The 55674-nt window shown below is 33.8% G+C and carries 53 protein-coding genes, 1 tRNA gene and 1 pseudogene; 32 read left to right on the forward strand and 23 right to left on the reverse strand.

Features of this window, described 5'->3' with window-relative positions:
• Positions 1-443: 443 nt before the first annotated feature.
• Together ACNARN_RS17090 and yieE are read right to left on the reverse strand one after the other, a co-directional pair.
• Positions 444-1931 (reverse strand): amino acid permease, encoded by a 1488-nt coding sequence (locus ACNARN_RS17090; RefSeq protein ID WP_160230198.1) that lies wholly within the window; start codon positions 1929-1931, stop codon positions 444-446.
• 118 nt (positions 1932-2049) lie between these two features.
• Positions 2050-2943, reverse strand: a complete 894-nt coding sequence (yieE, locus tag ACNARN_RS17095) for a DNA-binding transcriptional regulator YeiE (protein WP_100157915.1) — start codon at positions 2941-2943, stop codon at positions 2050-2052.
• A gap of 184 nt (positions 2944-3127) precedes the next feature.
• Here yieE and ACNARN_RS17100 point away from each other — a divergent pair, with 184 nt between their 5' ends.
• Together ACNARN_RS17100 and nfo are read left to right on the forward strand one after the other, a co-directional pair.
• Entirely contained in the window at positions 3128-4222 is a 1095-nt protein-coding gene (locus ACNARN_RS17100) for a YeiH family protein (RefSeq protein ID WP_198620659.1), read from the forward strand.
• Positions 4223-4388: 166 nt separating this feature from the next.
• A complete protein-coding gene (gene nfo / locus ACNARN_RS17105) occupies positions 4389-5231 on the forward strand; it encodes a deoxyribonuclease IV (RefSeq protein WP_198620660.1) in 843 nt (280 codons plus the stop codon).
• A 72-nt stretch (positions 5232-5303) separates the two neighbouring features.
• Here nfo and fruK read toward each other — a convergent pair whose 3' ends face one another.
• The gene (gene fruK, locus ACNARN_RS17110; protein ID WP_196533111.1) at positions 5304-6242 is read right to left on the reverse strand and encodes a 1-phosphofructokinase; all 939 of its coding nucleotides are present in this window, start codon (positions 6240-6242) and stop codon (positions 5304-5306) included.
• 188 nt (positions 6243-6430) lie between these two features.
• Between fruK and ACNARN_RS17115 the strand changes: the two genes are divergently transcribed.
• The 3 genes from ACNARN_RS17115 (at position 6431) to yeiP (ending at position 9112) form a co-directional block, all read left to right on the forward strand.
• Positions 6431-6847 carry a nucleotide triphosphate diphosphatase NUDT15 gene (locus tag ACNARN_RS17115; protein ID WP_198629765.1) on the forward strand — a complete coding sequence of 139 codons (417 nt, stop codon included), beginning with the start codon at positions 6431-6433 and terminating at the stop codon, positions 6845-6847.
• A 290-nt stretch (positions 6848-7137) separates the two neighbouring features.
• Positions 7138-8379, forward strand: a complete 1242-nt coding sequence (gene mtr, locus ACNARN_RS17120; protein ID WP_196533110.1) for a tryptophan permease — start codon at positions 7138-7140, stop codon at positions 8377-8379.
• Positions 8380-8539: 160 nt separating this feature from the next.
• The gene (yeiP, locus tag ACNARN_RS17125; RefSeq protein WP_088493223.1) at positions 8540-9112 is read left to right on the forward strand and encodes an elongation factor P-like protein YeiP; all 573 of its coding nucleotides are present in this window, start codon (positions 8540-8542) and stop codon (positions 9110-9112) included.
• 141 nt (positions 9113-9253) lie between these two features.
• On the opposite strand, the gene ACNARN_RS17130 is transcribed toward yeiP, so the two are convergent.
• Both ACNARN_RS17130 and ACNARN_RS17135 read right to left on the reverse strand, forming a co-directional pair.
• Complete coding sequence (locus ACNARN_RS17130) at positions 9254-9583, reverse strand: hypothetical protein (RefSeq protein ID WP_198620664.1); 330 nt, start codon at positions 9581-9583, stop codon at positions 9254-9256.
• A 266-nt stretch (positions 9584-9849) separates the two neighbouring features.
• The gene (locus tag ACNARN_RS17135; RefSeq protein WP_109372856.1) at positions 9850-10161 is read right to left on the reverse strand and encodes a hypothetical protein; all 312 of its coding nucleotides are present in this window, start codon (positions 10159-10161) and stop codon (positions 9850-9852) included.
• A gap of 347 nt (positions 10162-10508) precedes the next feature.
• Here ACNARN_RS17135 and ACNARN_RS17140 point away from each other — a divergent pair, with 347 nt between their 5' ends.
• Together ACNARN_RS17140 and mepS are read left to right on the forward strand one after the other, a co-directional pair.
• Complete coding sequence (locus ACNARN_RS17140; protein WP_196533108.1) at positions 10509-11216, forward strand: phosphatase PAP2 family protein; 708 nt, start codon at positions 10509-10511, stop codon at positions 11214-11216.
• A 362-nt stretch (positions 11217-11578) separates the two neighbouring features.
• Positions 11579-12193, forward strand: a complete 615-nt coding sequence (gene mepS / locus ACNARN_RS17145; protein ID WP_100157924.1) for a bifunctional murein DD-endopeptidase/murein LD-carboxypeptidase — start codon at positions 11579-11581, stop codon at positions 12191-12193.
• Between the two features lie 126 nt (positions 12194-12319).
• Here mepS and ACNARN_RS17150 read toward each other — a convergent pair whose 3' ends face one another.
• The 3 genes from ACNARN_RS17150 to rsuA all read right to left on the reverse strand — a co-directional run bounded on the left by ACNARN_RS17150 (position 12320) and on the right by rsuA (position 15100).
• A complete protein-coding gene (locus ACNARN_RS17150; RefSeq protein WP_072062745.1) occupies positions 12320-12667 on the reverse strand; it encodes a YejG family protein in 348 nt (115 codons plus the stop codon).
• Between the two features lie 506 nt (positions 12668-13173).
• Entirely contained in the window at positions 13174-14358 is a 1185-nt protein-coding gene (locus ACNARN_RS17155) for a Bcr/CflA family multidrug efflux MFS transporter (RefSeq protein ID WP_198629764.1), read from the reverse strand.
• Between the two features lie 37 nt (positions 14359-14395).
• The gene (gene rsuA, locus ACNARN_RS17160; RefSeq protein ID WP_100157926.1) at positions 14396-15100 is read right to left on the reverse strand and encodes a 16S rRNA pseudouridine(516) synthase RsuA; all 705 of its coding nucleotides are present in this window, start codon (positions 15098-15100) and stop codon (positions 14396-14398) included.
• A gap of 182 nt (positions 15101-15282) precedes the next feature.
• Between rsuA and ACNARN_RS17165 the strand changes: the two genes are divergently transcribed.
• Together ACNARN_RS17165 and rplY are read left to right on the forward strand one after the other, a co-directional pair.
• Positions 15283-17046: a DEAD/DEAH box helicase gene (locus tag ACNARN_RS17165; RefSeq protein WP_198620666.1), complete on the forward strand. Its 1764-nt coding sequence runs from the start codon at positions 15283-15285 to the stop codon at positions 17044-17046.
• A gap of 144 nt (positions 17047-17190) precedes the next feature.
• Positions 17191-17475: a 50S ribosomal protein L25 gene (rplY, locus tag ACNARN_RS17170; protein WP_023581385.1), complete on the forward strand. Its 285-nt coding sequence runs from the start codon at positions 17191-17193 to the stop codon at positions 17473-17475.
• Between the two features lie 83 nt (positions 17476-17558).
• Here rplY and yejK read toward each other — a convergent pair whose 3' ends face one another.
• Positions 17559-18563 carry a nucleoid-associated protein YejK gene (gene yejK, locus ACNARN_RS17175; RefSeq protein WP_099074944.1) on the reverse strand — a complete coding sequence of 335 codons (1005 nt, stop codon included), beginning with the start codon at positions 18561-18563 and terminating at the stop codon, positions 17559-17561.
• Positions 18564-18718: 155 nt separating this feature from the next.
• Between yejK and ACNARN_RS17180 the strand changes: the two genes are divergently transcribed.
• From ACNARN_RS17180 to ACNARN_RS17210, 7 genes are all read left to right on the forward strand, one after another.
• Positions 18719-18946, forward strand: coding sequence for a YejL family protein (locus tag ACNARN_RS17180; protein ID WP_004247042.1), 228 nt, complete (start codon positions 18719-18721; stop codon positions 18944-18946).
• A 26-nt stretch (positions 18947-18972) separates the two neighbouring features.
• Positions 18973-20709, forward strand: a complete 1737-nt coding sequence (yejM, locus tag ACNARN_RS17185; protein WP_198620667.1) for an LPS biosynthesis-modulating metalloenzyme YejM — start codon at positions 18973-18975, stop codon at positions 20707-20709.
• An 86-nt stretch (positions 20710-20795) separates the two neighbouring features.
• A tRNA-Pro gene (locus ACNARN_RS17190) sits at positions 20796-20872 on the forward strand.
• Positions 20873-21086: 214 nt separating this feature from the next.
• Positions 21087-21338: a hypothetical protein gene (locus tag ACNARN_RS17195; protein WP_368888054.1), complete on the forward strand. Its 252-nt coding sequence runs from the start codon at positions 21087-21089 to the stop codon at positions 21336-21338.
• 110 nt (positions 21339-21448) lie between these two features.
• Entirely contained in the window at positions 21449-22207 is a 759-nt protein-coding gene (locus tag ACNARN_RS17200) for a glycosyltransferase family 25 protein (RefSeq protein ID WP_416304762.1), read from the forward strand.
• A 729-nt stretch (positions 22208-22936) separates the two neighbouring features.
• Positions 22937-23455, forward strand: coding sequence for a ClbS/DfsB family four-helix bundle protein (locus ACNARN_RS17205; RefSeq protein ID WP_416304763.1), 519 nt, complete (start codon positions 22937-22939; stop codon positions 23453-23455).
• Positions 23456-23656: 201 nt separating this feature from the next.
• Entirely contained in the window at positions 23657-24172 is a 516-nt protein-coding gene (locus ACNARN_RS17210) for a DUF1543 domain-containing protein (protein WP_198620673.1), read from the forward strand.
• Between the two features lie 143 nt (positions 24173-24315).
• On the opposite strand, the gene ACNARN_RS17215 is transcribed toward ACNARN_RS17210, so the two are convergent.
• Complete coding sequence (locus ACNARN_RS17215; RefSeq protein WP_088493237.1) at positions 24316-24495, reverse strand: hypothetical protein; 180 nt, start codon at positions 24493-24495, stop codon at positions 24316-24318.
• Between the two features lie 222 nt (positions 24496-24717).
• Positions 24718-25653, reverse strand: a complete 936-nt coding sequence (locus tag ACNARN_RS17220) for a 5'-nucleotidase (protein WP_198626523.1) — start codon at positions 25651-25653, stop codon at positions 24718-24720.
• Positions 25654-25874: 221 nt separating this feature from the next.
• On the opposite strand from ACNARN_RS17220, the gene ACNARN_RS17225 reads away from it, so the two are divergent.
• The 3 genes from ACNARN_RS17225 to ACNARN_RS17235 all read left to right on the forward strand — a co-directional run bounded on the left by ACNARN_RS17225 (position 25875) and on the right by ACNARN_RS17235 (position 29217).
• Positions 25875-26036: a hypothetical protein gene (locus ACNARN_RS17225; protein ID WP_167392491.1), complete on the forward strand. Its 162-nt coding sequence runs from the start codon at positions 25875-25877 to the stop codon at positions 26034-26036.
• A gap of 387 nt (positions 26037-26423) precedes the next feature.
• Positions 26424-27845 carry an SMI1/KNR4 family protein gene (locus tag ACNARN_RS17230; protein ID WP_198626521.1) on the forward strand — a complete coding sequence of 474 codons (1422 nt, stop codon included), beginning with the start codon at positions 26424-26426 and terminating at the stop codon, positions 27843-27845.
• 1060 nt (positions 27846-28905) lie between these two features.
• Positions 28906-29217, forward strand: coding sequence for a hypothetical protein (locus tag ACNARN_RS17235; protein ID WP_196533092.1), 312 nt, complete (start codon positions 28906-28908; stop codon positions 29215-29217).
• Between the two features lie 426 nt (positions 29218-29643).
• On the opposite strand, the gene lpxL is transcribed toward ACNARN_RS17235, so the two are convergent.
• The 4 genes from lpxL to ACNARN_RS17255 all read right to left on the reverse strand — a co-directional run bounded on the left by lpxL (position 29644) and on the right by ACNARN_RS17255 (position 33261).
• Entirely contained in the window at positions 29644-30573 is a 930-nt protein-coding gene (gene lpxL, locus ACNARN_RS17240; protein ID WP_198626520.1) for an LpxL/LpxP family Kdo(2)-lipid IV(A) lauroyl/palmitoleoyl acyltransferase, read from the reverse strand.
• Between the two features lie 449 nt (positions 30574-31022).
• Positions 31023-31235, reverse strand: coding sequence for an RNA chaperone/antiterminator CspA (cspA, locus tag ACNARN_RS17245; protein WP_006537332.1), 213 nt, complete (start codon positions 31233-31235; stop codon positions 31023-31025).
• 396 nt (positions 31236-31631) lie between these two features.
• On the reverse strand, positions 31632-32489 hold the full coding sequence (locus ACNARN_RS17250; protein WP_198620693.1) for an alpha/beta fold hydrolase: 858 nt from the start codon (positions 32487-32489) through the stop codon (positions 31632-31634).
• A gap of 439 nt (positions 32490-32928) precedes the next feature.
• A complete protein-coding gene (locus ACNARN_RS17255; RefSeq protein WP_196573675.1) occupies positions 32929-33261 on the reverse strand; it encodes an MliC family protein in 333 nt (110 codons plus the stop codon).
• A gap of 380 nt (positions 33262-33641) precedes the next feature.
• Here ACNARN_RS17255 and ACNARN_RS17260 point away from each other — a divergent pair, with 380 nt between their 5' ends.
• Positions 33642-34538 carry an AraC family transcriptional regulator gene (locus tag ACNARN_RS17260; protein ID WP_198620678.1) on the forward strand — a complete coding sequence of 299 codons (897 nt, stop codon included), beginning with the start codon at positions 33642-33644 and terminating at the stop codon, positions 34536-34538.
• Positions 34539-34617: 79 nt separating this feature from the next.
• Here ACNARN_RS17260 and ACNARN_RS17265 read toward each other — a convergent pair whose 3' ends face one another.
• Positions 34618-36114: a C69 family dipeptidase gene (locus ACNARN_RS17265; RefSeq protein WP_198620679.1), complete on the reverse strand. Its 1497-nt coding sequence runs from the start codon at positions 36112-36114 to the stop codon at positions 34618-34620.
• A 527-nt stretch (positions 36115-36641) separates the two neighbouring features.
• Here ACNARN_RS17265 and ACNARN_RS17270 point away from each other — a divergent pair.
• Positions 36642-37574: a LysR family transcriptional regulator gene (locus tag ACNARN_RS17270; protein WP_416304764.1), complete on the forward strand. Its 933-nt coding sequence runs from the start codon at positions 36642-36644 to the stop codon at positions 37572-37574.
• 57 nt (positions 37575-37631) lie between these two features.
• Here ACNARN_RS17270 and ACNARN_RS17275 read toward each other — a convergent pair whose 3' ends face one another.
• The 3 genes from ACNARN_RS17275 to cbpA form a co-directional block, all read right to left on the reverse strand.
• Positions 37632-38900 carry an amidohydrolase gene (locus ACNARN_RS17275; protein WP_416304765.1) on the reverse strand — a complete coding sequence of 423 codons (1269 nt, stop codon included), beginning with the start codon at positions 38898-38900 and terminating at the stop codon, positions 37632-37634.
• A 287-nt stretch (positions 38901-39187) separates the two neighbouring features.
• Positions 39188-39493: a chaperone modulator CbpM gene (gene cbpM, locus ACNARN_RS17280; protein ID WP_023581369.1), complete on the reverse strand. Its 306-nt coding sequence runs from the start codon at positions 39491-39493 to the stop codon at positions 39188-39190.
• Positions 39493-40434 (reverse strand): curved DNA-binding protein, encoded by a 942-nt coding sequence (gene cbpA, locus ACNARN_RS17285; RefSeq protein ID WP_109372797.1) that lies wholly within the window; start codon positions 40432-40434, stop codon positions 39493-39495. Before cbpA ends, cbpM begins: the two co-directional genes overlap by 1 nt.
• 370 nt (positions 40435-40804) lie before the next feature.
• On the opposite strand from cbpA, the gene ACNARN_RS17290 reads away from it, so the two are divergent.
• Both ACNARN_RS17290 and ACNARN_RS17295 read left to right on the forward strand, forming a co-directional pair.
• Positions 40805-41137 carry a DUF1971 domain-containing protein gene (locus ACNARN_RS17290; protein WP_196533083.1) on the forward strand — a complete coding sequence of 111 codons (333 nt, stop codon included), beginning with the start codon at positions 40805-40807 and terminating at the stop codon, positions 41135-41137.
• 10 nt (positions 41138-41147) lie between these two features.
• The gene (locus ACNARN_RS17295; RefSeq protein ID WP_198626516.1) at positions 41148-41486 is read left to right on the forward strand and encodes a DUF1869 domain-containing protein; all 339 of its coding nucleotides are present in this window, start codon (positions 41148-41150) and stop codon (positions 41484-41486) included.
• A 75-nt stretch (positions 41487-41561) separates the two neighbouring features.
• Here the strand turns inward: ACNARN_RS17295 and ACNARN_RS17300 are convergent, their stop codons facing one another.
• Positions 41562-42434, reverse strand: a complete 873-nt coding sequence (locus ACNARN_RS17300) for a LysR family transcriptional regulator (protein WP_198626515.1) — start codon at positions 42432-42434, stop codon at positions 41562-41564.
• Positions 42435-42535: 101 nt separating this feature from the next.
• Between ACNARN_RS17300 and ACNARN_RS17305 the strand changes: the two genes are divergently transcribed.
• Positions 42536-42988: a multidrug/biocide efflux PACE transporter gene (locus ACNARN_RS17305; protein ID WP_198620684.1), complete on the forward strand. Its 453-nt coding sequence runs from the start codon at positions 42536-42538 to the stop codon at positions 42986-42988.
• 127 nt (positions 42989-43115) lie between these two features.
• Here ACNARN_RS17305 and ACNARN_RS17310 read toward each other — a convergent pair whose 3' ends face one another.
• Complete coding sequence (locus ACNARN_RS17310) at positions 43116-44243, reverse strand: ABC transporter substrate-binding protein (protein WP_416304766.1); 1128 nt, start codon at positions 44241-44243, stop codon at positions 43116-43118.
• A 767-nt stretch (positions 44244-45010) separates the two neighbouring features.
• On the opposite strand from ACNARN_RS17310, the gene ACNARN_RS17315 reads away from it, so the two are divergent.
• The 8 genes from ACNARN_RS17315 to ACNARN_RS17350 all read left to right on the forward strand — a co-directional run bounded on the left by ACNARN_RS17315 (position 45011) and on the right by ACNARN_RS17350 (position 54291).
• Positions 45011-45202, forward strand: coding sequence for a hypothetical protein (locus ACNARN_RS17315; RefSeq protein WP_004247006.1), 192 nt, complete (start codon positions 45011-45013; stop codon positions 45200-45202).
• A 162-nt stretch (positions 45203-45364) separates the two neighbouring features.
• Complete coding sequence (locus tag ACNARN_RS17320; protein ID WP_215534280.1) at positions 45365-45526, forward strand: YnfU family zinc-binding protein; 162 nt, start codon at positions 45365-45367, stop codon at positions 45524-45526.
• A 285-nt stretch (positions 45527-45811) separates the two neighbouring features.
• Entirely contained in the window at positions 45812-46183 is a 372-nt protein-coding gene (gene uraH, locus ACNARN_RS17325; protein WP_409283474.1) for a hydroxyisourate hydrolase, read from the forward strand.
• Between the two features lie 476 nt (positions 46184-46659).
• The gene (hlyC, locus tag ACNARN_RS17330; RefSeq protein WP_196534138.1) at positions 46660-47172 is read left to right on the forward strand and encodes an alpha-hemolysin-activating lysine-acyltransferase HlyC; all 513 of its coding nucleotides are present in this window, start codon (positions 46660-46662) and stop codon (positions 47170-47172) included.
• An 11-nt stretch (positions 47173-47183) separates the two neighbouring features.
• Complete coding sequence (locus ACNARN_RS17335) at positions 47184-50258, forward strand: RTX family hemolysin (RefSeq protein ID WP_196564516.1); 3075 nt, start codon at positions 47184-47186, stop codon at positions 50256-50258.
• A gap of 70 nt (positions 50259-50328) precedes the next feature.
• Positions 50329-52452, forward strand: a complete 2124-nt coding sequence (locus tag ACNARN_RS17340; protein ID WP_196534140.1) for a type I secretion system permease/ATPase — start codon at positions 50329-50331, stop codon at positions 52450-52452.
• 18 nt (positions 52453-52470) lie between these two features.
• On the forward strand, positions 52471-53907 hold the full coding sequence (locus tag ACNARN_RS17345; protein WP_196564517.1) for an HlyD family type I secretion periplasmic adaptor subunit: 1437 nt from the start codon (positions 52471-52473) through the stop codon (positions 53905-53907).
• A gap of 219 nt (positions 53908-54126) precedes the next feature.
• Positions 54127-54291 carry a hypothetical protein gene (locus tag ACNARN_RS17350; RefSeq protein WP_196534142.1) on the forward strand — a complete coding sequence of 55 codons (165 nt, stop codon included), beginning with the start codon at positions 54127-54129 and terminating at the stop codon, positions 54289-54291.
• A 126-nt stretch (positions 54292-54417) separates the two neighbouring features.
• On the opposite strand, the gene ACNARN_RS17355 is transcribed toward ACNARN_RS17350, so the two are convergent.
• A complete protein-coding gene (locus ACNARN_RS17355; RefSeq protein WP_196534143.1) occupies positions 54418-55236 on the reverse strand; it encodes a 5'-nucleotidase, lipoprotein e(P4) family in 819 nt (272 codons plus the stop codon).
• A gap of 212 nt (positions 55237-55448) precedes the next feature.
• Positions 55449-55674, reverse strand: a pseudogene (locus ACNARN_RS17360) (hypothetical protein); the annotation flags it as partial.

The raw sequence follows: 55674 nt of genomic DNA on the forward strand, positions 1-55674 counted from the left end.
GCCAACACATTCAATAGGCAAAAACATACCGTACAACTCATCAACTGTTTCTTATGTACCAAAAGCCAGTTATTAATTTGAGACAATTCATTCAACAAAGAAGTGAGTCGCAAAATTATTATACGGTGAAATATATTCGCTGTGTAATTTATTATATGACGATAAATTGTTGGTTGGCTGTATTGAACACTAGAATGGCTAATTATTATCAGACTCATTACATTAAGCATATTATTTACAACCAATAGCGCCATCATTTTATTTTTCAGTAAATAAATTATGTGCTAACAATAAAGCAAATAATAATTATTATCAATGCGATTACTAATATAATTAGAATTTTTGTATATTTTTTATAATTGACTGGTTAAAAAAATAAAAAAACGCCCGTTTTATAGTGATTTTGATCACAAAACGGGCGTTTTAATAACTTAATTTAGAGGTTATTTTTTATTCGCAATATGTGTTGGAAATTCCATTTCGTTATAACGAATAAAGCGGGTTTTCTTCACAATCTTATAAGTAAACCAAATTAATAAAAATAATGGGATACCAATATAGGTTGCAATGGCACCATACCAATCAATCGTATCTTCTAAGAAAGCTTGGTAATTTTGGCCTAATGTAATAATTAAACACAATATAAAGGCAAAAATAGGACCAATTGGGAAGAAGCCAGAGCGATAAGGTAAGTCATTTAAATCACGACCTTGTGCAACATACCCTTTACGGAAACGGTAGTGGCTAATCGCAATACCTAACCATGCAATAAAACCCGTCATTCCCGAGGTATTTAATAACCACAAGTAGACAGTTTGGTTTCCGTACATTGAGCTTAAGAAGCATAGACCAGCAACAACCGTTGTCGCATAAAGCGCATTGCGTGGTACACCATTTTTAGACAATTTACCAAAGCATTTTGGTGCTTTGCCTTCTCTTGCTAATGTAAACAGCATACGCGTTGATGCATACATGCCTGAGTTACCAGCAGAAAGTACCGCTGTTAAGATAACCGCATTCATGATGGCAGCCGCAGATAATAATCCCGCATTTTTAAAGACTAATGTGAATGGACTAACGCTAATATCACCTACATCATTACGCAGTAAATTAGGATCAGTGTAAGGGATAATTAAGCTAATAATTAAAATCGCGAAGATATAAAATAATAAGATACGCCAGAAGACTTTACGCACAGCTTTTGGAATATTTTTAGCTGGATCTTTAGATTCACCCGCCGCAATACCAATTAATTCTGTGCCTTGGAATGAGAAACCAACAATCATGGCAACACCAATCATGGCGGCAAATCCACCCGCAAAAGGTGCATCACCAATTTCCCAATTATGCCAACCTGCGTTTTCGGCACCTCTCATAATGCCAGTGATCATCGCAATACCCACAATAATAAAGATAATTACTGTGGAAACTTTGATTAAGGAGAACCAATATTCTGCCTCACCAAATCCTTTTACAGAAATATAGTTGAGTAAGAAAATAACGCCAAGGAATAGAGCGCTCCAGATCCAACCATCAACATCAGGGAACCAATAGAGCATCACCAATTGTGCAGCAACAAGGTCAACAGCAATTGTAACTGCCCAGTTATACCAATAGTTCCAGCCTAATGCGAAACCAAAACCTTCTTCTACATACTTAGAACCGTATGTTGAGAATGAGCCGGAAACAGGCATAAATGCAGCTAATTCCCCAAGGCTGGTCATTAGAAAATAGACCATTAATCCAATTAAAGCATAAGAGAGTAATGCCCCACCTGGCCCTGCTTGAGCAACAGTTGCACCAGATGCGACAAAAAGCCCTGTACCAATTGAACCACCAATAGCGATCATCGCTAAATGTCGCGCTTTTAACTCTCGGCGCAAAGTGCGTACTGCGCCCGAATCAGCAGTACTATTTTGTTGTTCTGACATAACATTCCACTTTTATATTCACTTTTCTAACGAGGATTGTAGCAAATCTGTCGTTTGTGAATAGCAAGGATCTGGGATTATAAGATACCTTCATGATCGGGCGTCAATTATTAGCAATTTATGAAAAATTGCCGATTAAGTGTTCAGCATTACAATACGTCAGAAGTTTTTTCAATGCATCAGAGACATGTTTTTGACGATGATATACAAGATATAGAGTACGTTGTAAGGCCAGCCCTTCTACTTTTATCTCTTTTAATGAGCCATTATTGATCTGCTCTTCAATGACTCGGCGAGATAAACAGCTGATCCCCATTTCATACATCACGGCGTGTTTTATTGCTTCTGAGTTACCTAATTCCATTTCAATGCGGTAGCCCGGTAAAGAAGCAAATAGAAGATGGTTAAGTACATCTCGAGTTCCCGAACCATTTTCTCGTAAAATCCAAGGAGCCGACTGTAAATCAGTTAAAGTCACTTTTGGTGCTTTAGCTAACGGATGATCGGGTGAGCAAAAAATAACCATTTCATCTAAAAGCCATTTCTGGCTAATGAGTTCAGAGCTTTGACAAGCACCTTCAATTAACCCTAAATCAACACGAAATTCGCTCACTAATTTAACGACTTCTTCGGTATTTCCAATACTCATTTCTAGCGGAATATCAGGATAGTTACGATGAAAATTCCCCAACATTTGAGGTAAAATATAATTACCTATTGTTGTACTTGCAGCGATGCGCAAAGCACCATTTCCAGCTTGGAATAACTGCTCCACTTCCGTTGCTCGTTCAAGTAAAGATAATGCTCTGGGATAAAGTAATCGCCCATGTTCATTTGTGACAAGCCGTTTTCCCACTCTGTCAAAAAGCTGTACGCCTAGTTGGCTTTCGAGATCAGTTAAAGATGCACTGACAGCAGATTGAGATAAAGCAAGCTGTTGTGATGCTTGCGTTGTAGAACCACTCTTGAGAACTTCAGTAAAGACTTCCAGTTGCCGCAACGTAATTCGCATATCCATTCCACCTTTGAGCTGTCATTGTAATAACATACTATCCACAAACCAGTAACATACCAAGTACATTTAAGAAAATACACCTATATTAGTTTTACTGGTTATTATTATAAAAATAATGAGTTTAATAAATAAGATTGCTTGTTATATGCTTATGCAAAATTCATATAAGCAAGGTTTTTCTATGTCAGAGCAAAGTCAACCTATTACATTGGCGAAAAAATGTTTTACTCCAGTCTATCGCTGGCTTCCTGGTTTATTACTAACAGGTGTATTAACTGCGCTTGCTATTTATATTGGTGATATTCCTTGGTTTTCTAGCATGGGTTTAGGTGCATTAACACTGGCTATCCTATTCGGTATTATTGTGGGTAATACCTTTTATCCTGTTGCCAAACCTTATAGTGACGAAGGTGTCAAATTCGCCAAACACTATTTATTACGTACAGGTATTATTTTGTACGGTTTTAGACTGACTTTTCAGCAAATTGCAGATGTAGGTGCAACAGGTTTAATTATAGATGCCATTATGCTGATATCGACTTTTCTTATTGCTATGTGGATTGGTCGCAAATATTTCGGTTTAGATGAACAAACTGTCATCTTGATTGGTGCAGGTAGTAGTATTTGTGGTGCTGCGGCTGTTATGGCGACAGAGCCTGTTGTTAAAGCACAAGCAAGCCAAGTCGCTGTTGCGGTTTCTACTGTTGTGATTTTCGGGACTATTGGTATTTTTCTTTACCCTTGGTTCTATCACTTAAATGCATTTGCAGGCTGGCTACCATTTACAGAAGAAACCTTTGGTATTTTCTCAGGTTCAACAATTCACGAAGTGGCTCAAGTTGTCGCCGTCGGGCACTCAATTAGTCTTGATGCTGAAAATGCAGCGGTTATTAGTAAAATGATCCGTGTAATGATGCTAGCACCATTCTTAATTATTCTTTCAGCTTATTTAAGTAAAAAGAAAAGCAAGGCAAACAATGGCGCGCAATCTACTGAGAAAAGCCCAATTACTATTCCTTGGTTTGCCGTATTCTTTATTTTAATGGCGGGTTTTAACTCTTTGAATTTAATTCCAGCGTCTATTGTTAGTTATATTGTAACTATCGATACCATTTTATTAGCAATGGCTATGGTGGCATTAGGTTTAACAACACATATCAGTGCTATCCGACAAGCGGGCGTCAAACCGTTATTGTTAGCATTATTCTTATTTTTCTGGTTAACCCTTGGTGGGGCAATGATTAATATCTTTATTCAAACTGTGTTGATGTCTTAATAGGAATATCGATAAAAATTAATTCCCTTTAAAATTTCGCCTTGAGAAGTACTTTTCAATTGCGCAACTATTTTTAGTTGCGCTTTTTTGCTTTTATCATCTCAATATGATGTTATACGCTGTATGTTTGTTATCATGGTGTGAAATAAATCTAAGGAGAGAAAGAATGAAATTTGTTGGCGCACATGTCAGTGCTGCTGGTGGCGTCGATCAGGCGGTATTACGCGCACATGAAATAAAAGCGACTGCGTTTGCCCTTTTTACTAAGAATCAGCGCCAGTGGAAAGCTGCACCATTATCCACAGAAGTTATTGATAAATTTAAAAAGAACTGCGAACTTTATAGTTATAGCCCCTCTCAAATTTTACCCCATGACAGCTATCTCATTAATTTAGGTCACCCTGAAGAAGATGCTCTCGAAAAATCGAGAGATGCATTTTTAGATGAAATGCAGCGTTGTGAACAACTGGGTATTGAGTTACTGAATTTCCATCCAGGAAGTCATTTAAATAAGATTGATGTTGATAAGTGTCTACAAAAAATTGCCCAATCAATTAACATCACTTTAGAAAAAACTAAAAATGTCACTGCCGTAATTGAAAATACAGCAGGGCAAGGAACAAATCTAGGTTATCGTTTTGAACATCTAGCCGCCATTATTGATGGCGTAGAAGATAAATCTCGTGTAGGCGTTTGTATTGATACTTGCCACACTTTCGCCGCAGGTTATGATCTAAGAACAATTGAAGATTGCGAAAAAACATTCGCTGAATTTGAAAGGATTGTCGGCTTTCAATACCTAAAAGCGATGCACCTTAATGATGCAAAAAGTGAATTAGCCAGTCGTGTAGATCGCCACCATAGTTTAGGTGAAGGTAATATTGGTAAAGTGCCTTTTAGTTATATTATGCAAGATAAACGTTTTGATGGTATTCCGCTGATTTTAGAAACCATTAATCCTGATATTTGGCCTGACGAAATTGCTTGGTTGAAATCACAACAATACTAATAACAGCACTAACAGTAATGAGTTTTGCGGTTTATCCAATTTTCGCTTTATAACAATAAACCGCAAATTACTTTATTTAATAGGTGTTAACTCAATCTTAGTCATCATTTCAGCAAGCTGGCTTCTGTCTTTTATTCCTACATCAGGCTGACTGACTGATAACGCAGAAATAGCGGTTGCAAGGCGCAATGTATGCTCACTCGTTTGGCTCATTAATAAGCCATAGACTAATCCAGCAACCATTGAATCCCCAGCACCAACGGTACTTATCACATCACAATGTGGTGGCTTTGCAAGCCATGCTCCAGATGCATTTACCCATAAAGCTCCTCTTTCACCCAGTGAAATAACAACATGCGCAATGCCTTTATCTCGCAATTGATGAGCAGCTTTAATAATATCTGCCATTTCAGTTAATGAATGTCCAACCCACGCTTCTAATTCACGATGATTAGGTTTTATCAACCAAGGTGCCGCTTTTAACCCTGCGACTAAAGCATCACGACTGCTGTCAAAAATAATGCATGGGCATAATATTCTTAACTTAATCATCCATTGGGTAAAAGCTTCAGGATCAACACCATTAGGTAAACTTCCACTGACAACCACCATATCGAAATGACCAAGCCAATTAAGCGAATCTGTTGCAAAACGCTGCCAATCTTGTGGTGATACTGTAAATCCTGAAAAATTAAAGTCGGTGACTTGCCCTTTTCCTTCAGTTAGCTTTACATTTATGCGTGTTCGTCCCGACACTAGATAAAAACGGTTCGCCATACCATTTTCACTAAAGAAATGCTGAAACTCTTCTTGATTTTCGCGTCCCATAAACCCGCTAACAGTAATATCGATACCTAAATCACGTAAGACTTTCGCGACATTATTGCCTTTACCCGCAGGATTAAGTCCAGCAGTTCGGACTAAATTAACACCACCTACATCAATAGCTGGACAAGCACCAACAAGATCATAAGCAGGGTTTAAGGTGATCGTAGCGACACGGCGACTCATGCCTTCACTCCCCAATCATTTTTTATTATGAATATTTAGGGTGTTATTTATAGCATCAATTAACCTTTTATTCAGTGAAATCGAGCTGGTTCTCCTTGCACTCTATTCATCCTCAATGGAGAATATCACCCGTAAAAAGCGACTTATTTTATACATTAACTATATAAAAAAGAAAAAAGGAGTCTCAAATGTCAGTCGTAGTCGGCGTTGGTGTAATTATCACTAATGAAAATGGTGAAGTATTATTAGGAAAACGTTGTGGAAAACATGCCCCTTATTGGTCAATTTTTGGTGGGCATGTTGATGAAGGTGAAACTTTTGAGCAATGTGCTATTCGAGAAATAGAAGAAGAAATTGGTATTGCGATCACTGAGCCACAAGTGATTGGTATTAGCAATAATCTAGAAACTTATCAATTAGAAGGTAAACACACAGTTTCTATTTGTATGATCGCACAACATCAAGGTGACGAACCTAAATTGATGGAACCAGATAAATGTTCTGAACTTCGCTGGTGTTCACCTGATGATTTACCTGAGCCACACTTTGAAGCCAGTCGCAATTCTATTGCATTATGGAAAAGTAAGCAGTTTTATCAAGGCTAATTAAAAACGCCCTATCACTTTCATTATTCTGGATCTTTTTTGTTCAGAATAATGTTTGAATTATCTATTTCTGCGCAAATTTTCACTTTTTTATAGCGATATTTCTTTATCATTTCTAATAATTCTCACTCTAATCTATTGATTTATATAATCACCTTCTCCTATTGTATTATTTTTACTCACTTTTTTCTTTTATAAAGCACAATAACCTCTATTTACACCTTTATAGCAAAAGTGTATTCTTTACACCATCAAGCTAGTACATTGAGTCAATTTTATAAGGACATCCTATGTCAGAAGTCACATCAATAACAAAGCGCCCATCCATACTTGGTGGTGCAATGATCATTGCTGGCACCGCTGTGGGTGCAGGCATGTTTTCCATTCCTATTGTGACTTCCGGTGTCTGGTTTACCGGTTCTATTTTCCTTTTGATCTACACTTGGTTTTGTTTATTTATGTCGGGGTTAATGATTTTAGAAGTAAACCTTCATTATCCTTTAGGCTCAAGCTTTCATACCATTACCAAAGACTTATTAGGAAAAGGTTGGAGCACCATTAATGGACTATCTATTGCGTTTGTTCTTTATATTTTAACTTACGCTTATATTTCTGCGGGTAGCTCCATTATTGTGCAAAACTTTGCAAATGTGATAAGCGTCCCTCAAGCTATTGCTGGTTTAGTCTTTGCATTAATTGTTGCTTTCTTTGTTTGGTTATCAACACGCGCAGTGGATAGATTAAGCACCATTTTAATTGGTGGTATGGTAATTGCCTTTGTGTTAGCTATTGGCGGTCTATTTACGGAAGTAAAAATGCCAGTGTTATTTAACACTAACGAAAACAATGCAAGCTACTTGCCTTATGCTTTAGCCGCATTACCTTATTTACTGACCTCATTTGGTTATCACGGCAATATCCCAGGCTTAGTGACGTATTACCGTAAAGATGGTAAAGCTGTTATGAAAAGCTTGCTTATTGGTACATTGATTTCACTGGCAATTTATATTTTATGGCAGTTTGTTGTACAAGGTAATATTCCTCGCGAAGATTTCAAACAAGTAATTGCTGATGGTGGGAATATTGGTAACTTATTAGCACAAATGCGTTCAACAACCGCCAATGCCTCTGTATCAATGTTATTAGACTTTTTCTCTTATATGGCACTAGCAAGTTCATTCTTAGGAGTGTCATTAGGATTATTCGATTACTTAGCAGACTTTTTTAAGTTTTCAAATACAAGAAGTGGTCGATTTAAATCTGCATTAGTAACGTTTATACCACCGACTATTTTGGCAATTATTTTTCCTGATGGTTTCTTATATGCCATTGGTTTTGCAGGACTGGCAGCAACCATTTGGGCTGCGATTATTCCAGCATTAATGGCAAAAGCGAGTCGTGAACGTAATCAAAGTCAAAGCTTTAAAGCGCCCGGTGGTATGTTTATGATTGGATTCGTCATTTTGTTTGGTGTTATCAATGCCAGCGCACATATTTTAGCGAACTTTAATCTTCTGCCTATCTACCGTTAATTTCTTTTCTAAAAGCCTGTATCTAAAGCCAGCTCCACTTCAGCTGGCTTTGTTTTTTCATCAAATCTTATAAAAAAATGTGCGAATAACTTGCCAAGTTTCTGCACTGCGAGTAATTTTGTCGCCATTATCGTCAATGTTATTTAATGGAAGGTTTTATATGGCAAAAGCCAATGAAATTAAACGTGGTATGGCTGTTAGTTATAACAACAAGTTATTACTGGTAAAAGATATCGACATCCAAGCACCAAGTGCTCGTGGTGCAAGTACACTGTACAAAATGCGTTTTACTGATATCCGTACAGGCCAAAAAGTAGAAGAGCGTTTTAAAGGCGATGATATGATTGATACCATCAGCTTAACACGTCGTGCTGTGAGCTTTTCTTACATTGATGGTGATGAATATATCTTTATGGATAATGAAGATTACACACCGTATACCTTCAAAAAAGATCAAATTGAAGATGAATTACTGTTTATTCCTGAGGAAGGCTTAGCAGGAATGCAAGTATTAACAATGGATGGTCAAGTTTTAGCATTAGAACTGCCACAAACTGTTGATATGGAAATTGTTGAAACTGTTCCAGGTATTAAAGGCGCTTCTGCAAGTGCTCGTACTAAACCTGCAACATTGCCAACAGGGTTAGTTATTCAGGTTCCTGAATACCTTTCTACTGGCGATAAAGTTCGTATTCATATTGCTGAACGTCGCTATATGGGCCGAGCTGACTAATCAACAGTCAGAAACCCTACTCATTAGCGTATAGCTAATGTTGCTTTAAATAGGTCAGATAATCGTAAGAAACCCAATGTGACAAACGATTATTTGACTTGTTTATCTTTTGCAACCTACCTCTGTCTACCCACAGACACCTTAAAAATAGTGAACGTCAATAACACCATTCTTTTGGATATCATCCATCCAACGGATCTCAGCCTTGCCCATATCTTGAGGCAAAATAATAGTTTGTTGGGATTTATCAAAAGACGCAGGAACAATAGATTGAGTAGATGTAAACACTTTGTTGTGTTTGTAACATTGGTATTCAGCTTTATCAAATGTGAAATTCATCTCACATGCAGGATCCACAATCGCACCCCGCAGATAAATCTGCCCTGTTGTTTGCATGGGATCAGATGCCCAAGCTAATGATATCGAACTGGAAACGAGAAGACTGCATACTACGGTCAGATATTTTCTCATAACGACCTCACTTCTTGTTTGCGCTAGCAGGTATGAGGATCACACCTACCCGACATATTTTCATCATAGCAATAAAATATGACATTCATATAGACATAAGAGGAATATTTGATGTCTATCAAATATAAGTGTTCGATGTTTATAAATAAGAAATCAACGTTGATTAAACTTAAGTCAAATATTTTTAACTTTAATAACAATTCTATAAAAGCATTAAAATTTTATTTAATTAATACAATTATTTTTATTATTAGGTCTATGGGAAACTAATTATAAACAATGTTCATTACAGCTAAATTATCATTAATCCATTTAATATCCATAGAGCCTTTGTTGTTAATCAATTTAGAATTAAAGTGCTTATTCCTTTCTAACTGATATTGAGATTCTTGCATTTCAGTTCCATTCCAACAGCTTGTTTTAAAAGTGTTTTTCTCTGTATCCATTAGGCAATTGCCCTCAACAATTGCACCAACAAAAGTTATAGTTCCGGAACCAATGACTTTATTTTCCTTAGCAAAAGTAGGTGTACTTAATAATAAAGTTAAGCACGTAGCAGCAATACATAACTTATTCAAAACTAGCCTCCTATGATTATTGGGGTGTGTAAATTCCACAAGCCAATATGTTATTAAAGTCCTAACTAATATCGGCTTGTTACTTTATTTATTTAACTTTTATCTTTAATTAAAGAATAGAAAAAAATTATATAATACTCAAATTACGAGTATCAAGAAAAAATATTCTAAATTTGAGTTAAGTGAGCATGAAAAAATCCAACAGAAATGAAACTAAAGTATAACATTTACACAAACAGCAAATTGCAAAGATCTATTTTTTTATTTTGGTTATAGTTCTATAATTAAACTCAAACTTTTTGTGATCAAGATCACCAAACACACGCAAAATTTGTCATTTTATTATTATGAAACTTTCTTATTTTCACCAAAAAGCACTCGCTATTTTTCTACTTAATCTTGCAGGTCTAATTATTTTTTTCTCTTGGTATCTTCCAGCACAACATGGATTTTGGCTATCAATTGACACTCATATTTTTTATTTTTTTAATCAGCACATTTTACCTGATACTTTTTTTGCCTCTTTTGTGGCTTATACCAATAATAGGAAGTTTGATTTAGTTATTTTGCTGGCGATGGGTGCACTTTATTACAATACATTCCGTAAAAAAGATTATATGGGTAAACGCCATCTTGTCATTGTGGGATTAGTGATGGTAATAAGTGCAGTGCTGATTAATCAATTGGGACAAAATATTCCCATTGAAAGACCAAGCCCAACACTTCATTTTCAAGATGTGCATAGAGTGGGCGTTGTGACTGGTATTCCTACAAAAGATGCCTCAGGTGATAGCTTCCCTGGCGATCATGGTTTGATGCTACTTATCTTCTGTAGCTTTATATTACGTTATCTCTCGTTTCGTTCTTTCTTATGTGCTCTTCTTATTACTGTCGTATTTTCATTACCAAGAGTTATGGCCGGTGCACACTGGGCATCAGATATATTAGTTGGTTCTATTTCTTTAACTTTAATCACAACAAGTTGGTTATTAATTACACCATTATCAGATATTATTGTCAGACAATTAGAAAAATATCTTCCTTTTAAAAAATAAAAGGGAAAACACATTTAATTTATTAAAAGAGAATAAGTGTAATATTGCACTTATTCTTTTGGTCATTTTTTTGACAATTAAATGATATTATTATGACAAAATGAGATCTATTTTAAGTATTAGCACTTTATTATCTAATGTTTTGTAAATTAAGCTCCTTTTCTCTCGCCATTTAGCCCCTCTTTCTGTACACTTTTCTGGTTTCTTCATTATTTATTGTTTAATGTGGATATTTACGTGCTTTAGAGCACGTTTTTCGCGAAATAGGGTTGCCAGAGTTAAATTACACTATATTCTCTGGTTATTTGGTGAATAATTCATGTGCGCTTCTGCACGTAAGGATGTAAGGGAAATCTGTCACAATGAGAACAAAACCGTATATGAGAATGCTTAAGCTCATACCGGCGTTCATTGTTGTAGCTACGCTATCAGCATGTAGCTCACAGAACGCAAATTCACGCTTAGCGAATTCAAGCACTACCCCACTTAATACATCATCAAGCACATCTATTTCCCAAGCATCACAAGATGAATTTGAATCATTGGTGAAGAATCTCGATATAAAATCTAAGATACTTGACCAATATGCAGACTGGAAAGGCGTCGCTTATCGTTTAGGTGGAGATACTAAAAAAGGCATCGACTGTTCTGCCTTTGTACAAAGAACCTTTCTTGACCAATTCGGTGTAGAACTTCCTCGCTCGACCTCAGACCAGCAGTTCTCTGGTACCCAGGTTAATAAATCAAAATTACAAGCAGGCGATCTCGTTCTATTCAAAACAGGCCGTACTATGCGCCATGTTGGAATTTACATCGGTAATGATAAATTTGTACATGCATCCACCAGCAATGGTGTAACAGTGTCAGAAATGTCTAATGTCTACTGGAACAAACGTTTTTATGCAGCAAGACGTGTTATTGACAAAAATGACGCAGCGCTTGTTGAAAACAACCTTTCGCAAAATGTATTAAGATAATTAATTCCCTTATATCTTATTGCAATAAAAAAGCCTCATTAAAATAAATAATGAGGCTTTTTTTATATTCTTGGCCATGCTTAAACCGCACAGTAACTACATTGGTTTTATAACATTAACTAGGTGTTATAAATAAGAATATGCCGTTGGGAATGGCTCTGCAATAGCGACACCCGCGTTTTTTAAGCAACATAATGCAGCACATTCATCGTCGCTATGAAGGAAAAGGCAAGGAGCTCCATCCCACTCAATCACAACGCTATCAATATGGAGATTACTCAGATACTGACGCAAATTCTGTATTGCTTCATCCAGTGTCATACCATCATGACTTAATAATTTTAAGCCAATTAGCGTATTTTGCTTTCCAGCATCATTTTCAGGCAGTATTTCTACTCTTGTGCCTGCAAAGCCTGCTAGCCACCGATAACTCAGCGGCAGCTTATGAACTACCGAAAGTTGTACATTATCCACAAATCAATCCTGTTTCATCAACACGTTAATTTAATACATCATCAATACGAGTTTGAACTGACTTGCTCACACGCATATTAGAACTTTGTTAATCATAGAACATAAATATTACAATTGCTTTACAAAAAAGCGAAGAGACGTATCAAACCATTCTTTTAGCTTAGCGTTTGCAGATATTCATGCCTACAATGCTTAATCTCTTCAATTATTCTTCCATTTATTTAACATTTTATCAACCATATAAAATATTACGCATTCATGTAAAACAATCCATCAATTTTTATCACGATACTTCATATCAACAAAACAATAATAGATGATTATTAAAATAAATTTTACTTAATTTAACAAAAAAACAACATCAGGTATTGATTCAAATCAAAAAATCACACTAATTTGAAACGATTCATGAAATACAGCAGAGGAAAATGTGGTGTTTTTAGAGGAAATAGAGACAGGAAAAGAGGAGCACGCTATAAATTTCTGTTATTTATAGCGTGATGTTCTTATTTATAACGACGAGCAAGCAAAATAAACCCCATAGCAAACAGTACACAGAATGCCATAGAGCTTACCATTGGCCATTCTGATTTTGCTGGTAGCATAGCAATAGCCGTTCCAACTAACGCACCAACACCAAAACGCACTGTTCCTGCGAGAGAAGAAACCGTTCCTGCCATATGGGGATAGTCATCAAGAATAACGGCCATCGCATTCGATGTGATCATTGCGATCCCGCCCACATACATTGCTACACCCACAACAAGGAAATAGAAATGTAAATTAAGAGCGACCACCAGCAATAAAAAGATCCCCATAATACATTGAATAGTTAATCCTAGGCGTAACATATTCAACGCACCAAATCGACGAACATATCGCCCATTAATGCTTGTCATCACAATTAAGAAGATGATATTAAAGCCAAAATATAATCCAAATTGATCAAAGGGAATACCATGCAATTCGATATAGACAAAAGGGCCAGCACTAAGAAATGAAAACATGCCAGCAAAAGAAAAACCTGAAGCCAAAATATAGCAAAGGACACGACGTGTTCTAAACAGACTAATAAATTGGCTAAATGTCACTCTTAAGCTAAAGCGTTGGCGACGCTCTTTTGGTAATGTTTCTGGAATATAAAAAGCAATTAATGCAGATGCAATCACGGCGGCTATCGCGATACTCCAGAAAATAGCATGCCATGAAAACCAATTCATCACCCAAGCACCTAATAGTGGCGCTAATAAAGGTGCGATAGTCATAACAAGTGCAACAAAAGACATACTTCTAGAGAAGTCATCTCTAGAGAACATATCTCTCATCAATGCATTAATAACAACACTTGCCGCAGCTGCTGCAAAACCATGTAAAAAGCGCATACCAATTAGCACATCTATTGATTCAGATAATGCACATGCACTAGAGGCAAAAGCAAAAACAATTACGCCGCCCAAAATGACAGGCTTACGTCCCAAGCTATCAGCCATAGGACCATAGACTAATTGCCCAATAGCAAAACCAAAAATATAGATACTTAATGTCATTTGTACTTTGCCACTTGGCACACCAAAATCTTGCGCAATAGTAGGTAAACTTGGCAAATACATATCTATAGCCAATGGCATAAGCATGGAAATAAGTCCCAGTATTAAAATGAGACTAAAGTACGACGAACGTTGCTGTTGCACGCAGATAAACTCCCAAAAACGACAGGATAAATAATAATTATTGAGGTAAGTGAATGCTGTTGATCTCTTCTTCTGTTAATGGACGATATTCGCCCTCAGCTAAAGTCTCATCTAATGTAATATCACCAATACGCTCACGATGTAATGCACTTACATGATTACCCACTGCTGCAAACATACGTTTTACTTGGTGATATTTGCCTTCACTAATAGTAAGTTTGACTTCTGTTGGCGTAATAATTTCTAACGTGGCGGGTTTTGTTAGGTCTTTTTCACCGTTGAGTTGAACACCCTTTTGGAATTGTTCAGCAACACCCTCTCCAATCGGCTCTTCTAACGTAACCAGATAGGTTTTCTCACAATGATGTTTTGGTGCCGTAATACGATGTGACCATTGACCATTATCCGTTAATAAAACAAGTCCTGTTGTATCAATATCTAAACGCCCAGCAGCATGTAATTTATGAGCCAAAGGTTCATCAATAAAATAGAGGATAGTTGGATTAACTGGATCGTCTGTTGAACATACATAGCCAATTGGCTTATTCAACATAAAGTAGCGAGGCCCTAAAATTTGAGTTAAGACATTACCGTCGTAAGCTACTTCTTGCTCTGGTGCAATTTTGGTTGAACCGCTTTTCACCATTTCGCCATCAATTGTTACAAGCCCTGCTCTTAATTCACGAAGGATCAAGCTACGGCTAATACCCAATTGCTGGGATAAAAATTTATCTAATCGCATGAATTTCTCTGAAAAATGGAAGAATACCATCTGATATGAGGTATCTATTAAAAATGAATATTAACAATAAAACAACTAATTAATTTATAAATAAACTATCACGCTCTTTACTCCCCCCCTTATTCGCGCTACCTATAAAAAAATGTTACGCTGACGCCCCGTTTGATTTCTTATGCAGAGTTATGGCTTTTACACTCAGACCTTATCAACTTGACGCTGTTAACGCGACAATCTCTTATTTTCGCCAACACAATACACCTGCGGTAATTGTATTACCTACTGGCGCAGGGAAAAGTTTAGTGATTGCAGAACTCGCTAAAAGAGCACGCGGACGTGTATTGGTGTTAGCACACGTAAAAGAATTAGTAGAACAGAACCATAGCAAATATGAGGCTTATGGTCTATCTGCAGATATTTTTGCTGCTGGCTTACAACAAAAAGAGAGTAGCGGGAAAGTTGTTTTTGGTAGTGTGCAATCTGTTGCCCGTAATTTATCGCGGTTTAGTGATACTTTTTCTCTTCTTATTATTGATGAATGCCATCGCATTAGTTTGTCTGAAGATAGCCAATATCAGCAAGTCATTAAACAATTGCAATCCATTAATCCACAATTACGTATCTTAGGATTAACTGCAACACCTTATCGTTTACCTACGGGTTGGATTTATCAATATCATTATCACGGTATGATCAGAGGCGATGAAAACTGCTTTTTCCGCGATTGTATCTATGAATTGCCTTTACGCTATATGATAAGCAATCATTTTTTAGTTCCACCAACTCGCCTAGATATGCCTATATTGCAATACGACTTTAGCCAAGTAAGAACAAGTCAAAATGGGATATTTAATGAAGAAGATCTAAACCGTGAAATAAAGAGACAAAAACGTATTACGCCTCATATTGTCGCTCAAATTATTGAATATGCGCAAAATTGCCGAGGAGTAATGATATTTGCGGCGACAGTTGAACATGCAAAAGAGATCCTTTCTCTTTTACCACAAGATGAAGCAGCATTAGTCAGTGCGGATACCCCCTCTTATGAACGTGATGATCTTATTTCCCGTTTTAAACAGCAACAATTACGTTATATGGTCAATGTTGCCGTACTAACAACAGGTTTTGATGCACCTCATGTTGATTTAATTGCTATCTTACGCCCCACTGAGTCTGTGAGTTTATACCAGCAAATTGTAGGACGGGGATTAAGATTATTTGCAGGAAAAACAGAATGCCTGATTTTAGATTATGCAGGTAATCCTCATGATCTCTATCTACCCGAAGTTGGTACTAAAAAACCCAATCCAAATAGTCAGCCGGTACAAGTTTTTTGTCCTATTTGCCAATTTGCCAATACCTTTTGGGGAATTGTAGATGCTGATGGGGATATCATTGAACACTATGGTCGCCGTTGCCAAGGTTGGGAACTCAATGAACAAGGGCAAAAACAGCAATGTGAATTTCGTTTCCGCTTTAAATTGTGTCCTCATTGTAATGAAGAAAATGATATTGCAGCACGTCGCTGTGTTCATTGCGATGAGATCTTGGTTGATCCTGATGATATGCTCAAAGCGGCATTAAAACTCAAAGGGGCATTAGTTCTACGCTGTGGTGGAATGCAATTTAAGTCAGGAAATGATGTTAAAGGTGAATGGTTAGAAATTAATTATTACGATGAAGAAGGCACGTCTGTCTCTGAACGTTTTCGATTAACCACCCCAGCTCAACGAAAAGTATTTGAATTAAAATTTTTACGTGAACATCAACGCGCACCAGGTGTTCCTTTTGTTTGGCATGATGCCAACGACATTATTAAACAGTTTGATTTGTTACGTCACCCCGACTTTATTGTCGCCCATAAAGGTAAAAAAGAGAGCTTCTGGAAGATAAGAAATAAGATTTTTGACTATGCAGGCCGCTACCGAAAAGCAGATACCTTATATTAATCTGGATTTATATTTGCTGTTAGAGGACTTTTTCGTTAAAATGCGCCCCGCTTTATCTATTTTTAGATAAACCAAATCTCGAGCTTGTTGCTGGGTCGCCTGTAACAAGTATGTATTTTCTTTCTTTTTTATAAGAGAAAAAAGATGTTAACTATCAAAGCAACTGTACGTAAAGAGCAGGGTAAGGGTGCGAGCCGCCGCCTGCGTGTGGCTAACCGTTTTCCTGCTATCGTTTATGGCGGAAATGAAGAGCCAATCGCTATCGATTTAGATCACAACGAAGTTATCAACCAAGAGCACAAATCAGAATTCTATTCAGATTTCGTAAACCTGGTTATCGATGGCAAAGAAACTAAAGTTAAAGTTAAAGCAGTGCAACGTCACGAGTATAAACCAAAAATTACTCATATCGACTTCCTGCGCGCTTAATAAGCCACCCTTCGAGCTTTATTTTTCGGGACGCCGAGCATATAACGCCACTTAATGTGGCGTTATTTGTTTCTACTATTTAATTATTTTTCTGATGCTCTACGTTGTAGCTGATCACGTAAATTAGGCGGTGTACCTTTAATGGTGAGCGTATCTGTTGCTGGATCCCAGAATATTCTCTCCCCTAATAATTTCGCATCAAAATTCACTGTTAATCCACCACCACTTCCTGAGTACTTCATCAGTTGACGTAACGTACTGCGATCTGCGGGGAATGTTTCAGCTAACTCATAGCCTTTTTCTTCAGTAAATTGAGCAAAGTTTTGATCACCCAAAGACGGTAATTCTTCGGCAAGCTCTGTTAAGGCAATTTCTTCGCCCGATTGTAATTGCTCGTTACAATAGCTATATACTTGCTCACGACAAGTTTGACGCTCTTGCTTGCCCATTTCTGAGGCTTCACAAAAATCGTCAACCGCTTGTAATAAGCCTTTATTTTGAACTTTAGCGTTTAAACCTTCTTGAGCACCTAAAAAGTCCATAAAGAAGTCAGAGACTTTACGTCCAACACGACCTTTTAAAAACGTTAAATAACGTAAAGAGTCGGGCGCCGTTTCCCATTCAGTTAAATCGATACGAGCAATAATGTCTGCATGAGGAATATCTAAATAGCGCGTTGATGACACATCAAGGCTGTCATTTACCCACATACTGTTACAACTACTAAGTACAGCAATTAAAAGGTAATCCACCGCTAAATAGCGATAGTGGCAAAATAGAACGGTGCCACCTTCTGCAAAAGGATATTTTGCTAATTCATCTTTTAGTCTCACGGTTGCTGCTCGTGAAAAACCTAAAAAGTTTTCTTCGCCTTTACGCTGTAAGCGCAGCGCTTCTGCTAATTCACTTTCTTCATTAAACAGACCATAAGCTTTACTTTTTGCACTGTATACACGATGCAACTCTTCAATCATCTCCTGAACAACGGGTTCAATTTCTAAGAGTGAATCACGTAGCACAACTTCTAATGTCTGCTCATCTCGCTTAATAAGTTGATGCAAAACTAATTGGTTAATATCTAGACTCATGGTCGTCCTCTTCTATTGCGTCTCTTTCTCGTGCGCGTATTCAAACACTCCCTACTTTCAGTATCAAGGGAAAATTAATTAATTTAATAGCGGAAAAAGGCCTAGTAATACGGTAATATATAGCGTTTTATTCATTTAGTAGGAATTCAGATTTTATGCCACAAAAATCCCGTTATAGTGATGAACAAGTTGAGCAATTACTTGCAGAACTTGTCAGCGTTCTTGAAAAACATCATACTCCTACAGATCTTTCTTTGATGGTGTTGGGGAACATGGTGACAAACTTAATCAATACAAGTATTGCCCCTGCTCAACGAATGCTGATTGCTGATTCTTTTGTTCACGCATTGCGTGCTTCAATTGATGAAGGCAATATTCACTAATAAACATAGAAAAATTATTTATAGACATGGTAACGAGACCTCAGTCCTATCGTGAAAAAGTATCCCAAATGATCAGTTGGGGTCACTGGTTTGCGCTATTTAATATTATTCTAAGCTTACTGCTTGGGAGCCGTTACCTGTTTATTTCTGATTGGCCTGCAACTTTTGCTGGTCGTTTTTACGCTATTGTGAGTTGGATGGGACATTTTAGTTTTATTGTCTTTGCTATCTATATACTCATCCTTTTCCCTCTCACCTTCGTAGCGGTTTCTCAACGGCTACTTAGAGTCATTTCCTGTGCCCTTGCCAGTGCTGGATTAACTATCCTTATTTTTGATATCGCCGTTTACCAGCAATTTCAACTCCATTTGACTCAACTTGTTTGGGATCTCGTGATTAATCCAGATGAAGGTGAAATGGCGCGTGAATGGCAACTTATCTTTATTGGCATTCCCATCATCTTTCTTATTGAAATGCTTTTTGCAACGTGGAGTTGGCAAAAATTACGCAGCTTAAATCGCCAACGTTGGGGTAAACCATTAGCGGGTGTCTTTATTACTTGCTTTATATTATCTCACTCTATGTCAATTTGGGCTGATGCTAACTTCTATCGCCCAATCACCATGCAACGAGCTAATTTACCGCTATCGTATCCAATGACGGCGCGTAAATTCCTTGAACGTCATGGTTTTATTAATCAATCAGAATATGAGCAACGTGTTATCAGTGAGGGTAACCCAGCAGCACAAGGGATCACCTATCCTCTTGCTCCATTAATCTATGCCAAGAATACCTATTCTTATAACTTGCTGGTGGTTGTCATCGATGGTTTAGGTAACGAAGAAGTGCCTGAATTACCAAGCCTGCAACAATTCGCAAAAAATAATCTTTATTTTTCAAAGCATTACTCATCAGGCATTAATAATGACACTGCATTATTTGGCCTATTTTATGGTATTTCACCTTCTTATTTAGACAGTGTATTAAGTAGCAGAAAAAACTCTGCACTTTTCGATGCGCTAAGTTATCGGAACTACCAATTAGCAATGTTTTCAACTAATGGTTTCCAAACGCCACTGTTTAAACAAGCTGTGCTATCAGATTTCTCCCTCCCAACATCACGCAGTGGTGATAACAATGCCACAATTGATAGTTGGAGCAATTGGCTGGTCAAAAACAGCCAAACAACCCCTTGGTTCTCTTTCTTACAAATTAATGGTCACACCAATAATGCGTCTCAACGCACCACATTAAATGATCAACTTGAGACAATATTTAAGACATTACAAGAAACCAAAGTGCTAGATAATACTGTTGTAGTTGTCACTTCTAGCTATCATCAAGACAACAATAAGAAGCAGATTAATCAATGGCTTTCAAATAAGACCACATTTAATTTAAGCCAGTCACAAGTGCCATTGATGATACATTGGCCAAATATGACGCCACAGGTTATTGATCGAATGACAAGCCATCAAGATATTATGACAACCTTAATGCAGCATGTTTTACATGTCATAAGTCCAGCTGATAACTATTCACAAGGTGAAGATTTATTCGCAAGCACCCGTAATCATCCATGGATTTTTACAGGTGATGAAGAGGCATTTGTCGTCTTTTTACAAGATAATACTTTGTTGATAGATAAGAATGGCCGGTATGCTTTATTTGATAAATCAGGACAAGAGATCAGCTCTGCAAAACCTGATTTAAAATTATTACTGCAAGTTCTGGCTGAGCAGAAGCGTTTTATTGAACGCTAGCACTATTAAGTGACGTATAAAATTACGTCACTTAATTAGCAAAGGGTTGCTTTAGCAGTCAAAAACAGTAATATACAGAGCACAAACGGCATGTAGCGCAGCCTGGTAGCGCACTGTCATGGGGTGTCAGGGGTCGTAGGTTCAAATCCTATCATGCCGACCAAAATTCCTTAGAAAAACCAACCGCTTATGGTTGGTTTTTTTATGTCTAGAATTTGTCACTGGTAAAACTCTGGTAAAACTCTGGTAAAACGACGACAAATCATCTCTCAAAATCACCCTTTCTTTAGCTCATAAAATTGCCCTTTTCTCCTTGCTATTCTGTTCGTTACCTTATATAAATTACTGTACAAAAACACAGTAAAATAGATGATATCATGATTAAACTAGAAATCAATAATGCGGAATATATTGCTCAGTTAGAAGAGGCTCGTTTATCAGCAGACAACCCTTATGGTTATCTGTTTATGGACATTATCTTTTCTGATCCAAGGTTTGATGAAAATACATTTGAAATGAAGAATGTTAAGCGAGAACCGATGAGAACCTATATGACGGAGGATGTGGCGAGGGATTTGTTTGAGAAGTTAGAGAGGTATTTTAGAGATAGCTTCAAAATGAAGAATTAAGATAACTAGTATATTTAACCTGATATTTAAATTAATACCATCGAATCCATTGTCACTTCAATCATATCCTTTTAGAATAACTATATAAAAACCATTATATTTTAAGATTTATGAAAATATTCGTTATCAACTTACCAAAAGATAAAGAAAGAAAAACATCCATTCAACATCAAGCTGATAAACTTGGGTTAAATGTAGAGTTTATTGAAGCAGTGAATGGAAAAAATTTATCAGAAGATGAAATCAACATCCTAAGCAAGGACTTCCATCAGCATGGTATGACTCATGGAGTTCTTGGTTGTTCATTAAGTCATATAAAAATATATGAAAAAATGATAAAAGATAATATAGATATAGCATTAATTCTAGAAGATGATGCCTTACTGAATGAGAATATTATTGAATCATATAATTTAATTGAAAATTATAATTATAAGAATAAACATAAACCTAATGTATATCTTTTAAGTGTAGTAAACGAATATATTGATACATTTAAGACAAAACTCTCCACCAAATATAATTTAGTTAATGTTATTGATGCAGACTATGCCTATGGATACATGCTCAATATCAAAGCTGCCAATAACCTTCTAAATTTTTTAACACCAGTTTGGATTGAGGCTGATAAGTGGAGATTTATGAGAGAGCATGGTGCCATTAACTTAAAAGCAATTATTCCACATGTGATTGATGTTACCCCTTTATCAGAAGTATCAACATTAGAAAGCGATCGCTCAATAACATTAGAAAAAAGAATAGCATTCTTTAATGAACAATATAAAAATAGAAATTTATATGTAAAACTCAGAGCCTTTCTTTGGAGAATTTTTATTCGTAGCTGGGTTAAAAGAATAAAAACAATGTAACCACCCTAAATTAGGGTAGCATAGATAATAATTATTAAAACCCAATTGCAGTAATAGACACTTCACCAGAACAATCAGCAACATAACGAACACCAGTGCGATCATAACTAATTATTCTACAAGGATATTCCATTTGACTTGTGGTTTTGCTCCATGAAATCGATACATTCAAGCATTGATTTGGAAATGGGTTCGGAAATGTTGCTGTTCTTGTTTGTTATCCACCGGAACTAGATGATAACCAATTCATAATAATCCCTGTAGCACCCTAAGGTGGCGCACTTAAGATTAACTTAGGGCGCTCTTACATCCATCATGTCTAACAAAAATTGCTCTAACGCATTACACACCGTTTCTGAAAAGTGGCTTGTGATATATTCCGGGTTTATATACTGAATAAATTCATGCAAACTACGCCTAGCTATCTCTCTCCTGACCTCTTCAGCAAACAAGTCGAAATTGACATTCATAGAGATACCTAAAGTAATAAAACAGCCCTTTCACTACCACATAATAATGAAATGAAAAATGAGTTTTCAATAATAAATTAGCTACAAATAAAAAAGCCTAAATTCAATATTTAAAGATATAGACCCAATTATATTCAGAAATCGAGATTTACACTGTTATAAAAGGATCTTCCCCTATTATGGTGGATAGTACATAATATATTTTTAAACACTACACAGCCCTTTATGCTCTTTCTCTTCTAATTAGATGGAAGTTCTTATGAGTGTACCGCAAACAAAAGTTGAACTACTTTTAGCTATTGATAAAAATTTCAATAAATTAATTAGTTATCTTGATGCAATCCCGATAGAAACTACTTCGGAGCGCTCAATGGATGGGCACGCCAAAGGAACCAAGATGAGTGTTCGTGATCTTGTTTCGTATTTGCTCGGATGGAATTCTCTTGTTGTAAAATGGATCACATCTGATGCCAAAGGTTTACCTATCGATTTTCCAGACACTGGTTATAAATGGAACCAACTTGGTCTTCTTGCTCAAAAATTTTACTCAGATTACAGTGAGTTAAATTATGACTCGTTAATAGCTGAACTTCGGGCTGTAAAAAATGAAATTGTGGCACTTATTGATGAGCGAACTGATGATATTTTGTATGGTAAACCATGGTACACAAAATGGACGATGGGTCGAATGATCTCATTTAACACATCTTCACCTTATGCCAACGCTAATGGGAGATTAAAAAAGTGGGCAAGAAATAATAAAATCAATTTAAAGTAAGTATTAGCGTCAAAATTACACGCAGTATTTAAGAACAGATTGCCCTTATAACTATAAGGAAGGTTTTCTCTAATTATGATTAAGCACTAATACTCAACATTCACGCCCATGATCTTATCTATCGTCTCATTTTACACTTTCTCCTCAAATGGATATATAATAAATTACATATCGATAACAAAATAAAAAGTTGGAAAAGCAATGAAGTTATTTATGTTCTACATTGGTGGTAATGCCGGTAAGTCAAATATTGAAGTTCACGATATCCAATTTGTTGTGGCAGAAAAACCTACAGATGCTTGGCCTGCGTTAAGAGAAGCATGGTTTGGAGATAAAGACAAAGTACATATTGATGGTTATGCAGAAATCACTTGGGTTGATGGGTTTAATATCACTCTTAGTGATAAACCTAGCGATAGTAACGATAATTTATATTTTGTTAATGTGGGAGGCTATCATCCATCAAATCTAGCTGAATTGCATGAATTTGATTTATTTGTTGCTAAATCAGCGAATGAAGCTAAAGAGAAGGCTATTGCGACCCTTTTAGTAAATAGTCTGCAACAACATAAAGACAATTTAAAAGATGTTGATGATTGCACTTTATTAAGCAAAATCGGTAATTTTTACATTCATCTAATACCAAATAATTCGGGTGAACATTTCAAACCTTTATGGCAAGGTTATCAACCTATTGGTATTGAAAAGACTCAATAATAATTTTTACTGCGCTGTTATTTTTCAGCGTAGTAAATTTCATAAGTTACGCAATCATCAACTTGTTTTTAAATATATATCAATTTAAAAAATATTGATATCTACATTTAAAATGATCACATATTACTTGCTTATTATTGCTATTATTTAAAATTCATTAATTTCTTAAAATAAAAACCTTTTTTAGTTTTTGGGAATTTATTTCCATAATATATTTTCCGCTCATAATCTCGGCCAGCATAGTGATTATCACCATAAAATTGACCATATAATGCAGTTTTAGGGCACACTTCGTCAGAAAAAAATCTATGATTATTATCCACTTCAATTTTCCTTCTTTAAATTAAACTTAAGACCTCTTGAAATTAATTATAAATATTTATCATTTATAATTTTTAGTAGTTATTTAATACCTACCATACTACTTTTATAAAATAGATCCAGTTTATAATAAAGTTATTATTTAAATTAAAGGAAAAACATAATTAGACAAAATAAAAATTGAGTGTATGCTATATATCAGACACTCAATAATTAAATACTTATTATTTATTATCTATTTTTCTATTTGCTATTCCAAAAGGAATATGGACAGAAGGTAATTCAGATGATGATTTTAAATGCAGTTTTTGATCATCAAAGAATATATGAGGTTTTAGAATTCTCAAAACATTGGCTTTCTCTACTCCCCCCATAAAAAAGGCTTCATTAACAGAAATTCCCCACGTTCTCATCGTATTAATAACACGTTTATGAGATGGTGCATTACGCGCAGTAACAATAGAGATCTTAAGCAATGGAATATATGTAGGATCTTGTTTTACTTTTTCTAATTCTAATTTTTGAATATCAGAAATACGCAGTAAAAATTTCTTTAATGGTCCAGGATTATGAGGAACATCAACCATTTTAGCTTCATGCTTGTGAAATTGAGATAACTCCCCTGAAGTTTTATAAATAACTTCTGCTTCATCATCAGCGATCACACCATCAAAGTCGAACGCAATTCTTAATTCATCGGCATCATCATCATTAACATGGCCTTCTAATATCTGTCCTGCTGGATAATTTGCATTAATTGCTTGTAAAACATCGTCATGATCAGCAGATAAAAATAACTCAATATCAAATGCTGGAATATAAATATGAGGTGATTTTCCTTGAAGAAATACGGCTCGGGTGATCCCTAGATTATAATGTTCAATAGAATTCATCACTCTTAATCCAGTATCGGGATCATTTCTAGATAACAAAATAACTTCAACGAGTGGATCGTCAGGTCTAATATTATTTAGCTTCAAAAGCCGGCTAATAAAAGGAAATGCAACACCTTTATTTAGAGGTACATCCTGCATTTTATGTTGATATTTTCGATAAGCTTCCTCTCCTTGTGTGCGAAAAATATTATCTGATTCTTCTAAATCAAATAATGCACTAGAGGAAAGCCCTATGACTAATCGCTTCGTTAAATCATATGCCATCGCCAAAATCCTCTGTTAGTTCCTTTTATTATTCATAATATCACTCTTTTAAGAGAGCAAAGATAAGAAAACTTATACAAAGAAGCAGATAAAATCGTAGTATTTACCTGAACATAAGCACTTTACCATCAAATCACACACTCTAAATAACATTGATTATCATTTGCATTTAAATAATATCCTTATTATTGTTATGACTACAATTCATAAGGAGAAAATTCATGGTTAAGAAAACGATACATTTACGCTCTCAACATTTTAAAGATTTAGTCAATAAAATGAAAAAAATGAATGCTGTTAAGAATACGATAAATACTAAATCAGAAAGTAGTGATCTTGTTGTTATTAATAATAAAATTCCAACTTTAGTTTCTATAAAGTAAGATAATTTATTGACTTTTAGTGTGAATAAATAATAACCGCAACTTTCTTAGGGTTGACACATTAAATGATAATGATTATCTTTTACCTCGTGAATAGTTGAGTATTTTGCTCAGTTTCTCACAACGACATTGCTCACATTGCTTCTAGTATTTATTGACCAACTCTCCTAGCGTTGGTCTTTTTTTATCTGTATTATTCCATAACCCATTTAACCCTAAATGGAGAACATACTTTCCTTCAAAATACTATTATCTTGTTAAAACTAAAATAGCTTATAGTGAATCTAACGCAAGATAGTAATATTGTATTTGGTTATCACTATCTAAAAAGGATCATGAAATCACCACGTTATAATTAAACCATATCATCAATAGGGATTTTAAATTATGGGTTTTATTTCCACCATCATTGGAAAAAATGAAGAGCTAACAGCAGAGCAGCAATGGGAACAACTTAATAAAAAATATGCAGATAATCCTATCGAGCGTATCCGTAAGAAATTAGTACTAGCAACTAGTATTGATCATGAATATAAGGAGTTTGGTGCTGACAATCATAAATATCAACTAAGCTCTCCACTCTCAATAGAGAAAGTTAACCAGCTACAAGCAAAGGCTGGATGTGAATTTCCCGAAGATTATATCGCCTTTGTAACTCAAATTGGCAATGGTGGTACAGGCTCTTATGGTGGTGCAGGCCCTTACTATGGCCTATATGCTTTTGATGACGCAATAGATAGAAATGGTGTACAAAATTGTGCATTACCCTGCTTACTTAAACCTAAAATGAATATTGATGAGTGGAAAGCACTTTGTCATGTCCCCGAAGACTGTAGTGATGAAGACTTTGATATTATTTGCGATAAAGTTCATCAAGGTACACTTTATTTAGGTACTTGTGGATGTGAATACGATCTTTTATTAGTGGTCAATGGTAAATATAAAGGTCATATTTTATATACATCTGATTGGGTTAATTCAGATACTCCTTACATATTTTCCTATGAAACTTCATTTACACAGTGGTACGAACGTTGGTTAGATGAAGTGATTTTAGGCTATGATACAAGCTGGTTTGGTCATCGAATGGGAGGTAATGAAGAAACGTTACTTCATTTTGCCAAAAATAATAAAGATATTACGAAAAAAATTAGTGCTATCAACTCATTAACTAAGTTACCTGAATTATCCAACAGCAGTTTATATTTTCTAGAACAACAACTGCAAACTGAAGATATTGAGTTATATAAAGTTTCGTTAAATGTTTTAGCCTCTTATTTTAAAGAACAAGCATTGCCCTATATTCAGCAAGCTTTAGTTGCTCCATTTGATGAAAAAACAGACATTGTTATTCCTATTATTTACTTTAAATATAGAGATCAATGTTCTCTTTTCAAAGATAACCTTTTCCCAATTCTTAAAGTAACGAATAGCGAAGATACATTGCGTTTTATCGGTTACTCTTTGGCCGAATTAAAAGCTGTTTTAGTTGAAGATTTCCAACCCTTCTTTACTCACTCAAGCGTAGAAATAATAAGAAGTGCAATTTATGCAGCTTCTCATGATATTAATTTAAAAGATAAAACATCAGCATTTTATGAACTCGCAATCTCTGAAAATGAAGAGATCTGCTTAGGTGCAATTCAGGCATTATCGAGCTCAAATTACATCGATAGTGAGTTGTTACCTTATTTACAACAAGCTTGGAAAATGTATCCCAAAGAAAAAAATCCTTATATACGCAACAATATCTCTTCTTATATTGCGAAGGCATATCAGAACAATGAAATTGATGTAACAAAATGGTAACTAACAGATAAATATACATTTTTCTTTAATTTTTTTAAATAGACAATAATAAAATCTTATTATTGTCTATTTTTAATTCCAATCTCATTATAAATAAACATATTGTTATTCTAACCAACGAAGTAAATTATCAAAATTTTCAACTAAATGTATGTAAACTTTATAGTTAAACTAAGATGGTTTTAGTTTATATCATTTAGCCTCACTGTTAAGTGAAAATTAAAATTAAATAAAATCAAATAATTAAATAGAAAAAATCAAAAAAAATTTATTTTTTCAGAAAATTATTTCAATTCTGCACTTTATTCTTATTATTTCTTTTTAAAGTTTGTTACAGATTGATATCTTTTTTTCCCTTACTATTGGTTTCAGTATTTCATCACTGATAGATATTTAATTTTTCCCCCGCCTCGTGCGGGGATTTTTTTATCTCAATTATCCTCTTAAGATGCTCAATCGCTAAACTCTCACTATTTTCAAACTAAACGTGCTTTCCTGTTTTTTCCCCATAGCGCAAACATATTATGCCTGTTATATTTTTTGCAATGGACAATTACCTATAATTTGCTTCCCTTCAATATCAAGTTCTATCTTATCTATTTAAAAGCCATCGAATAAAGATAGTTTTTTATTCTTAATAACCATTTCTTTGTAATGCTTTGACAAATATTTTTGAACTCTGAAATTACTCATTTTATAAGTTTTCTATTTTAACGACAAAATGTATCACTAAAAAATTAAGTAACTTAACTAATTTCAAAAAAAGTTAACTTATTAACAAAAATAATCAAAAATAATCAAAAATAAATTTTACCCTTAAATTTCAAGTAATTACATAAATAACAATCAATTTATATTAATGATTATGTGCTGAGAAAATCATAAATTCATTCATAAATCTTTATTTACCTGTCATTAACTATCAAGATTTTTTACAGATTGATATATTTTTTTCCTCTAATATTTCTTCCATCAACTCGATACGAAAAGATATTTATTCATCGTACACAGAAAAACAAATCAAGAATTAACCAAAGAAAGAATATTTGAGGAATATAAAATGAAAAAGAATTTTATTATCGGAACTTGTTTAGCACTTTTATTATCAGCTCCAACTATGGCAAATAATAATAAAGTAATCGGTTCAGGAACAATTACATTTACAGGTTCAATTGTAGAGGGGAATTGTATGACCGACTCAGTAGGAAATACTTTTAAAGCAAATTGTTGGAATGGAACTGAAATGGAAGAAACTTTACATAAAATCGAACCCAATAAAATGTTTAATGCTCAATTAGGTGAAAATAAAGGTTCAATGAGCATAAATTGGATCAAAGAAAATGTAGGAATAATGGATATCGTATACAATTAATATAGTAAATTTAAAATCCTATATTTTTAATAAACATTAAATTCTATCAAATAGAAATAATATTTATTATTAAATAACGAGTATATATTTTCCAAGAGTTAGAATTCATTATTATATAAATGGTATTCTCTATTATGGTTATAATATATTAGGCAGATATAGTTTATTTCTATATCTGCTAACTCTGTTTTAACTTATTTATAAAAATTTTTATCTTCTTATCTTTGCTTTGTATCCCCTATCTTTATCTTCCAAATCCATACAAATATTGGGGTTGACAACTAAAATGATAATGATTATCTTTTACCTTGTGAATAGTTGAGTATTTTACTTGGTTTTTCACAACGACATTGCTCACATTGCTTCCAGTATTTACTGTGACCAACACATCATGTGTTGGTCTTTTTTTATATAATATATTCATAATTAATTATAAAAACTGGCTTCACCTGCTGGTCGAGTTTTAAAACGGCGGTGAGCCCATAAATATTGATCTGGTGCTCGCATAATTTCGGTTTCAATCAACTTATTCATTCTATCTGTGTCATTTTGAATATCTTCAGAAGGATAATTAATCAATTCTTTACCAATGATTAAACTGTATTTTTTACCTTTCTGATTTTCATTTCTGACCAAAGTAACAGTTAAAGAAGGTGCCCCTGATAGTTTTGCTAATATAGCAACTCCTTTTGAAGTTGATGTTTTTTCAACAGAAAAGAATGGAGAAAATGTTGTACCTTTTAAACCAAAATCTTGGTCAGGAGCAAACCAAATTGCCTTCCCTTTTTTTAACTCCATAACCATAAACTTTAAGTTGCGTCTATCTATCATGCCCTTATCTGAACGGCATCTTGCTTTAGTTTGAATAAACTCCATCGCTTTATTATTATGTGGTCTATACATCGCATTCACAGGAAAACAAAGCCCCATAATGCGCCCACCCAGCTCTAGAGACATAGAGTGGATACCAATTAATAAAATTCCAGCTTTTTTATCATTTGCATCAGTAAAATTGGAGATCCCTTGTACTTCAAAGAGATTTTTTAATCGGCGGTCACTCCAAAACCACGCCATGCCCGTTTCAAATAATGCGACACCTAGTGACGATAAATTATCCATAACAAGCTTGTTAATTTCATTTTCATCTTTATTAGGGAAACATAATTCTAAATTTTTCTTTATGATCGAGACTCTTCTTTTGACAAAGAAACGAGATAACACCCCAAGATGTTTACCTAAAAAAAGTAACCAAGCATAAGGAAGTTGTACTAATAAAAAAAGAATAAAGACACCAAACCAAGTTAAGATATATTTTGGATGTAATAGATGCAATGAGAAAACATTTTTAGCGTACACAAGTTTGTCCTTTAGGAACTAAAAAGCATTTAAGCCACATTAAATTAGACAGCAATTGTTTAAGATAAGTCACTAAATATTAATTTAATTTTATCTTAAATTATTTTTATGATTTATCTGATATTTTTTATTCTAATAAAGTTTTTTTCTTTCTTTTGATTGAGAAGGCAATGTCTTAATGCCTTTATTTTGCCATTATAAGAATTAATTTCTCCATTAATTTATTTATCTGTAAAAATTATTAGGCATTAAAGTAAATAACTTCATAGAATTTTAAATAATTTACATTAAATACTTACATAACTTTAATAAAACTATTTTTTATACGCTTTAATAAATATACTTCAAATTTAAATAATACTATAAATTGATATAAAAAAACCCCACCGAAGTGAGGTTTTTTAGATCTTACTTGTATCCATATTGCATTAAGCAATATATACAGTAAATTACAGAGCGATTACGTTCGCTGCTGCTGGGCCTTTAGCGCCATTTTCGATAGAAAATGAAACTTCTTGACCTTCTTTCAGAGATTTGAAGCTATCGCTTTGGATCGCTGAAAAGTGTACGAATACGTCTTTGCTACCGTCTTTAGGAGTGATAAAGCCAAAACCTTTATCATCGTTAAACCATTTTACTGTACCAGTCATTGTATTAGACATAAGATTTCCTTTAATTAATTATTATGCCATAAGGCATTGTTTGCGGTTTGATTTCGGATTTTTACTTATGGTCACTATTTGAAGGAATTCGCAACGAAGAGGTATCAGGGATAACGCTAAACGGTGAACTACTTAAAACTGCACTAACATAAATAGGTCTGTACTTCCAAACCAGTGGCGCTATTAAGTCATATAATTCGTTTTATAGCAAATTATTTTCATCTTTATTTTAAAAAAACTTTTCACCCGTCAAATTAGAAAATAATTATAAGATAAAAATAATTATCTATTTTACCTATCTCATTATTTTAATTTAAGAACATAAATAAAAAAGTAGATACTGTTATTTTTTTAAGATAACCAGTATCTACTCTATCATTAATGTACTACATCACCTTAATCAGCTAGTTCTAATAAAATTTCTTCTGTTTTCGTCCATAGAAGTGAACCGCCTTCTTCTGGCCATAAATGCCGCTCAGCATTAGGAAAACGTTGAAATAATAAATCCCCAAAGTCTGGAGAATGAACTGTACTGGTATCTTTCATACCATACCATAAGGTTGTTGGTGTCTTTATTTCTTCAGGTGAAAATCCCCAAGGTTGCATAGTAATCAGCAAATCTTGAGTATATCCATCATTGCCTTGTTTAAAGGCTTTTACCATACATTCTTGATAAACTGGGAGAAAATCAATTGATTTATAAATAGCCAAATCAACATCGGCACTGTAATTTAGAATAAAATCCATTAACCACTTGGCTGTTATATTTTGCTTAATCCAACTAGTTAACGAATCTGGTGATCCAACAGCTTGACGTTGCATATTAACAACATCATCTGTTAGCTTATTTTGTGTATCTAGATAGTCAAATTGATCTTGTCCTGCGACAATAAGTAATTTATCAACATGGCAATAAACACAAAGAGCCATAGCAAAAACAGCACCTTGTGAAAACCCCATTACATTAATATTTTTAATACGAAGATGATCTAATAAAAATAAAATATCTTTAGAAAAAGATTTTAACGACTTTTGAGGATCAAAGGTGGAATCGCCTAATCCAGGGCGAGTGGGTGTAATCAACCGAATATTAAGCTTATTTAAAAGGTCAACTTCGACTCCTAATAAACCACTCATACCTGCACCGGTACAAAATAATACTGGCTTACCTTGCTCTGGACCTGATTCATACCACGTTAAAATTCTATTATCTGGTAATGATACATTATATTTTCTTGAGTTTTTAATTTTCATTAAATTTTGTCTTTTATTAATTTTTGATAACACATTACCTGCCAATTTGCACAGCAATGTCTATTTTTAAGTTTTGCTTTTAAAAATTAATGTTGAGACTAGCTAAGGGTAAGATTTCATATAAACTCGCAATAAATTTTGTTTCGTTGCAGATAAGTGGATAAACCTAAATTTATTTTTCGTTTTAAAAAAATAAAAATGAGTAGATTTCATACTACTCTCTATTAGTATAATCAAATTAGCCGTAATAGGTAAGAGTCCTACCATTGATCACCACAGCGAAAATCACAATAAGATTATCTTTATAACTGATTTATTTCCTATGACCAATTTATTTGTGTGATAAAAAATGCGTTATTATTTTATCGATACTAATCGTTTTTATTTTCAATTTTTACTATATTTATTTAATCTTTTTTATTTATGACTCATTTCTACGTTATTTTACTAATTTACAAGTACGTCCTTTATCTTCAGCAACACGTCCATTAACTGCATCATCTTCTGAAATCGTTGCTAAATTAAACTCACCTTTGCCTTTACCCCAAATTTGGAAATTTTCACCAACATAACGAGCACCACTAGCCGCAATAGCTTCTTTTAAAACAATAATTTCATCGCTGTAATACATAACAGCTAGCTGTTCAGTAGGGAAAGAAACCCTGATTTTTTGGCCTTCACAGTTATAAGTATCCGTTTTAGCTGCCAAAGCAGGAGCTGTTATTAATGAAGAAACTAATGCAATAGCAGAAATAGAAAACAACTTATTCATTTACATCTCCTAAAATAACCAAGTAAGACTTTGCTAATGAATTTAGGCTAGGCTTTATCTTTTAAATATAAAATAGGATACCTCCGCATTTTTTTAAGACTAAAAATATATATGAATATTTTAATTTAAGATTAACTTTAATAAAAAGTCATCAATCATTGATGAGTGAGTTAAAATGCAACCTTTTAATTAAAATTAGTTTTAATTAAAACAAATTACAATACATAACTTTACATTAATATCTGTCTATTTTACTTTATTCAGTGTAATTATCACTATACGATATGCTACTATCCTAGAACATATAAATTTATTGTAGTTCAATAAATTAAGTCGATCTTATTGAAAAATATCGATAGAGAAAAAGAATAGGAATATTCATGCTTCAAGAGAATGTTGTTAAAGATATTATTGTTTGGATTGAGCAAAATCTTGATTCAAGCTTGTCACTGGATATTGTTGCTGAAAAATCAGGTTATACAAAATGGCATTTTCAGCGTTTATTTAAAGCATATACAGGAATATCTTTAGGAAAATACATACTCGCCCGCCGTTTATCTTGCGGTGCTTATGCTTTACGCATAACGCGTTGTAGCCTGCTTGATATTTCATTGAAATATCGGTTTGACTCTCAACAAACATTTTGTCGTGCATTTAAAAAACAGTTTAATATTACGCCTTCCGAATACAGAAAAAAGCCGGGTTGGGATATTAGTGAGCTGATTTTCCCTGCACTAGAAACAGTTGAACTTAGCGCTAAATATGAAGTCGTTACCTTTCCTTCATTAAAATTAGTAGGTATGTCTCACCAATACAACAAACCTGTTTCAACGTGGAATTCAGACAAGAAAAAATTTAGAAAAGAATTTTGGCGTAAATTTTTAAAGGACGTACATACAATACCCACAGAGCTATATGCAATGCATCGAGCATCTGCGAGTACATTAGAAGATACGATGTACATTTATAGTACCGCCGTTGATAAAGAAAAATTATCAACAACATCTAATCTATCGTCAATGTCACAATTAGAATTACCTAGTGGTAATTACTTGGCAATTACTTTTGATATGGATGAAATTTTAGACTCATTAACAGGTTACGATGATATTATTTACACGGTATATACTAAAGTATTACCAAAAATGAATTTATTACGTAGGCCTGGCCCTGATATTGAACAATATACGCTGAAAAAATCTATGAGTTACGATAAATTACTTGAACAAAGTGAACAATACTTACAAAAAATTAGCTACTATATTCCTGTTCTTTAATAAGTTTTATCTACAAAAAAGATCCCAATAAAATTGGGATCTTTCTATTAAAATAGATATCTAAAATACTTCTCTTCTATCAATCTTTCTTAGACTTATTAGCAAAGAAAATATCGTCTTGAATATCTTTTGTTCTTACTGTAAACAATTCATTCATTAAGTTTTCAGTTAATTTTTCAGCATCTGCCATGACTCGTAGATTAAATTCATTAAGCATTTTATCTGCACCAGCTTTATCTGTTTTCACCATAGTGAGATATTTAGCTTCCATTTCTTTTTGCTCTAATGCGGTTTTTGCTTCCCACTCTTGATAAGCTTTTTTCACTATTGGTGCGAGTTTTGGATAATCTGTCATTACTAATGTTTGTAACTTACGATATTTCCAGTAAATAGAATCATTGTCTGCTTGATTGCTTCCTATTCCATAATGTTGCGGATAAGCTTTTAATCCACTGTAATACGGAACAAATGCAGTTAAATCCGCCATACCTAATCCTACATAAGTGACTTCTCCTATTTCTTGAGGAAGTTCTGGACGGACTTGCATGACATGCGCTTCATAAGTTCTAAATACACTAATTGGGCGCCATGGCTCTTTACCATTTAATCCATTGGTATATGGGTCGTGCTCTGTTCCTTCAAAGTGATTACGTAACATCGCTTTAGCTTCTTCAACAGATACTTTTTTCTCTGGTGTTAATAAAGGTGCGAAATTACGACCATCATCCACAGCTTGTTTTAATGATGGATTAAATTGTTGCTGGATAATCCATACTCGCGGATCATTATAAGTACGATCTCGTTCGTCATCTCGTGTATAAGCTTTTGAAAAATTAAATGCCCCTTCTTTTTCAGGATTATAAAGCCCTTTTTCAACAGCAAATTCCACGAGATTTTTAGAGCCTAAAACATCATTACTATTAATATCATAGTGTTGTAATCGACCTTGGTTTCCTGTTGCAAAGTATTTATCTTTAGGTAATTTTTGTGCGATCCAATGATGTCCAGTTCCAGTTTCTAAATACCAAAGCTCATTTTTATCAACAACAGCAACACCAAATCCTTCGCCAGCACCTTGCTTTTCAATAATACTACCTAATAATTCCACGGCTTCACGAGCTGTTTTTGCTCTTGAAAGCAGGACATCTGGAATATCATCTTCAGTTATCCCAGTTTCTTCAACATAGGGATCAAAAGAGAGTGCTTTAGGTGAAGCAAAAATAGATTCAGTACCACTGACACCCACCCCCAGTTCATTAAATCCTGTTGCACCGTGAAGTTGTGTTTTCCAATTCGGTACAGTGGTATAGCGTAATGAATTCTTAGGTAATGGATATGTAAAATTATTAGCACCGTTATGTTCTTTGGTACTGTAAATACCCGTTTGATTCGTTTTAGCAGGATGAATAACAAAATGTTGTGCTTTTAATGCATCACTATCTGCGCTACGAGCAATAATCAACGAACCATCATTTGTTGCTTCACTTCCTGCTAACAACGTTGTACAGGCTAAAGCTGAAGAAACTAATGCAATATTAACGGATAAGGCAATAATACCCTTTTTGAATAAAGACATAAAACTCCCCATTTGCTTGTTATTTATAATTTGTAGATCAATTAAGTATCTTTTTAGAGTCAAAATAAAAAACCAGATAGATAATTTGATGCAAAATATTAACAATGAAAAAGCGTGGGTTTCCGTGATTTATATCTCAATGACCATTATATTTTAAAATAAAAACATTAATTACATGCATCATATTAATATTAATAAGATTTATTAAAAGATTCATTTAAAATACAAATAAAAAGAAAAATAATTTGTTATTAACAACCTTTTATTATGTGATTAAAAATTACGTTATTTATAAAAACAGTTTTTGATATTAAAGATAATAACGATATATTGCATACCATAACAACCTTTGTTAATTGTTTTATATTGCGATAAATAAAAGCATCTGTAATACCCTAACAAGAGGTTTTATATGAGTTATCCTTATCTTTTTGCTCTATAAATTTTCTATCATCGCTATTATTTAATAATCAACTTATTAACTGTATAATCTAACACAAGATAAACTGACTAAAACAAAAAACACAATGGCAATTAATATAAAAAGAACTTCTTGGTCAGGAGGATGGGCAACTTTACGTGACCTTGAAATTATACAAACCGTGATTGATCAGGGAAGTGTCACTAATGCAGCTGAGCAGCTAGGTATTTCTCAACCAGCGGTAAGCCAGACATTAAATCAGATCGAGAAACGTTGTGGTAAAAAGTTATTCACTCGTGAAAATAATAAATTAATACCAAACTCTGATGCCTTATTGCTTTATGAAGAAATCGCCAATATCGCTGAATCTTTCAGCCGATTAAGCCATTTTCATCATCAAGAAAAAAAACGGAGTCTAAGAATTCTAGTTCCACCAACATTAGCCTATGGTTTTATCAATCAGGTCACTGCTCTGTTTATCAAAACATATCAAATTAATGTCCACTTAGAAATATCTAGAAGTGAGCAACTACTTTCTTTAATTGCAAAAGAACAAGCTGATATTGTTATTACTGATAATATGACCATTAATAGCAATTATAATTTGATTCAAATTCCGATGAGAGAAACTCAAATTATTTGTGCAATCCCTAAAGCACATGAGCTATGCACAAAAAATATCATTACACCTGATGATTTACATGAACAATCTTTTATTGCTTTAGTTAAAAATAATATTGGCCGTACAGTTATTGATCGAGCACTCAATAAATCAAAATCTAACCCCAATATTATTGCTGAAGTTTCTGATCAAAACACAGCAATGACATTTGTAAAAAATGGGTTAGGAGTGAGTTTAATTAATTCATTTCCTATTATTGAAACAGAAGATATTGTTTATCGAGAATTCACACCCACTATTACGAGTAATATCTTTTTTTTCACCTCGAAAAAAACCGAGCATGAGACACAGCTCTATATTGAGTTTATTAAAGAGCATCAACCAGAAGCCTCTTTATTTTCAACTCCAATTAAATAAACATTAAGGTCTTATTCTATGTAATATAGGTAAATAGAATAGACCTTCTTATTATTTTTACATATTAAGGATAGAGAGGATACCTTCAGTAAAAAGTGTTAAGCCGATGGAAAGTGCTTCTTCATTGATATCAAATTTTTCTTTATGATGCCCATCACTTTGGTCGGCACCCACCAAAAAGAATATCGCTTTTCCCCCTTTCTCTTGTACTCTTCTTACCATTAATGAAACATCCTCACTTCCCCCTAAAGGTAATGTGATATTGACTAATTCTGGGTGTGAATTAATAGCACCTTGCATGATGTTTATCATTTCCGGATCATTTCTGAAGTTTGTTGCTTCACCAGTAATTTCTATTTTTGTGTCTAATTGATAAGCAACTGCGGTAGCATCGACATATCTTTTTATATTATCAAACAAATATTGCGTTATTTCGGCATCTTGTCCTCGAACTTCTAATTGCATTTTCGCGGAACTAGGAATAAGGCTACGATTTTCACCCGCAATTAAAGTGCCAACATTCACTCTTGTCATACCTTTACCATGTCTTGGTATGGCTAATATTTCATTAACTAAAAAACATGCCCCAGCTAAAGCATTATTTCCTTTTTCAGGCTCATCCGTGGCATCAGAGGCTTTACCTTTTAAAGAAATATCTAATTTAGTAGTACAAAGGAAATCAAAAGGATCGAGTGCTATTTCACCTTTTTTCAAATTACATCCAATATGCATCCCCATAAAATAATCGGTATCATCTAATATTCCACTATCACTGATTGCTCTTGCACCTCTCACTCCTTCTTCTGCGGGTTGGAATATTAATTTATATTTCCCACGTAAAGCGTGAATATTCTGTTTTAACCAATGTGCTAAGCCAAGTCCTACCGCAGTGTGCCCATCATGACCACATGCATGCATTAATCCAGAGCGACATGAAGCAAATCCCTGCTTATTAGGTAGATGAGAATCATCATTTGACTCTTGGACATAAACACAATCAATATCGAAACGAAAAGTAAATGTAGGCCCCGGAATTTCTGTATCAATAATTGCCATACACCCTGTTAAACCATCCATTTCAACTAATAACTCGGTGCTGATCCCTTTTTCTTCAGCTATTTTAATAGCTTCATTAACTAATTTTTCATCTCTACCTAAAATGCTTTCTCGACAAATAATATGAGGCCCCGTTTTTACCTCAATATTCATCTCTCTCAATATGCTGATGATCGTGCCTGTCGTTACAAATTCAGTCCAGCCAATTTCTGGAAACTGGTGAAACGTTCTACGCCATTCTATTAATTTATTGGTTTGGATCGACTTCATTATTTTTCCCTTACGAAAGATAAATATCTTATGAAAAAGGTAGCATTCAATAATTTTTTTATTATGATAATAATAACCTAATGATTATGGGTATATGTGTGATCACATCGCTATTTTGTTCATTTATATAGCATGGTAGTTTTAGAAATTAGAGAAGGCCACGGAGGGAAAATAATTATTAAAATCAATAAATAAAGTGTTTTAAAGTAGTGAGTTAACAATAAAACTGTGGCATAAAAATAGCCACTAAAAATCTTTAACTCATTTAGTGGCTATTTTATTGATCTTTATTCATTTATAAAACGCATTAACTGCTGACGTAATTGCTTATTTTCTTGTTTTAACTGTTCATTTTCATCTAATAAAGTCAGTGCTATGGCGATACCATGCCAATCTAATGCGAGTTCTTTATGAAGTTTTAATGCACGATGTGTCACCACAATAGCATTATCATCGAAAAACCACTCCTGAGTTTCAATTTCTAGCGGTTCGATCACACCAAGTGCTACAAACTCTTTGAGCTCATCATTTGATATTCCCGTATGATGACAAAACTCAGTGACAGTAAATACTGTTGTTGTTAATTGACCCATTATTTATTCTCCCAGTCTTTACGTGGATTATAATCGGTCTGGCTATCTGCAATTTGTTGCCATAATTCGCGTATCTTTTCATCGGGTTTAGGTGGCATCACAATTTTTAAAATTGCATATAAATCACCGCTGACCTTTTTGCTAACTAACCCTTTTCCCTTAATACGTAGCTTTTGTCCTGCCTGACTTCCCGCCGGAATAGTTAACAAGATTTTTTCTTTTATTGTAGGTATAGGAATTTTTGCACCTAATGCAGCTTCCCAAGGAGCTACAGGAACAACTATTTCTAAATCATGGCCTTTAATATCAAATAGAGGATGAGGTGCAATACGAATAGTTAACCATAAATCACCATTTTCGCCTCCATTTTCACCCGAAGTACCTTGCCCTTTTAAGCGAATACGTTGCCCATCAATAACACCTGCGGGAATTTTAACATTCAGTGTTTTAGGAATTTCTTTTTCCAAAATACCGAAGACATTATAAACAGGTAAGTGGTAACTTATTGTGCGCTTATGCTCTTCCTGTGATTCTTCCAGAAAAACAGCTAATTCTATTTCTAAATCATGCCCACGCTGTTTAGGCGCCTGTTGAGCTCGACGGCCTTCAAAGGGAGAATGTTGACCAAAAAATGAAGCATAAAAATCGTCAAAATCTTCTTGGTTAAAACGTTCTTGATTTGTATTTGATTGCTGTTGCGTAAATTGTCTAAATTTAGGATCGTTGCGATGTGCCCAAAGTTCATCGTATTCTGCTCTACGTTGCTCATCACCTAATATTTCCCATGCTTGAGCAATTTCTTTAAAACGCTCTTCTGCATCAGGCTCTTTACTCACGTCAGGATGATATTTTTTTGCTAAACGACGATAAGCTGTCTTAATCGTTTTAATATCATCCGTAGATTTAACACCCATAATGGCGTAATAATCCTTTAATTCCATAGTGATATCTCAATTATGTTAAATAATGAATTAAATATTAATATCCTAGACTTGATCAATTATAGAACAAAGAAACTATGTTGATGAGTAAATTCCCACGAAAAACCGTGTTTGCAGCCTAAAAAATAGGCTTAAAATAAAAAATAGTTTAAATATTAAAAATTAATTTAACAAAATAAAACAATATCTTAGATAAAAAATGAATAATATCGTTGTATATTCTTATTAAATTGCATTTGAAATACCTCATTATAAGAGGTAGATTTTATTTAACGCATAATAATTTACTACGTTATCAACTGCGATTTTTCTTTTTAATCAAGATAAAAAGTATAAAAATCAATCTATTCACGTTTTCTAGGGCGGTAAAATGGAAAGAATTATTATCCCTACTCACTATATTCATGTACGTGCTACGCCACTTTGGACGAAAGACACTGCCCCTAAATCAATTTGGGAAAGACATTTAGATAAAGGAACGCGCCAAGGGGTTTATCCTAAATTATCGGTCATGCAAGGTACGATTATTTATTACGCCTATGCAGATGAATTCAGCCCTGAGCCAACAGAAACTCTAGTGATTAATGCCGGTGAATTTGGTGTATTTCCACCAGAGACGTGGCACAAAATAGAAGCTAAAACTCAAGATACTGTTTTTAACGTCGATTTTTATGTCGATCCTAAAATACTTGCTGAAGGTTAAAAGGTTGATTATGGAAAATGAAAACAAAGGCTATTTATTAGAATTGATTAGTGCTGATGGCCGAAATAAATCCCAAAAAATCTTTCTTAATCCTAAAATTCTGTATATTCCAGATGTTGCAACTCAAGAAGTTTTACTCTTAGTTGATGAGTTAAAAAGTAAAGTAAATATTGATTCGCAAGAACTTACCTTAGCATTAACAAATAAAAATAATGGTGTTTCTGTCAATAAAGAAAGCTTTTGGGCTGATTTATTAGATGCCGAGATGTCGAGCCTAATGGTAAAAGATCTTATCAATATTGTACGTGGTTATGATATGGATGAAGAAACAAATGTCTGTGGTTGGTAAGTCAATATTATTAAGATAATAATGAACTAATATCACCTTCATTATTGCTAATGAAGGTGATTGATTCCCTAATTTTTATCGAGAAGATTGAATATTATTTTTCAACAATTTATCAATCATCCAATATCCTGCTTTTCCTGGTGGATTATTTCTCGACCAAACTAAATCGATATCTATTTTTTTCGGAAACTGGTCATAATTCAGACTGACTAGTAAGTCATGCCCAAATTGCTCAACTAACCAAGTGGGTAATATTGCCCATCCCATTTCTTGCTCTGCCATTTCAAGTATCAATAAATAGTTAGGTGCCAGCCAATTTTTTTCACTATTGATGACAAATTGAGCACGACTACTTAGCCGTAATTGACGATGCATGGTTAAATGTTGATAGCTAATTTGCTTTTCTTTCGCAAGTGGGTGAGTTTTATGTGCATATAATCCTAACTCACCACTTACGGGTAAACGGGCAAAAGCAATATCGGCTGGATATTCTATTCGTGATTCCATCATACCGATATGTGCCTGGTTATTTTGTAGCATATTAATGACATCATCATTTTCAGCGACAAGAAACTCAAACTCAATATGAGGAAATTCTTTATCTAGAATTTTTAAGAGTTGCTCAGAATAAGGGGGTTGATACATATCAGAAAAAACGCAACTTAAACGAGGCTCCATTTCTGGTGATAGCTCTATTCTTAATGCCTGTAATCGTTCATCTGCCGCTAATATATCTTCAACTAAGCTTAGTACTTTTTTCCCTGCAAAGGTTAGCGTTGATTCTCTCCCCTTTCGTTCAAATAATTCAAAGCCCATATCATCTTCAAATCCTGTAATTGTGCTACTCACTGTAGACTGACTTTTATTTAATTTTCGAGCAGCAGCAGAAAATGATTTCAGTGATGCGGCTTCAACAAATGTACGCAAAGTTTCTATGGAATAGTTCATTATGGTATCGGTTTTTTCGATGGCTCCTATTTTGTATATATACAAAAAATCACTAATAATTGCATCTGTTTTTTTGCTAAACAATTAATTTGAGGTGGGATATGAGCCAATATCAAAAAACATTTACTGAGCGCGTTTTTCACGCTGTTTCATTTGAAGTGATAGCCATCACAATAACAGCGCCACTTAGTGCATGGATTTTGGGTCGCTCAATTTTTCAAATGGGAACCGTTGCTATTGTTTTATCAACATTAGCTATGTTATTGAATTTATTTTATAACATGATTTTTGACCGCTATTGGCCTTTAATCAAAGGCTCAAGACCAACAAAAATACGAGTCATGCATGCCATTGGATTTGAATTAAGTTTTGTGATCATTGGTTTACCAATATTGGCATTTTTATTAAATATGTCACTGTGGAACGCATTCTTATTGGAAGTCGGCTTCTTTGCCTTTTTCCTTTTTTATACATATGCATTTAATCTTAGTTACGATAAATTGCGTGAAAATTGGTTTAATCGTAAAGAGAAACGCATTACTGCACGTCAATAATTACTCGAAAACACCTTTTGAGCTATCATTAGGTGTTTTTTATCACGAATCAAAAGTAGATACTCTGATTGTTCGAAATGTAAATGAAGATAGAAAGCCCTTAAAAAAAGGGCTATAACTTGAATTTTTATTTATCTGCTTTTGCTGCCCAAAGAAATTCAGCGTTGGGTAATGTGGTATATTTTTCTATTATCTCTTTATAAGTATTTTCTGGCTTTAATTCAGCAAATTGTTCAGGATAAATAAAGGTTGCTAAATACTCTAAGCCAACGATGTTATATGGATGATTATAGAAATTATGATATATACCATATAATCGTTCATTTTTAACCGCAGTGATTTGATTAAATCCAATTCGACTCTTCAATCGTTTGAAACCTTCTTGAGCCTCTTTGTTAGATACCCCATAACCAAATGGTGCAGAAATATTATTTTTATTAATCCAGCGAGATCCCGTTACAATATATACATCAGGTTTAGTGCTAATAACTTGTTCTAAAGAAATAACACCCGAGGCTCCTGGTAAGAAATGCCTACCAATATTGTCACCACCAACAGCTTGAATCAAACCACCCCAACCTGCATTATTATGTGTAAAGCAGCACCCATCACCATTAGCTCCAGCCTTTGCTTCTACAAATACACTTGGTTTATTTTTAATTTCTTGAGTTTTATTTTTAATATTATCTAGGTGTTGTTGATAAAAATCTGTATATTCTTTAGCTTCATTCTCTTTATTTAAAATGATACCAAGAAGTTCAACACTTTCTTTCGTATTTTTGACTGGCTCTAAGAAAGTATCAACATAAATAATAGGAATATTGGCCTCTTTTAAAATACTGACAACACCTGATCCTTCTAATGCGGGTTTTGCTCTTAGTTGAGCAATCAGAACATCAGGCTGTTGCGCAATAACTTGCTCTGCATTAACCTCACCTTTGTCATTAAACCCCATATCAGGGATTGCATTTATATTAGATTTCCATTTCTGTTCTAATAAAGAAACTGTCTGTGGGTCCGATTTTTTTAGATTATTATTCCATGCTACAACCCTTTCAAACGGATTATTTCTATCAAGCAAAGCTAGCGTTAAAATATCTCTACCATCTTGTAATATAATGCGTTTTGGTTCATGTTTTAACGTTATTTTTTGCCCATCTGTATCAGTAATAGTAACTGGATATGTTGTAGCTGATGCGGTAAAAGGAAGTAATGCTGAAAGAGATATTGCTAGCAGGTGATATTTATTTTTCATAGTATACTCTCCATAATAGAGAGTTAATGCTAACAATTATCATTAACATCATCAATAAGAAATCATCTTTATCTGACTATTAAATAAATTAGCCTTAATAGAGCGGCATCTAAGTTTGTTATAAAACAAAGGTCACGGAACATTATAATAAGGGTAGCAAGTGATGAATGATATATCATACACGCAGAAATTTAGCTGACTATTTCAGTTAGATCTTCTAAAGCTTTTAGCATCTTATTACCCATTTTGGTTTTACCAACAATGGTGGTTCTTTCAAGAGACTTCAGGAGACAATGATTTAGTACGAAGGTTTGATTTTACTGGAATTGGGAGACTTCAGGAGACGCTAGGAGATATTGAAATGGCGGAGGAGGAGAGAACAAAATAAATAGGTTAACACACTGATTTATATAAAAATAAACATACAAATAAATTTTCATACCCCCATAAATACCCCTTTTGGATTTTTAGAGGTTATTTTTAGATAAGACATGAATGCAAAAAAAAGAAAGGTGATACTTTTATACCACCTCCTCATTTTTAATTCCACCTATCCAAAAACTAACTGGAGCTGTTATGAACCTCATGAAGCTAATCCAGAAAGAAAAAAAGATAATGGAATTATTTAAGCCTGATAATTTTGCATGAGTAGCTGGCGAAATAGGCGCCCCTCCTTTTGAGGTTTCTGGTGTAGCTTAATGCTTAAAGGATAGGATTCTTTTAACAAGAAAAGTATTCTCGAATCTACTCGCAGAACATTAGATAGCATGGTTAAAGATGGCTTGTTAGAAAAAATATCCAGCTATGAGAGACGACAAAACAAACACCAAGGCTCAAGTAGCTCTCCTGGTGTTCGTTGTGTCGTTAGTCGATATGGCTTATGTGGAAAGTGTCGTCTTGTGAAATGCGAAGATGACGGAGAGGATTTTATTGAAGGTGAGTGTGTGGTAGTTGGCTAACCAACAGGCAGTTTCTGGCACCTTAAATACTCAAACGTACTTGCTGTGCTTTATCATGTGGTGTAATAAAAATTGTCACCACAAATAAAAGAACAAAAATTGAGCAATTAAATACAAAGTAGCGTACACTGAATCACGATATCCCTATAATGGGTGAAAGATATGAAAGCTTTTAATGTGATAAGAATGTTTCAAGACGCACTAGTAGAAGTTACCTGCCCAAGTTGTTCTTATGTCGCAAAGCAAAACAAACACAAGCTTAAAAAGAACCTAATTTTATTGTGCCCTAATTGTGGCTACATGTTTTATTTCAATAAAATATAAAAATAAACTGAATATGCTGGTTGTTGCCGTGGAAATAGAACGGCAACAACAAATACACTTGATAGCATACTTTAATGGGCAATTATTGTTTTATAGAAAGAGAAGCAAGAATACGCAACCTACTCTAACCAATACTATTTTTTACTAAATCATTCAGATTACAAAAATGTAATATTATCGTAAGGTCACTTACTGTCTCTTGTAGATAGAATAATTTCACGTTAATAATAAAAGGATATCGACATGAAAAAGAGTATTATATTTTTATTACTACCACCTTTAATAATGACTCCCGCTATTTCAATTGCGGCAAGTAACTTACTAAGTGTTCATATACTAAATCAACAAACAGGTAAACCAGCTCCTAACGTTGAAGTTACATTAGAGAAAAAACAGTCAAGTAATTGGGTATTACTGAATTCGGGAAAAACTGACAATGATGGTAGAATTAAAGCTATTTGGCCAGACAACTCTACTTCCCCTTCTACTGGTGATTATAGAGTAGTGTTTAAAACTGGCGACTATTTTAAAAATCAAGGAAAAGAAAGCTTTTTTCCTGAAATACCTGTCGAATTCCGTATAGATAATGTTAATGAGCACTATCATATTCCATTGCTTTTAAGCCAATATGGCTACTCTACTTATCGAGGTAGTTAATTTTTAAATTAATGTATTGAAGTCCAACGCCAATCATAACGATTGGCTCTTATTATATAGTTTCATTATTGAATATATATCATCATATCTTGAGTGATTATTAACAATATTATTTTTATTAAAAAACAAAAAAAATGTAAAAAAAATTTTTTAACACACATCATTACTAATGAATAGCATTTAATATTAATACGTAAAATAGTAATAGTTATTTCATAAATTCTATGAATGAAAAGTATTATATATCGATAACTATATTTTTATTTTATTGAAAAATCTGAAACTTTTATAAAGCAAAAGTACTTTCTATAAAGTAGAATAGTACACATATAAATTATAAGGTTTTGTTTGATGTTTGAAATATATTTTCAAAGCTTAAAAAAACATTAAATTGATTATCATTCTCTTATTTACTTTTTTCAAAAAAAAGTATTAAACTACGCAGCCCTAAGTATTGTATTCATAATGAGATAATGATGAATAAAAACAATCCATTGGAGGTCCTTGGGCATATTTCATGGTTATGGGCTAGTTCTTCTCTACATAGAAATTGGCCTATTTCTTTATTTGCAATAAATGTATTACCTGCAATACGAGCTAACCAATATGCTTTATTGACTCGGGATAGCTTTCCTATTGCATATTGCAGTTGGGCTAATCTAAATTTAGAAAATGAAATTAAATATCTTAATGATGTTACTTCTTTAGTTGCTGAAGATTGGACTTCTGGTGACCGTAAATGGTTCATTGATTGGATAGCTCCTTTTGGAGATAACGGAGCGCTATATAAATATATGCGAAAAAACTTTCCTAATGAATTATTTAGGGCTATCAGAGTAGATCCAAAAACTCAGGTCGGTAAAGTGTCAGAATTTCATGGAGGTAAAATCGATAAACAATTAGCTAATAAAATATTTAAACAATATCACTACGAGTTAATAACCGAAGTTAAAAATAAGTCAGATTTTAATTTTTCATTGATAGGTTAAAGGTGAATTATATGTCAACAATGACCACTGCACAAATTAAAACGTCACTTCAATCTGCAAAGCAGTTAGCAACAAAAAAATTTCAATCTGCAGGACAAACCACAAAAGATGCGTTAAAAAAAGTAGCTGATCAAGCACGTAATGCAGGAAATAAACTTATTTTGTTAATTCCTAAAGATTATCAAGGACAAGGCTCAAGTCTTAATGAGCTTGTTAAGGTTGCAGATGAATTAGGTATTGAAGTTCAATATGATGAAAAAAATGGCACTGCAATCACTAAACAAGTATTCGGTACGACAGAGAAATTACTTGGGCTTACTGAGCGAGGTGTAGCTATATTTGCACCACAATTAGACAAGATAATACAAAAATATCAAAAAATAGGTAATAAATTGGGAGGAAGTGCTGAAAATATAGGCGATAATTTAAATAAAGCAGGTGGTGTATTATCAACTCTTCAAAATTTTTTAGGTACAGCACTCTCTTCAATGGAGATAAATGAATTAATAAAAAAACAAAAAAATGGTGAAAATGTTAGTTCTAGTGAATTGGCAAAAGCGAGTATTGATCTTATTAATCAACTAGTGGATACAGCCTCTAGTTTAAATAACAATATCAGTGCTTTTTCTCAGCAATTAAATAAATTAGGAAGTGTATTATCTAATACAAAACACTTAAATGGTGTTGGTAATAAATTACAAAATTTACCTAACTTAGATAAATTGGGTACAGGGTTAGATACTGTTTCTGGTATTTTATCAGCTATTTCAGCAAGCTTTATTTTAAGTAATGCAGATGCAGATACAGGTACCAAAGCTGCAGCTGGGGTTGAATTAACAACAAAAGTATTAGGTAACGTGGGTAAAGCAGTTTCTCAATATATTCTCGCACAACGTGTTGCACAAGGTTTATCAACTTCAGCTGCAAGTGCAGGTTTAATCGCCTCTGCAGTAACATTAGCAATTAGCCCACTATCATTCCTAGCTATTGCAGATCAGTTTAAGCGTGCAAATAAAATTGAAGAGTATTCTCAGCGTTTTAAAAAATTTGGTTACGAAGGAGATAGCTTACTTGCAGCTTTCCGCAAAGAAACAGGAGCTATTGATGCATCATTAACCACTATCAATACTGCATTAGGTACTATATCTGCGGGTATTAGTGCAGCTTCAACGGCATCACTCATTGGAGCACCAATAAGTGCATTAGTTGGAGCTATCACTGGCATTATTTCAGGCATATTGGAAGCTTCAAAACAATCAATGTTTGAACATGTTGCAAATAGAATGGCTAATACTATTGCTGAATGGGAGAAAACACACGGTAAAAACTTTTTTGAAAATGGATACGATGCTCGCCACTCTGCTTTTTTAGAAGATAACTTTAAATTGCTATCTCAATATAATAAAGAATATTCTGTTGAAAGATCTGTTCTTATTACTCAACAACATTGGGATGAGCTTATTGGTGAGTTAGCAAGTGTTACTAAAAATGGAGCAAAAACACTTAGTGGTAAAAGTTATATTGATTATTATGAAGAAGGAAAACGCCTAGAGAAAAAACCAAATGAATTTCAAAAACAAATATTTGATCCATTAAAAGGTAATATTGATCTTTCTGATAGTAAATCATCAACATTACTTAAATTTATTACACCATTATTAACACCAGGCGAAGAAATTCGTAATAGAAAACAGTCTGGAAAATATGAATATATGACCGAATTATTAGTCAAAGGTGTTGATAAATGGACTGTAAAAGGAGTTAAGAATAAAGGATCTGTATATGATTACTCCAATTTAATTCAGCATGCATTAGTTGGTCGTGACCAATATCGTGAAATTCGCATTGAATCACAACTGGGAGATGGTGATGATAAAATATTTTTAGCTGCAGGCTCTGCTAATATCTATGCAGGTAAAGGTCATGATGTTGTTTATTATGATAAAACAGATACTGGTTATTTAACAATTGATGGTACAAAAGCAACAGAAGCTGGTAATTATACTGTTACACGTGGATTAGGTGGAGATGTTAAGATTTTACAAGAAGTCGTGAAGGAGCAAGAAGTTTCTGTTGGAAAAAGAACCGAAAAAACTCAATATCGTGATTATGAATTTAAACATATTGACGGTAAAGATTTAACAGCAATTGATAATTTATATTCAGTGGAAGAAATAATCGGTACTAATCGCGCCGATAAGTTTTTTGGCAGTAAATTTAGTGATATTTTCCATGGTGCAGATAGTGATGATTATATCGAAGGTAATGATGGTAATGACCGCTTATATGGGGATAAAGGTAATGATACCTTAAGAGGTGGAAATGGTGATGATCAACTTTATGGTGGTGATGGCAACGATAAGCTAATTGGTGGGACTGGCAATAATTACCTAAACGGTGGTGCTGGTGATGATGAGCTGCAAGTACAAGGCAATTCTTATGCTAAAAATGTATTATTTGGTGGAAAAGGTAATGACAAGCTGTACGGTAGTGAGGGGATAGATCTACTTGATGGCGGAGAGGGAAATGATGTTCTGAAAGGTGGATATGGTGATGATATTTATCGCTATCTTTCTGGATATGGTCATCATATCATTGAAGATGATGGTGGGAAAAACGATAAGCTTAGCTTAACAGACATTGATTTCCAAGACGTTGCCTTTAAGCGAGAAGATAATGACCTCGTTATGTATAGGTTTGAAAATAATGCCCTTTCAATTGGTCATAAAAATGGTATCACATTTAAAAATTGGTTTAAAAAAGAATCAAATGATATCTCTAACCACCAGATAGAGCAAATTTTTGACAAAAATGGTCGAATAATCACACCAGAGTCTCTTAATAAAGCATTTGAGTATCAACAAAAAAATAATCAGGCTAACTATGTGTATGGACATCATGCATCAACTTATGCGAATAAAGAAAATCTTACCCCATTAATAAATGAGATTAGCAAAATAATTTCAGCTGCTGGTAGTTTTGATGTTAAAGAAGAGAAAGCTGCGGCATCTTTATTACAGCTATCCAATAATATTAGTGGTTCTTCGTATAATAGTAACTCAATAACTTTAACCTCATTAGCATAATATTTTAATTCAGTTAATAGCAATCTTATAGGACTACGTCAAATAGGATTGCTATTTTTTTGGAGTCACGATGGATTTTCATCATAAAAATAATTATGGGTTATATGCATTGGAAATATTAGCCCAATACCATAATATTTCTATTAACCCTGAAGAAATTAAACATAAGTTTGATATTAATGGTGTTGGATTAGATTTAACTTCATGGTTGCTTGCTGCGAAATCTTTAGAACTAAAAGTAAAGGCAGTAAAAAAAACAATTGAACGATTAAACTTTATTTATCTTCCCGCATTAGTTTGGCGAGAGGATGGACATCATTTTATTCTAACTAAAGTAAATAAAGAATCAAATAGATATCTAATTTATGATTTAGAACAACGAAATCCGCGAGTTCTTGAACAAGCTGAATTTGAAGATTTATATCAAGGTAATATTATTCTAATTACCTCTCGATCTTCTGTTATCGGTAAATTAGCAAAGTTTGATTTCACATGGTTTATTCCTGCTGTTATTAAATACAGAAAAATATTTATTGAAACATTAATCGTTTCTGTATTTTTACAATTATTTGCTTTAATTACACCACTTTTTTTCCAAGTGGTTATGGATAAAGTTTTAGTACATAGAGGCTTTTCAACTCTCAATATTATTACTATCGCATTAGCTGTCGTAGCCATATTTGAAATTACATTAAGTGGCTTGCGCACTTATATTTTTACACATAGTACAAGTCGTATTGATGTTGAACTTGGCGCAAAACTTTTTCGGCATTTATTAGCACTACCTATTTCTTATTTTGAAAGTCGTCGTGTAGGTGATACTGTTGCTCGAGTGAGAGAATTAGATCAAATTCGTAATTTTCTAACTGGCCAAGCATTAACCTCTATTTTAGATTTACTATTTTCATTTATATTCTTTGCTGTAATGTGGTATTACAGTCCAAAATTAACGTTAGTTATTTTATTTTCATTACCTTGTTATGCTACATGGTCTATTTTTATTAGCCCTATTTTACGCCGCCGTTTAGATGATAAATTTGCTCGTAATGCGGATAATCAATCTTTCCTAGTTGAGTCTGTAACAGCAATTAACACAATTAAAGCCATGGCTGTTTCACCTCAAATGACAAATATATGGGATAAACAATTAGCAGGCTATGTTGCAGCTGGATTTAAAGTAACGGTGTTAGCAACTATAGGTCAACAAGGAATACAATTAATACAAAAAGCCGTTATGATTATTAATCTTTGGCTGGGTGCACACTTGGTTATTTCTGGTGATTTAAGCATTGGTCAATTAATTGCCTTTAATATGCTAGCAGGACAAATTGTTGCTCCTGTGATTCGTCTTGCTCAACTTTGGCAAGATTTTCAGCAAGTTGGTATTTCTGTGACTCGCTTAGGTGATGTACTTAATTATCCTACTGAAAGTTATCAAGGGAAATTAACATTGCCAGAAATTAACGGCGATATCTCATTTCGTAATATTCGATTTCGTTATAAACCTGACGCGCCAATTATTTTAAATAATATTAACTTAAATATTAAACAAGGCGAAATCATCGGTATTGTTGGACGTTCAGGTTCAGGAAAAAGTACATTAACGAAATTAATTCAACGTTTTTATATCCCTGAAAATGGCCAAGTTCTTATTGATGGACATGATCTTGCATTAGCGGATCCCAATTGGTTACGCCGTCAAGTTGGCGTTGTATTACAAGATAATGTACTACTTAACCGCAGTATTATTGATAATATAGCATTAGCAGACCCTGGTATGCCTGTGGAAAAAGTTATTCATGCTGCAAAACTAGCTGGCGCTCATGATTTCATTTCAGAATTACGTGAAGGTTATAACACAATTGTTGGTGAACAAGGGGCTGGTTTATCTGGAGGGCAACGCCAGCGAATCGCTATTGCTCGAGCTTTAGTCAATAATCCCAAGATTTTAATTTTTGATGAAGCAACCAGTGCTTTAGATTATGAATCTGAACATGTCATTATGCGTAATATGCACAAAATTTGCCAAGGCAGAACAGTCATTATTATTGCTCATCGTTTATCCACAGTAAAAAATGCAGATCGTATTATTGTCATGGAAAAAGGACAAATTATCGAGCAAGGCAAACACAAGGAACTTCTCTCTGATCCCGAAAGCCTATATCACTATTTACATCAATTACAATCAGATTAATAAAAAGAGAAGAATAATATGAAAACATGGTTAATGGGTGTTTATGAGTTTTTTTTACGCTATAAAGTCGTTTGGAGTGAAACTTGGAAGATCCGCCAACAATTAGATGCGCCTATACGTGAAAAAGATGAACATGAATTTTTACCTGCTCATTTGGAATTAATTGAAACCCCTGTATCTAAACGTCCACGTTTAATCGCTTATTTTATTATGGCCTTTTTAGTCATTGCTATTATTTTATCAATTTTGGGTAAAGTTGAAATTGTTGCCACTGCAAATGGAAAATTAGCATTAAGTGGACGAAGTAAAGAAATAAAACCTATTGAAAACTCAATAGTTCAAGAAATTATGGTAAAAGAAGGTGAGTTAGTTAAAAAAGGCCATGTATTATTAAAACTTACCGCATTAGGAGCTGAGGCTGATACATTAAAATCACAATCATCATTACTACAAGCGAAACTGGAACAGTTTCGTTATCAAATACTGGTTAAATCAATTGAATCAAATAAGTTACCAGAGATAAAATTACCTAATGATCCAGACCTTCAAAATATTTCTGAAGATGAAATGTTACGTTTAACATCTTTAATTGAAGAGCAATTTTCAACTTGGCAGAATCAAAAATATCAAAAAGAATTAAGTTTAGATAAGAAAAAAGCAGAAAGATTAACAATACTTACACGCATAAATCGTTATGAAAAATTATCACAAATTGAAAAGAGTCGTTTAGATGATTTTAAGAAATTATTACAAAAGCAAGCTATTTCAAAACATGCTGTACTTGAGCAAGAGAACAAATATCTTGAAGCTACAAATGAACTACGTGTTTACAAAACTCAATTAGAGCAAATTGAAAGTGAAATTTTATTAGCAAAAGAAGAATATCAACTAGTCACTCAGTTATTTAAAAATGAAATTTTAGATAAAATACGACAAACAACAGATAGTGTTAAGTTATTAACACTAGAATTAGAGAAAAATGAAGAGCGCCAACAAGCCTCAGTTATTAGAGCTCCTGTTTCAGGGAAGGTTCAGCAATTGAAAGTTCATACCCAAGGTGGCGTCGTTACAACAGCTGAAACGTTAATGGTAATAGTGCCAGAAAATGACACACTGGAAGTTACAGCATTAGTGCAAAATAAAGATATTGGTTTTATTAATGTTGGGCAAAACGTCATTATTAAAGTAGAAGCATTTCCTTATACTCGATATGGTTATTTAGTTGGTAAAGTAAAAAATATTAATTTAGATGCAATAGAAAACCAACAATTAGGACTTGTTTTTAATGTCATTGTTTCTATTGAAGAGAATAATCTATCAATTGGAAATAAAAATATTCCATTAAGCTCAGGTATGGCTGTAACTGCTGAAATTAAGACAGGGATGCGAAGCGTAATAAGTTATCTTCTTAGTCCCTTAGAAGAATCAGTAACGGAAAGCTTACATGAGCGTTAATTTTTAAATATCCAGTATTTAATAGTCCCTTCTAAAAGTTGTATTTTTTCGACTTTTAGGAGGGGCAACATGTTTTTTATCTTCTAGAACTATCTATAAATTATAGTGTCCTAAATTTTGAGCTCCCCATATTCATGAGCTCAAATTTTCAATCACCTAGGTTCGAACGTTACATCTACTAATCTATTGATTTTCTCAAAACCATCACTTTGATAATTAATGACAGCTTCCGACGAAATCAATCACATTCATCACCTTCTATCAACTCCTTATTTTAAGGAGAAGAAAAACCACATTGAAAAAATGCAAGAAGAAGTATGGACTGATAGTGATCGAATGCCTGAAATAATAGAGACTGAAAAAATAGAGTATTCCGATAATTGATCTTAATACGCCAACTACTTAAGCAGATATATATTCATTATTCTATAAGTTACCTCAAAAAACTTCATATGAAAAATAAAAATAAAATGCTATTAATATAATCCAATAGCATTTTATGAGTATTAATTATTTACCATCCCAAGCACGAATAGCATTATTACGGATATTTAATTTATTTTTTAAATCACCTTTATAGTAATTTTTATCTAACCCTCCCTCCCAATCACCGTAATTAGGATTTGGTAAAACTATATATTTTGTACCAAATTTTTTCGCATTTAATGTAACAAAATCTCGACGTTCTGAGTTTGATTTATGATAAGTTGTATCTCCAAAATCATTTAGGTTATCTCCTACATAAAGCACAATGTCATAGCCTTGGTTCAAAATACTATTAAAACGTTCAGACTTCGCTGATTTATCTGTTTTTAATAATAAAGTTTTATCTGAAACATTCGGGAAACCTAAACGTTTCATATCATCAATTGTTGCTTGACGTTCACTTTTATCTAAACGATTTGATACATAAAATATGGTACCATTGAGTGTATTGACATAGTTCGCAAAATCCACGGCACCAGGAATAGCATAGACTTGGCGTGCATTTACCCATTTTGTCCACGATTCTTGGCTAAAACCCTGACCATTCTCAATTTGCCAACCAGCATAAGCACTGTTATCAATCATCGTTTCATCTAAATCCACCACGACAGCTTTTTTCTTATCTTTTGCTACAATTGCATGCTCAAAAGCTGTTTTGGCTATATTAAAAGCTTGGTGTGTCAAAGCTTGATATTCACCAGATTGCTGTGTCCAAACAAGACCTAATACTGCTTGGTTTTGTAATGTTAATTGTTCATGATTTTCAACATTGGCATGATTACTACAAGCAGATAGTATTGACGCGGTAACAAATGCTAACAGTAGCAACTTCAAATTTTTCATAAAAACTCCTTATTAGTGAGTATTTAGCAGAAAATGATTACAATGTTAAAAAAAAGCCTACACAAACGTGGGCTAAATATGGATTATGATTTATTGATATTAACACGGTATAACGTGCGTTCGCTGTTGTGATAATGTTCATAAAATAAGTCAAGAAAATCAATAAATAAAATTTGAAATTCATCACATTATTAATGTGAATGCAGAAAGATTTAAAAATAAAGTGAGCCATTGAGGACATAAAAGGGAATACGTTGCTCTACATGATGTTGCCGATGAGCATCACGTATCCGTTCACTCACAAAAATCTGTTTTCCCCGAAAACGTATCCCCGTATTGCGCTTGGCCCAATCAATATGGTCATCCTGATAAGACGCATTCACAAACTGACTTGTTGCACAGACTAAAGGCAAGCTATATGGAGTCTCTACACTACCT

This window comes from Proteus sp. TSJ240517 (assembly GCF_047921575.1).
Taxonomy (GTDB): domain Bacteria; phylum Pseudomonadota; class Gammaproteobacteria; order Enterobacterales; family Enterobacteriaceae; genus Proteus.

Excerpts from the sequence above, each read along its gene's own strand:
- ACNARN_RS17090 (WP_160230198.1), bottom strand. The coding sequence starts at position 1,931 with ATGTCAGAACAACAAAATAGTACTGCTGATTCGGGCGCAGTACGCACT.
- yieE (WP_100157915.1), bottom strand. The coding sequence starts at position 2,943 with ATGCGAATTACGTTGCGGCAACTGGAAGTCTTTACTGAAGTTCTCAAG.
- ACNARN_RS17100 (WP_198620659.1), top strand. The coding sequence starts at position 3,128 with ATGTCAGAGCAAAGTCAACCTATTACATTGGCGAAAAAATGTTTTACT.
- nfo (WP_198620660.1), top strand. The coding sequence starts at position 4,389 with ATGAAATTTGTTGGCGCACATGTCAGTGCTGCTGGTGGCGTCGATCAG.
- fruK (WP_196533111.1), bottom strand. The coding sequence starts at position 6,242 with ATGAGTCGCCGTGTCGCTACGATCACCTTAAACCCTGCTTATGATCTT.
- ACNARN_RS17115 (WP_198629765.1), top strand. The coding sequence starts at position 6,431 with ATGTCAGTCGTAGTCGGCGTTGGTGTAATTATCACTAATGAAAATGGT.
- mtr (WP_196533110.1), top strand. The coding sequence starts at position 7,138 with ATGTCAGAAGTCACATCAATAACAAAGCGCCCATCCATACTTGGTGGT.
- yeiP (WP_088493223.1), top strand. The coding sequence starts at position 8,540 with ATGGCAAAAGCCAATGAAATTAAACGTGGTATGGCTGTTAGTTATAAC.
- ACNARN_RS17130 (WP_198620664.1), bottom strand. The coding sequence starts at position 9,583 with ATGAGAAAATATCTGACCGTAGTATGCAGTCTTCTCGTTTCCAGTTCG.
- ACNARN_RS17140 (WP_196533108.1), top strand. The coding sequence starts at position 10,509 with ATGAAACTTTCTTATTTTCACCAAAAAGCACTCGCTATTTTTCTACTT.
- mepS (WP_100157924.1), top strand. The coding sequence starts at position 11,579 with ATGAGAACAAAACCGTATATGAGAATGCTTAAGCTCATACCGGCGTTC.
- rsuA (WP_100157926.1), bottom strand. The coding sequence starts at position 15,100 with ATGCGATTAGATAAATTTTTATCCCAGCAATTGGGTATTAGCCGTAGC.
- ACNARN_RS17165 (WP_198620666.1), top strand. The coding sequence starts at position 15,283 with ATGGCTTTTACACTCAGACCTTATCAACTTGACGCTGTTAACGCGACA.
- rplY (WP_023581385.1), top strand. The coding sequence starts at position 17,191 with ATGTTAACTATCAAAGCAACTGTACGTAAAGAGCAGGGTAAGGGTGCG.
- yejK (WP_099074944.1), bottom strand. The coding sequence starts at position 18,563 with ATGAGTCTAGATATTAACCAATTAGTTTTGCATCAACTTATTAAGCGA.
- ACNARN_RS17180 (WP_004247042.1), top strand. The coding sequence starts at position 18,719 with ATGCCACAAAAATCCCGTTATAGTGATGAACAAGTTGAGCAATTACTT.
- yejM (WP_198620667.1), top strand. The coding sequence starts at position 18,973 with ATGGTAACGAGACCTCAGTCCTATCGTGAAAAAGTATCCCAAATGATC.
- ACNARN_RS17195 (WP_368888054.1), top strand. The coding sequence starts at position 21,087 with ATGATTAAACTAGAAATCAATAATGCGGAATATATTGCTCAGTTAGAA.
- ACNARN_RS17200 (WP_416304762.1), top strand. The coding sequence starts at position 21,449 with ATGAAAATATTCGTTATCAACTTACCAAAAGATAAAGAAAGAAAAACA.
- ACNARN_RS17205 (WP_416304763.1), top strand. The coding sequence starts at position 22,937 with ATGAGTGTACCGCAAACAAAAGTTGAACTACTTTTAGCTATTGATAAA.
- ACNARN_RS17210 (WP_198620673.1), top strand. The coding sequence starts at position 23,657 with ATGAAGTTATTTATGTTCTACATTGGTGGTAATGCCGGTAAGTCAAAT.
- ACNARN_RS17220 (WP_198626523.1), bottom strand. The coding sequence starts at position 25,653 with ATGGCATATGATTTAACGAAGCGATTAGTCATAGGGCTTTCCTCTAGT.
- ACNARN_RS17225 (WP_167392491.1), top strand. The coding sequence starts at position 25,875 with ATGGTTAAGAAAACGATACATTTACGCTCTCAACATTTTAAAGATTTA.
- ACNARN_RS17230 (WP_198626521.1), top strand. The coding sequence starts at position 26,424 with ATGGGTTTTATTTCCACCATCATTGGAAAAAATGAAGAGCTAACAGCA.
- ACNARN_RS17235 (WP_196533092.1), top strand. The coding sequence starts at position 28,906 with ATGAAAAAGAATTTTATTATCGGAACTTGTTTAGCACTTTTATTATCA.
- cspA (WP_006537332.1), bottom strand. The coding sequence starts at position 31,235 with ATGTCTAATACAATGACTGGTACAGTAAAATGGTTTAACGATGATAAA.
- ACNARN_RS17250 (WP_198620693.1), bottom strand. The coding sequence starts at position 32,489 with ATGAAAATTAAAAACTCAAGAAAATATAATGTATCATTACCAGATAAT.
- ACNARN_RS17255 (WP_196573675.1), bottom strand. The coding sequence starts at position 33,261 with ATGAATAAGTTGTTTTCTATTTCTGCTATTGCATTAGTTTCTTCATTA.
- ACNARN_RS17260 (WP_198620678.1), top strand. The coding sequence starts at position 33,642 with ATGCTTCAAGAGAATGTTGTTAAAGATATTATTGTTTGGATTGAGCAA.
- ACNARN_RS17265 (WP_198620679.1), bottom strand. The coding sequence starts at position 36,114 with ATGTCTTTATTCAAAAAGGGTATTATTGCCTTATCCGTTAATATTGCA.
- ACNARN_RS17270 (WP_416304764.1), top strand. The coding sequence starts at position 36,642 with ATGGCAATTAATATAAAAAGAACTTCTTGGTCAGGAGGATGGGCAACT.
- ACNARN_RS17275 (WP_416304765.1), bottom strand. The coding sequence starts at position 38,900 with ATGAAGTCGATCCAAACCAATAAATTAATAGAATGGCGTAGAACGTTT.
- cbpM (WP_023581369.1), bottom strand. The coding sequence starts at position 39,493 with ATGGGTCAATTAACAACAACAGTATTTACTGTCACTGAGTTTTGTCAT.
- cbpA (WP_109372797.1), bottom strand. The coding sequence starts at position 40,434 with ATGGAATTAAAGGATTATTACGCCATTATGGGTGTTAAATCTACGGAT.
- ACNARN_RS17290 (WP_196533083.1), top strand. The coding sequence starts at position 40,805 with ATGGAAAGAATTATTATCCCTACTCACTATATTCATGTACGTGCTACG.
- ACNARN_RS17295 (WP_198626516.1), top strand. The coding sequence starts at position 41,148 with ATGGAAAATGAAAACAAAGGCTATTTATTAGAATTGATTAGTGCTGAT.
- ACNARN_RS17300 (WP_198626515.1), bottom strand. The coding sequence starts at position 42,434 with ATGAACTATTCCATAGAAACTTTGCGTACATTTGTTGAAGCCGCATCA.
- ACNARN_RS17305 (WP_198620684.1), top strand. The coding sequence starts at position 42,536 with ATGAGCCAATATCAAAAAACATTTACTGAGCGCGTTTTTCACGCTGTT.
- ACNARN_RS17310 (WP_416304766.1), bottom strand. The coding sequence starts at position 44,243 with ATGAAAAATAAATATCACCTGCTAGCAATATCTCTTTCAGCATTACTT.
- ACNARN_RS17315 (WP_004247006.1), top strand. The coding sequence starts at position 45,011 with ATGGTTAAAGATGGCTTGTTAGAAAAAATATCCAGCTATGAGAGACGA.
- ACNARN_RS17320 (WP_215534280.1), top strand. The coding sequence starts at position 45,365 with ATGAAAGCTTTTAATGTGATAAGAATGTTTCAAGACGCACTAGTAGAA.
- uraH (WP_409283474.1), top strand. The coding sequence starts at position 45,812 with ATGACTCCCGCTATTTCAATTGCGGCAAGTAACTTACTAAGTGTTCAT.
- hlyC (WP_196534138.1), top strand. The coding sequence starts at position 46,660 with ATGAATAAAAACAATCCATTGGAGGTCCTTGGGCATATTTCATGGTTA.
- ACNARN_RS17335 (WP_196564516.1), top strand. The coding sequence starts at position 47,184 with ATGTCAACAATGACCACTGCACAAATTAAAACGTCACTTCAATCTGCA.
- ACNARN_RS17340 (WP_196534140.1), top strand. The coding sequence starts at position 50,329 with ATGGATTTTCATCATAAAAATAATTATGGGTTATATGCATTGGAAATA.
- ACNARN_RS17345 (WP_196564517.1), top strand. The coding sequence starts at position 52,471 with ATGAAAACATGGTTAATGGGTGTTTATGAGTTTTTTTTACGCTATAAA.
- ACNARN_RS17350 (WP_196534142.1), top strand. The coding sequence starts at position 54,127 with ATGACAGCTTCCGACGAAATCAATCACATTCATCACCTTCTATCAACT.
- ACNARN_RS17355 (WP_196534143.1), bottom strand. The coding sequence starts at position 55,236 with ATGAAAAATTTGAAGTTGCTACTGTTAGCATTTGTTACCGCGTCAATA.